General features: G+C 69.6%; 57 protein-coding genes and 2 pseudogenes (1 of these 59 cut by a window edge). 13 read left to right on the plus strand and 46 right to left on the minus strand.

Going from position 1 to position 56632, the window contains the following annotated elements:
• Positions 1 to 124: 124 nt before the first annotated feature.
• The 3 genes from ACFVH2_RS20780 to thyX all read right to left on the minus strand — a co-directional run bounded on the left by ACFVH2_RS20780 (position 125) and on the right by thyX (position 3827).
• Positions 125 to 2005 (minus strand): ribonuclease J, encoded by a 1881-nt coding sequence (locus ACFVH2_RS20780; protein WP_378426803.1) that lies wholly within the window; start codon positions 2003 to 2005, stop codon positions 125 to 127.
• A gap of 95 nt (positions 2006 to 2100) precedes the next feature.
• The gene (gene dapA, locus ACFVH2_RS20785) at positions 2101 to 3006 is read right to left on the minus strand and encodes a 4-hydroxy-tetrahydrodipicolinate synthase (RefSeq protein ID WP_378426793.1); all 906 of its coding nucleotides are present in this window, start codon (positions 3004 to 3006) and stop codon (positions 2101 to 2103) included.
• Positions 3007 to 3074: 68 nt separating this feature from the next.
• Positions 3075 to 3827: an FAD-dependent thymidylate synthase gene (gene thyX / locus ACFVH2_RS20790; protein WP_378426791.1), complete on the minus strand. Its 753-nt coding sequence runs from the start codon at positions 3825 to 3827 to the stop codon at positions 3075 to 3077.
• 190 nt (positions 3828 to 4017) lie between these two features.
• Here thyX and ACFVH2_RS20795 point away from each other — a divergent pair, with 190 nt between their 5' ends.
• The 4 genes from ACFVH2_RS20795 (at position 4018) to ACFVH2_RS20810 (ending at position 7252) form a co-directional block, all read left to right on the plus strand.
• Positions 4018 to 4827: a tyrosine-protein phosphatase gene (locus ACFVH2_RS20795; protein ID WP_378426789.1), complete on the plus strand. Its 810-nt coding sequence runs from the start codon at positions 4018 to 4020 to the stop codon at positions 4825 to 4827.
• Between the two features lie 70 nt (positions 4828 to 4897).
• The gene (locus ACFVH2_RS20800; protein ID WP_378426787.1) at positions 4898 to 5386 is read left to right on the plus strand and encodes a toxin-antitoxin system HicB family antitoxin; all 489 of its coding nucleotides are present in this window, start codon (positions 4898 to 4900) and stop codon (positions 5384 to 5386) included.
• Positions 5387 to 5510: 124 nt separating this feature from the next.
• The gene (locus tag ACFVH2_RS20805; protein WP_378426786.1) at positions 5511 to 5948 is read left to right on the plus strand and encodes an SRPBCC family protein; all 438 of its coding nucleotides are present in this window, start codon (positions 5511 to 5513) and stop codon (positions 5946 to 5948) included.
• An 11-nt stretch (positions 5949 to 5959) separates the two neighbouring features.
• Positions 5960 to 7252, plus strand: coding sequence for a hypothetical protein (locus tag ACFVH2_RS20810; protein ID WP_378426784.1), 1293 nt, complete (start codon positions 5960 to 5962; stop codon positions 7250 to 7252).
• A gap of 13 nt (positions 7253 to 7265) precedes the next feature.
• Here ACFVH2_RS20810 and ACFVH2_RS20815 read toward each other — a convergent pair whose 3' ends face one another.
• The 11 genes and pseudogenes from ACFVH2_RS20815 to ACFVH2_RS20865 form a co-directional block, all read right to left on the minus strand.
• On the minus strand, positions 7266 to 8477 hold the full coding sequence (locus tag ACFVH2_RS20815; RefSeq protein WP_378426782.1) for a winged helix-turn-helix domain-containing protein: 1212 nt from the start codon (positions 8475 to 8477) through the stop codon (positions 7266 to 7268).
• 133 nt (positions 8478 to 8610) lie between these two features.
• Positions 8611 to 9081, minus strand: a complete 471-nt coding sequence (locus ACFVH2_RS20820; protein ID WP_378426780.1) for a flavodoxin family protein — start codon at positions 9079 to 9081, stop codon at positions 8611 to 8613.
• A 114-nt stretch (positions 9082 to 9195) separates the two neighbouring features.
• The gene (locus ACFVH2_RS20825; protein WP_378426778.1) at positions 9196 to 10743 is read right to left on the minus strand and encodes a DUF222 domain-containing protein; all 1548 of its coding nucleotides are present in this window, start codon (positions 10741 to 10743) and stop codon (positions 9196 to 9198) included.
• A 71-nt stretch (positions 10744 to 10814) separates the two neighbouring features.
• Positions 10815 to 11288 (minus strand): hypothetical protein, encoded by a 474-nt coding sequence (locus tag ACFVH2_RS20830; protein ID WP_378426776.1) that lies wholly within the window; start codon positions 11286 to 11288, stop codon positions 10815 to 10817.
• Positions 11285 to 12028, minus strand: a complete 744-nt coding sequence (gene dapB, locus ACFVH2_RS20835) for a 4-hydroxy-tetrahydrodipicolinate reductase (RefSeq protein WP_378426801.1) — start codon at positions 12026 to 12028, stop codon at positions 11285 to 11287. The genes ACFVH2_RS20830 and dapB overlap by 4 nt, the downstream gene beginning before the upstream one ends.
• 287 nt (positions 12029 to 12315) lie before the next feature.
• Positions 12316 to 13424 (minus strand): annotated as a pseudogene (locus tag ACFVH2_RS20840) (alcohol dehydrogenase catalytic domain-containing protein).
• A gap of 3 nt (positions 13425 to 13427) precedes the next feature.
• On the minus strand, positions 13428 to 13796 hold the full coding sequence (locus ACFVH2_RS20845) for a VanZ family protein (protein ID WP_378426774.1): 369 nt from the start codon (positions 13794 to 13796) through the stop codon (positions 13428 to 13430).
• 3 nt (positions 13797 to 13799) lie between these two features.
• Positions 13800 to 15143, minus strand: a complete 1344-nt coding sequence (locus tag ACFVH2_RS20850; RefSeq protein ID WP_378426772.1) for a M16 family metallopeptidase — start codon at positions 15141 to 15143, stop codon at positions 13800 to 13802.
• Positions 15144 to 15282: 139 nt separating this feature from the next.
• Positions 15283 to 17556, minus strand: coding sequence for a polyribonucleotide nucleotidyltransferase (locus ACFVH2_RS20855; RefSeq protein WP_378426771.1), 2274 nt, complete (start codon positions 17554 to 17556; stop codon positions 15283 to 15285).
• Between the two features lie 329 nt (positions 17557 to 17885).
• Positions 17886 to 18155 carry a 30S ribosomal protein S15 gene (gene rpsO, locus ACFVH2_RS20860; protein ID WP_378426769.1) on the minus strand — a complete coding sequence of 90 codons (270 nt, stop codon included), beginning with the start codon at positions 18153 to 18155 and terminating at the stop codon, positions 17886 to 17888.
• 118 nt (positions 18156 to 18273) lie between these two features.
• Positions 18274 to 19254: a bifunctional riboflavin kinase/FAD synthetase gene (locus ACFVH2_RS20865; RefSeq protein WP_378426768.1), complete on the minus strand. Its 981-nt coding sequence runs from the start codon at positions 19252 to 19254 to the stop codon at positions 18274 to 18276.
• A gap of 99 nt (positions 19255 to 19353) precedes the next feature.
• Between ACFVH2_RS20865 and ACFVH2_RS20870 the strand changes: the two genes are divergently transcribed.
• Both ACFVH2_RS20870 and ACFVH2_RS20875 read left to right on the plus strand, forming a co-directional pair.
• On the plus strand, positions 19354 to 20070 hold the full coding sequence (locus ACFVH2_RS20870) for a metal-dependent transcriptional regulator (protein WP_378426766.1): 717 nt from the start codon (positions 19354 to 19356) through the stop codon (positions 20068 to 20070).
• Complete coding sequence (locus ACFVH2_RS20875; protein WP_378426764.1) at positions 20067 to 20408, plus strand: hypothetical protein; 342 nt, start codon at positions 20067 to 20069, stop codon at positions 20406 to 20408. The genes ACFVH2_RS20870 and ACFVH2_RS20875 overlap by 4 nt, the downstream gene beginning before the upstream one ends.
• Positions 20409 to 20543: 135 nt before the next feature.
• On the opposite strand, the gene truB is transcribed toward ACFVH2_RS20875, so the two are convergent.
• The 11 genes from truB to rimP all read right to left on the minus strand — a co-directional run bounded on the left by truB (position 20544) and on the right by rimP (position 31469).
• On the minus strand, positions 20544 to 21464 hold the full coding sequence (gene truB / locus ACFVH2_RS20880) for a tRNA pseudouridine(55) synthase TruB (protein WP_378426762.1): 921 nt from the start codon (positions 21462 to 21464) through the stop codon (positions 20544 to 20546).
• 11 nt (positions 21465 to 21475) lie between these two features.
• Complete coding sequence (npt, locus tag ACFVH2_RS20885) at positions 21476 to 22141, minus strand: 4'-phosphopantetheinyl transferase Npt (RefSeq protein ID WP_378426760.1); 666 nt, start codon at positions 22139 to 22141, stop codon at positions 21476 to 21478.
• The gene (locus ACFVH2_RS20890) at positions 22138 to 23064 is read right to left on the minus strand and encodes a metallophosphoesterase family protein (RefSeq protein ID WP_378426758.1); all 927 of its coding nucleotides are present in this window, start codon (positions 23062 to 23064) and stop codon (positions 22138 to 22140) included. The genes npt and ACFVH2_RS20890 overlap by 4 nt, the downstream gene beginning before the upstream one ends.
• A gap of 37 nt (positions 23065 to 23101) precedes the next feature.
• A complete protein-coding gene (locus ACFVH2_RS20895; RefSeq protein WP_378426757.1) occupies positions 23102 to 24439 on the minus strand; it encodes an MATE family efflux transporter in 1338 nt (445 codons plus the stop codon).
• A 9-nt stretch (positions 24440 to 24448) separates the two neighbouring features.
• The gene (locus ACFVH2_RS20900; protein WP_378426755.1) at positions 24449 to 25447 is read right to left on the minus strand and encodes a bifunctional oligoribonuclease/PAP phosphatase NrnA; all 999 of its coding nucleotides are present in this window, start codon (positions 25445 to 25447) and stop codon (positions 24449 to 24451) included.
• 7 nt (positions 25448 to 25454) lie between these two features.
• Positions 25455 to 25937 (minus strand): 30S ribosome-binding factor RbfA, encoded by a 483-nt coding sequence (rbfA, locus tag ACFVH2_RS20905; RefSeq protein WP_378426753.1) that lies wholly within the window; start codon positions 25935 to 25937, stop codon positions 25455 to 25457.
• 108 nt (positions 25938 to 26045) lie between these two features.
• On the minus strand, positions 26046 to 26336 hold the full coding sequence (locus ACFVH2_RS20910) for a DUF503 domain-containing protein (protein ID WP_378426799.1): 291 nt from the start codon (positions 26334 to 26336) through the stop codon (positions 26046 to 26048).
• A gap of 79 nt (positions 26337 to 26415) precedes the next feature.
• Positions 26416 to 29265 (minus strand): translation initiation factor IF-2, encoded by a 2850-nt coding sequence (gene infB / locus ACFVH2_RS20915; RefSeq protein ID WP_378426751.1) that lies wholly within the window; start codon positions 29263 to 29265, stop codon positions 26416 to 26418.
• Between the two features lie 140 nt (positions 29266 to 29405).
• On the minus strand, positions 29406 to 29759 hold the full coding sequence (locus ACFVH2_RS20920) for a YlxR family protein (RefSeq protein WP_378426749.1): 354 nt from the start codon (positions 29757 to 29759) through the stop codon (positions 29406 to 29408).
• Between the two features lie 44 nt (positions 29760 to 29803).
• Complete coding sequence (gene nusA, locus ACFVH2_RS20925) at positions 29804 to 30835, minus strand: transcription termination factor NusA (RefSeq protein WP_378426747.1); 1032 nt, start codon at positions 30833 to 30835, stop codon at positions 29804 to 29806.
• A gap of 4 nt (positions 30836 to 30839) precedes the next feature.
• The gene (gene rimP, locus ACFVH2_RS20930) at positions 30840 to 31469 is read right to left on the minus strand and encodes a ribosome maturation factor RimP (RefSeq protein ID WP_378426745.1); all 630 of its coding nucleotides are present in this window, start codon (positions 31467 to 31469) and stop codon (positions 30840 to 30842) included.
• Positions 31470 to 31593: 124 nt separating this feature from the next.
• Here rimP and ACFVH2_RS20935 point away from each other — a divergent pair, with 124 nt between their 5' ends.
• Both ACFVH2_RS20935 and ACFVH2_RS20940 read left to right on the plus strand, forming a co-directional pair.
• Positions 31594 to 32109: a hypothetical protein gene (locus ACFVH2_RS20935; RefSeq protein WP_378426744.1), complete on the plus strand. Its 516-nt coding sequence runs from the start codon at positions 31594 to 31596 to the stop codon at positions 32107 to 32109.
• Complete coding sequence (locus ACFVH2_RS20940; protein WP_378426742.1) at positions 32106 to 32570, plus strand: ferritin-like domain-containing protein; 465 nt, start codon at positions 32106 to 32108, stop codon at positions 32568 to 32570. The genes ACFVH2_RS20935 and ACFVH2_RS20940 overlap by 4 nt, the downstream gene beginning before the upstream one ends.
• A 12-nt stretch (positions 32571 to 32582) precedes the next feature.
• On the opposite strand, the gene ACFVH2_RS20945 is transcribed toward ACFVH2_RS20940, so the two are convergent.
• Complete coding sequence (locus tag ACFVH2_RS20945) at positions 32583 to 33782, minus strand: RtcB family protein (protein WP_378426740.1); 1200 nt, start codon at positions 33780 to 33782, stop codon at positions 32583 to 32585.
• 173 nt (positions 33783 to 33955) lie between these two features.
• Positions 33956 to 35380 (minus strand): DHA2 family efflux MFS transporter permease subunit, encoded by a 1425-nt coding sequence (locus ACFVH2_RS20950; RefSeq protein WP_378426738.1) that lies wholly within the window; start codon positions 35378 to 35380, stop codon positions 33956 to 33958.
• 116 nt (positions 35381 to 35496) lie between these two features.
• On the opposite strand from ACFVH2_RS20950, the gene ACFVH2_RS20955 reads away from it, so the two are divergent.
• The 4 genes and pseudogenes from ACFVH2_RS20955 to ACFVH2_RS20970 all read left to right on the plus strand — a co-directional run bounded on the left by ACFVH2_RS20955 (position 35497) and on the right by ACFVH2_RS20970 (position 37814).
• Entirely contained in the window at positions 35497 to 36120 is a 624-nt protein-coding gene (locus ACFVH2_RS20955) for a TetR/AcrR family transcriptional regulator (protein WP_378426736.1), read from the plus strand.
• A gap of 99 nt (positions 36121 to 36219) precedes the next feature.
• Complete coding sequence (locus ACFVH2_RS20960; protein ID WP_378426798.1) at positions 36220 to 36735, plus strand: nuclear transport factor 2 family protein; 516 nt, start codon at positions 36220 to 36222, stop codon at positions 36733 to 36735.
• Positions 36736 to 36760: 25 nt separating this feature from the next.
• Positions 36761 to 37135, plus strand: a pseudogene (locus ACFVH2_RS20965) (SDR family oxidoreductase); the annotation flags it as partial.
• Between the two features lie 115 nt (positions 37136 to 37250).
• The gene (locus tag ACFVH2_RS20970; RefSeq protein WP_378426797.1) at positions 37251 to 37814 is read left to right on the plus strand and encodes an FHA domain-containing protein; all 564 of its coding nucleotides are present in this window, start codon (positions 37251 to 37253) and stop codon (positions 37812 to 37814) included.
• A gap of 10 nt (positions 37815 to 37824) precedes the next feature.
• On the opposite strand, the gene ACFVH2_RS20975 is transcribed toward ACFVH2_RS20970, so the two are convergent.
• From ACFVH2_RS20975 to ACFVH2_RS20985, 3 genes are all read right to left on the minus strand, one after another.
• A complete protein-coding gene (locus ACFVH2_RS20975) occupies positions 37825 to 38781 on the minus strand; it encodes an alpha/beta fold hydrolase (protein ID WP_378426735.1) in 957 nt (318 codons plus the stop codon).
• Between the two features lie 61 nt (positions 38782 to 38842).
• The gene (locus tag ACFVH2_RS20980) at positions 38843 to 39163 is read right to left on the minus strand and encodes a hypothetical protein (RefSeq protein ID WP_378426734.1); all 321 of its coding nucleotides are present in this window, start codon (positions 39161 to 39163) and stop codon (positions 38843 to 38845) included.
• Between the two features lie 85 nt (positions 39164 to 39248).
• Positions 39249 to 39683 carry a hypothetical protein gene (locus ACFVH2_RS20985; protein WP_378426733.1) on the minus strand — a complete coding sequence of 145 codons (435 nt, stop codon included), beginning with the start codon at positions 39681 to 39683 and terminating at the stop codon, positions 39249 to 39251.
• A 355-nt stretch (positions 39684 to 40038) separates the two neighbouring features.
• Here ACFVH2_RS20985 and ACFVH2_RS20990 point away from each other — a divergent pair, with 355 nt between their 5' ends.
• The gene (locus tag ACFVH2_RS20990) at positions 40039 to 41568 is read left to right on the plus strand and encodes a phospholipase C (protein WP_378426732.1); all 1530 of its coding nucleotides are present in this window, start codon (positions 40039 to 40041) and stop codon (positions 41566 to 41568) included.
• A gap of 66 nt (positions 41569 to 41634) precedes the next feature.
• On the opposite strand, the gene ACFVH2_RS20995 is transcribed toward ACFVH2_RS20990, so the two are convergent.
• The 16 genes from ACFVH2_RS20995 to ACFVH2_RS21070 form a co-directional block, all read right to left on the minus strand.
• Positions 41635 to 42069, minus strand: a complete 435-nt coding sequence (locus ACFVH2_RS20995) for a hypothetical protein (protein WP_378426730.1) — start codon at positions 42067 to 42069, stop codon at positions 41635 to 41637.
• Positions 42070 to 42192: 123 nt separating this feature from the next.
• Entirely contained in the window at positions 42193 to 42675 is a 483-nt protein-coding gene (locus tag ACFVH2_RS21000) for a hypothetical protein (RefSeq protein WP_378426728.1), read from the minus strand.
• On the minus strand, positions 42672 to 43235 hold the full coding sequence (locus ACFVH2_RS21005; protein WP_378426727.1) for a hypothetical protein: 564 nt from the start codon (positions 43233 to 43235) through the stop codon (positions 42672 to 42674). The genes ACFVH2_RS21000 and ACFVH2_RS21005 overlap by 4 nt, the downstream gene beginning before the upstream one ends.
• Positions 43202 to 44521, minus strand: coding sequence for an MCE family protein (locus tag ACFVH2_RS21010; RefSeq protein ID WP_378426725.1), 1320 nt, complete (start codon positions 44519 to 44521; stop codon positions 43202 to 43204). Before ACFVH2_RS21010 ends, ACFVH2_RS21005 begins: the two co-directional genes overlap by 34 nt.
• A complete protein-coding gene (locus ACFVH2_RS21015; RefSeq protein ID WP_378426723.1) occupies positions 44518 to 45672 on the minus strand; it encodes an MCE family protein in 1155 nt (384 codons plus the stop codon). The genes ACFVH2_RS21010 and ACFVH2_RS21015 overlap by 4 nt, the downstream gene beginning before the upstream one ends.
• Entirely contained in the window at positions 45669 to 46925 is a 1257-nt protein-coding gene (locus ACFVH2_RS21020; RefSeq protein WP_378426721.1) for an MCE family protein, read from the minus strand. The genes ACFVH2_RS21015 and ACFVH2_RS21020 overlap by 4 nt, the downstream gene beginning before the upstream one ends.
• Positions 46925 to 47947 carry an MCE family protein gene (locus tag ACFVH2_RS21025; RefSeq protein WP_378426720.1) on the minus strand — a complete coding sequence of 341 codons (1023 nt, stop codon included), beginning with the start codon at positions 47945 to 47947 and terminating at the stop codon, positions 46925 to 46927. The genes ACFVH2_RS21020 and ACFVH2_RS21025 overlap by 1 nt, the downstream gene beginning before the upstream one ends.
• Positions 47944 to 48960: an MCE family protein gene (locus tag ACFVH2_RS21030; RefSeq protein WP_378426718.1), complete on the minus strand. Its 1017-nt coding sequence runs from the start codon at positions 48958 to 48960 to the stop codon at positions 47944 to 47946. The genes ACFVH2_RS21025 and ACFVH2_RS21030 overlap by 4 nt, the downstream gene beginning before the upstream one ends.
• Entirely contained in the window at positions 48957 to 50126 is a 1170-nt protein-coding gene (locus ACFVH2_RS21035; RefSeq protein ID WP_378426717.1) for an MCE family protein, read from the minus strand. Before ACFVH2_RS21035 ends, ACFVH2_RS21030 begins: the two co-directional genes overlap by 4 nt.
• A 10-nt stretch (positions 50127 to 50136) precedes the next feature.
• The gene (locus ACFVH2_RS21040) at positions 50137 to 50988 is read right to left on the minus strand and encodes an MlaE family ABC transporter permease (RefSeq protein ID WP_378426716.1); all 852 of its coding nucleotides are present in this window, start codon (positions 50986 to 50988) and stop codon (positions 50137 to 50139) included.
• A 4-nt stretch (positions 50989 to 50992) separates the two neighbouring features.
• Complete coding sequence (locus ACFVH2_RS21045; protein WP_142101381.1) at positions 50993 to 51733, minus strand: ABC transporter permease; 741 nt, start codon at positions 51731 to 51733, stop codon at positions 50993 to 50995.
• Positions 51734 to 51795: 62 nt separating this feature from the next.
• Positions 51796 to 53076: a cytochrome P450 gene (locus tag ACFVH2_RS21050; RefSeq protein WP_378426714.1), complete on the minus strand. Its 1281-nt coding sequence runs from the start codon at positions 53074 to 53076 to the stop codon at positions 51796 to 51798.
• 22 nt (positions 53077 to 53098) lie between these two features.
• The gene (locus ACFVH2_RS21055) at positions 53099 to 54736 is read right to left on the minus strand and encodes an acyl-CoA synthetase (protein WP_378426713.1); all 1638 of its coding nucleotides are present in this window, start codon (positions 54734 to 54736) and stop codon (positions 53099 to 53101) included.
• Positions 54737 to 54760: 24 nt separating this feature from the next.
• Positions 54761 to 56023 (minus strand): hypothetical protein, encoded by a 1263-nt coding sequence (locus tag ACFVH2_RS21060; protein WP_378426711.1) that lies wholly within the window; start codon positions 56021 to 56023, stop codon positions 54761 to 54763.
• Positions 56017 to 56568 (minus strand): nuclear transport factor 2 family protein, encoded by a 552-nt coding sequence (locus ACFVH2_RS21065; protein WP_378426709.1) that lies wholly within the window; start codon positions 56566 to 56568, stop codon positions 56017 to 56019. The genes ACFVH2_RS21060 and ACFVH2_RS21065 overlap by 7 nt, the downstream gene beginning before the upstream one ends.
• Before the next feature lie 41 nt (positions 56569 to 56609).
• Positions 56610 to 56632: the end of a ferredoxin gene (locus ACFVH2_RS21070; RefSeq protein ID WP_378426707.1), read on the minus strand. The gene runs 172 nt beyond the window's last position; 23 of the gene's 195 nt are visible here — the last part of the coding sequence; its start codon lies off the right edge, out of view; the stop codon is at positions 56610 to 56612.

Consider the following 56632-nt stretch of genomic DNA (forward strand, 5'->3'; position numbering starts at 1 on the left):
CCCCGGCGGGTTAATTGGGCCGGCCTTTAAACACCTGTGTTCACTGGTTGCCCAAACAGGGGGTGGGGGGTTCTTTGCACCTACTGTGCACTCCGCGCCCGACCCGGCTCGGCTTCGGTCGAGGTCAGACCCCGATGACGGTCGGCACGATCATCGGCCGGCGACGGTACTTGTCCGCGACCCACCGACCCACGACGCGGCGCACGGCCTGCGCGATCCGGTGCGTGTCCGTGATGCCCTCCGTCGCGAGCCTGCCGAGTTCCGCCTCGACGAGCACCGCGGCCTCCTTGAGCGCCGCGGGGTCGTCGGAGAATCCCCGCCCGTGCACCTCCGGTGTGCTCACCGCCTTGCCGGTGTGCTGGTCGACCGCGAGCGAAATCGAGATGAACCCGCCCTCCCCGAGGACCAGACGGTCCGAGAGGGTGGAGTCGCCGACGTCGCCGACGGAGTTGCCGTCCACGTAGACCATTCCGACCGGGACGCGTCCCACGATCTCCGCGAGGCCGTCGACCATGTCCACGACGACGCCGTCCTCGGCCAGCACCACCCGGTCCTCGGGAACGCCGGTCGCCTTGGCCAGCGCCGCGTTGGCGCGCAGGTGCCGCCACTCGCCGTGCACTGGCATCGCGTTGGTGGGCCGGACCGCGTTGTACAGGTACAGCAGTTCGCCGGCGGACGCGTGCCCCGAGACGTGCACCTTGGCGCTCTGCTGGGTCACGACCGTCGCGCCGCGCTTGGCGAGGCCGTTGACCACCGCGAACACCGAATTCTCGTTGCCCGGGATCAGCGAGGACGCCAGCACCACGAGGTCGTTGGCGCGGATGTTGATCTGACGGTGCTCGCCGCGGGCCATCCGCGACAGTGCCGACAGCGGCTCGCCCTGCGACCCGGTCGAGATCAGCACGAGCCGGTCGTCGGGCAGGTTCGCCGCGGTGTCGATGTCGACGATGACGCCGTCCGGGACGGTCAGGTAGCCGAGGTCCTGGGCGATCTGCATGTTCCGGACCATCGACCGTCCGACGAAGGCGATCCGCCGGTTGTAGCGCACCGCGACGTCCACGACCTGCTGGATGCGGTGCACGTGGCTGGCGAACGACGCGACGATCACGCGCTGCTTCGCCTTGCCGATGACGCCGTCGAGCACCCCGCCGATCTCGCGCTCGGGGGTGACGAACCCCGGAACCTCGGCGTTGGTGGAGTCCACCAGGAACAGGTCGACGCCCTCGTCGCCGAGCCGGGAGAACCCGGCCAGGTCGGTGAGCCGGCCGTCGAGCGGAAGCTGGTCGAGCTTGATGTCACCGGTGTGCAGCGCGATGCCCGCGGAGGTGCGGATCGCGACCGCGATCGCGTCCGGGATGGAGTGGTTGACGGCGAAGTACTCGCACTCGAACGGACCGTGCGTGGTGCGCTGGCCCTCGACGACCTCGACCAGCTTCGGCCGCTGCCGGTGCTCACGGCACTTGGCGGCGACCAGGGCGAGGGTGAACTTCGAGCCGATCACCGGCAGGTCGGGACGCAGGCGCAGCAGGAACGGCACCGCGCCGATGTGGTCCTCGTGACCGTGTGTGAGGACGACGGCCTCGACGTCGGCCATCCGGTCCTCGATGTGCGCGAAGTCCGGGAGGATCAGGTCGACGCCCGGCTGCTGGTCCTCGGGGAACAGCACCCCGCAGTCGACGATGAGCAGCTTGCCCTTGTGCTCGAAGACCGTCATGTTGCGGCCGATCTCGCCGATGCCGCCGAGCGCGACGACCCGGAGGCCGTTGTGCGGCGCCTTCGGCGGCAGCCCGAGACGCTCGGTCGGGTCGACCCCGACGCGGCCGTCGGGTCGGCCGGCGCCGCCCTTCTGCCGCTGCGGGCGACCGCTGCCGGCGCGCTGCGACCGGCCCGCGTCCGACTTCGCGGCCTCCGACTTGCGGCGACGCGGCGCGGACTCGGCCTGCGCGGCGGCCTTGGACTTGCCCTGCTTCGCGGGGGCGGCGGACTCCTGCTGGACCGGGGCCACCGGCTCCGGCGCCTGGACCTCGGCGACCGGCTCCGGCGTCGGCGCGGTCGGCGGGCCGGACGGGCGCCGGGCTGAGCGGCGACGCGGCGGGGGGGTCACGAGAGGACCCCGGCTGCGCGCAGGTCGGCCGCGAGGACCTCGACCTGCTCCGCGGTGGGGGCGACCTGCGGTAGTCGTGGGTCGCCGACGTCGAGGCCCTGCAGTCGCAGGCCAGCCTTCGACGCGGAGACGCCGCCGAGCCGGACGACCGACCGGATCAGCGGGAGCAGGCTCGCGTTGACCTCGCGGGCCCGCAGGACGTCGCCTGCCTGGTACGCGGTGAGCAGCTCACGCAGCCGTCCGGGTGCGAGATGTCCGATGACACTGACGAACCCGACCGCACCGATCGACAGCCAGGGCAGGTTGAGCGGGTCGTCGCCAGAGTAGAACTCGAGGTCGGTGTTCGCGATCAGTTCGGCGCCGGCGTTGAGGTCGCCCTTGGCGTCCTTGACCGCCGTGATCCGCGGGTGCTCTGCCAACCGGTAGATGGTCTCGGTCTCGATCGGCACCACCGAGCGCGGCGGGATGTCGTAGAGCATCACGGGCAGGTCGGTCGCGTCGGCGACGGCGGTGAAGTGCGCGAGCAGGCCCGACTGCGGGGGCTTCGAGTAGTACGGGGTGACCACGAGCAGGCCGTGCGCGCCCGCCCGGGCGGCGTCACGCGCGAGTTCGACGCTGTGTGCGGTGTCGTTGCTGCCGGCGCCGGCGATGATCTTGGCGCGGTCGCCGACCGCGTCGATGACCGCACGCATCAGGTCGAGCTTCTCGTCCTCGGTGGTGGTCGGCGACTCGCCGGTGGTGCCGGCGAGCACGAGACCGTCGCAGCCGCCGTCGACGAGGTGGGTCGCCAGCTTCACGCCCGCGTCCACGTCCAGCTTGCCGTCCACTGTGAACGGGGTCACCATCGCGGTCAGGATGGTGCCGAACGTACGCCCGACTGGGGCCGATTCACCGTTGGTCATGGTCGTCAAGGTTACCCGGTACAGGGGCGAAGACTGCACACCGCGGGGACGCGTCCGGGGCCGACCGATCAGCCCCCGAGGTCGAACTCGCTGAAGGCCACCTCGGTACCGTCCGACAGCGCGGCAATCTCGAAGTCGCCGAACACGTTTGGCGCGGCCGCGGCGAGTTGCCGCAGGCACTCCACCGCGACCTGCCTGATCTCCACGTCGGCGTGCTCGGTGGCGCGCATGGCGACGAAATGTCGCCAGGCCCGGTAGTTGCCGGTGACCACGAGCCGAGTCTCGGTGGCGTTGGGCAGCACGGAGCGCGCGGCCTGGCGCGCCTGGCGTCCGCGCAGGGATCCGTTGGGCACGTGCGCCAGCTTGTCGTCGAGGGCATCGAGCAGCTCGACGTACGCGGCGCGACTGGCGTCGGTCGCGGCGGCGAACAGCTCCTCGAGTTCCGGGTCACCCGCGATGGCGGGCGGCACCACGACCCTGGCGTCACGCTCGGACACCGACCGCTGCGAGAGCTGCGAATACGACAGGTGGCGGTGCCGGATCAGCTCGTGCGTGCACGAGCGGGAGATCCCGGTGATGTAGAAGCTCACGCTGCCGTGCTCGAGCACCGACAGGTGCCCGACCTCGAGCAGGTGCCGCAGATAGCCGGCGTTGGTCGCCGTCCGCGGGTTCGGCTTGGACCAGCTCTGGTAGCAGGCGCGGCCGGCGAACTCGACGAGCGCCTCGCCGCCGCCGGCGTCGGTTTCCCAGGGGACGTCGTCGGGCGGGACGAAGTCCGTCTTCGCAATGAGCTGCACCTTCAGGGACACCGCTTGCCGCACCGCACACCCTTCCTCGGTCCCGGCCCACCGGGCACCACCGACCCGCACCCTAGTCCCCGTCACCTCCGGCAGGGCGGGCGAGTCTGCTCAATCTCGCCCCGATGTTTCCCTGGACGGTGTATCAACTCGGTATACATAGCGTCAGTCGCACACCGCGGCCGACACCTCCGATCCCGAGATGGAGCGTCCTGTGGTCCACACCTCTACCCGCGTCCGCGTGATCCGCGCGGCCGCCGCCCTCACCGCCGGTGCCGCACTGTTCGTCGGCGGACCAGTCGGTGCCGCACTGGCCGCGCCACCCGCCGTCACCTCGGCGGACATCGACCACTCGCTGCACCTCGAGGGCGCCCCGAACGCCCGCGACGTGGGCGGTTACACCACTGCCGACGGCAAGACCGTCAAGACCGGCATGGTGTTCCGCACGGACGCGCTGAGCAAGCTGACCCCCGCGGACCTCACCAAGCTGGAGGGCTGGAACGTCAAGGTTGTCGACGACCTGCGCACGGTCTACGAGCGGATGCTCCAGCCCGACAAGGTGCCCGCCGGCGCGAAGTCGAACTGGTACGACGTGCTCGGCAAGGCACCGATCAACACGCTGACCGACCTCCAGTTGGCGTACGTCGCGTTCATCGAGGCCCCCGGCGCCAACGAGGCGTTCGCCTCCGTGCTGCGCGACATCCGCGACACCGACGGCGCCGTGCTGTACCACTGCAGCGCCGGCAAGGACCGGACCGGCTGGACCACCGCGGTGCTGCTGACGATCCTCGGCGTGGACCGGGCCACCGTGAACGCGGACTACATGCTGACGAACCAGTACGCCACCGACAGCGGATCGAGCAGCAGCTCCAGCCTGACCGGTGGCGGCGTGAAGCAGGAATGGCTCGACAGCGCCTTCGCGACCGCCGACAAGGACTACGGCAGCTTCGACAACTACGTGCACCAGGGTCTCGGCCTGACCGACAACGACATCGCGGCACTGAAGGTCAAGCTGCTCGCCTGACGTCGCCCGTCGTCAGTGTGACGTCAGAATGGCGGTTGACTGACGCCATACCTGACGTCACACTGACGGCATGGACCTATCCGACTACACCCAGACCCTGCGCCAGGACCTGACCACCGCCGCCGCCCTCGGCGACGAGAACACCCGCCGGATCGCCGAGGCCCTGGCCGGCGCCGCCGAGAACTCGGCCCGGCTCATGTTGCTGTCCGCGCTGTCCGACCTCGCCACCGAGATCTCCGACGTACTGGGCGACCGCACCGTGCACGTTCGCCTCGACGGGACACAGCTCGCCGTCGAGGTCGGTCGGGTCGCGGACGCCACCGAACCGTCCGACACCCCGACGGACGCCCCGCCGGAGGAATCCACCTCCGAACCCGGATCGGCCTTCGACGACGTCACGGGCGAGATCTCGCGGGTCACCCTGCGTCTGGTCGAGCAGATCAAGGCCCGCGCCGAGGAGTCGGCCGCACAGAACGGTGTGTCGCTGAACTCCTGGATCGGCCAGGCCGTCCAGGGAGCACTGCGGGACCAGGCCCGCCACGGCCGGTACGGCCTCTGACATCTGCGACGGATCCGGTGCCGGCACACGTCGTGCCGGTCGAACCCGCGCTCGAGGTGATCTAATGACGCGCACGTTCTGTTCGTCATCACGCTGATCTGCAATCACTCGAGGGGTGGACCCGATGGCCGTGTCTGGCACCAAGGAATTCGACATCAAGGCCGCACCGGCCGACGTCATGGCCGCGATCGTCGCGGTGGACCGGCTGGGTGAATGGTCCTCCGCGCACAAGAAGGTGGCGATCGAGAGCACCCATCCGGACGGACGCCCCAACCGCGTACGCATGACCGTGTCGGTCATCGGCATCACCGACGAGCAGGTCGTCGACTACACCTGGGAGGGCGACGAGAAGGTGACCTGGACCCTCGTCGAGAGCAGCCAGCAGAAGCAGCAGGACGGCAGCTACGTGCTCACGGCCAACGCCGACGGCAGCACCCACATCGTGTTCGACCTCATCGTCGACCCGAAGATCCCCGTCCCCGGCTTCCTGGTCAAGAAGGCGCAGAAGACGGCGCTCGAGACCGCCTCGAAGGGCCTGACGAAGTTCGTCGAGAGCCCGTAACTCCCGCGACGATGACGCGACGGCGGCGCACCGCTCCCGAGGCGAGCCCGGGCTCCCGGGCCCGCTGGACCTGGCGGGACTCCGCCGTCGTCGTGTCGGTGGTCGTGGCCGGCGTACTGGTCGCGTGGGCGCTGCCGCACCAATCCCCCAGCACCACAACGAGTTCGGCACTCTCGGACTACTACGTCGGTGAGCCCGCGCAGTACCCGGTCGAGATCCCCGGCTGCGACGTAGTGCTGCCGCCAACCCGGACCGTCGAGTTCGGCTGGGCGGGGTATGGCCCCCGGTACGGCTATGACAATCCGAAGTACTCCTGGTTCTCCGCCCCCAAGGCAACGGCCATGTCCGACGCCGCCCGCGCCGCACTGCCCGCCGGTGCCGAGCTCGCGTACGCCTCCCCCGCCCGAACACTGCTGTTCGACCCGATATACGACATTCCCGAGGACCAACTCCCAGAGGGAGTCGACCAGGAGGATGTCGGCGGCGACACCACCGCAAGCGCCGCCCTCTCCGTGGACGGGATCCCCGGCCAACTCAGCGTCACCGTCGGCCGTTGGGAGGTTCCGGTTCCGGCCTGCGTCGCCGGCATGCTGGACCGTCGCACGACCGCACCCGACGGCACCGTCGTCGACACCGTCGACACCTGGTACGAGTTCGGCGGCGTCCGCACCCTGGAGCGCACGGCGACGGCGTACGCCCCGGACGGCAGCCGGATCGTGGCCCGCGCGACCGACGGCGACTTCGCTGGTCACAGCGGCCGGGTGCCGTTGACCCTCGGCCAGCTCTCCACGATCGCCCTCGCATCCGGACTGCGGACCACCGCACCCGTCCCGCCGGGCACACCCTCCCCACGCCCGGGCTGCGGTGAGGGCATCGAACCGCTCGGCGGTCCCCTCGACCGAGCGACAGTCGCGCGCCTGAACCTCGCACTGGAGGACGCCTGGCGGACGTTCGTCCCCGCCGACGTCGCGCTGGACCGCCCGATCGGCTCGCTCGAACTCGCCGAGCCCTCCAACGGGGCCGCCTGCGAGGTCCTCGGCGTCACCGGGTCGGGAGGAGCAGGCGAGCTGAGCATCACGATCGACACCGACACGCCCGCGCCGGAGGAGTTCTCGCCGCCCCGGCCCGACGTGACGGCCACAACCGCGCCGGACAGCTCCCGGGTGCTGCGACACTCCCCTACCGCGGTGACGGTCGCGCGACCGTCGGGCACCACCGTGCGAATCCATGTGTCCGGCAACGGGACCGCACTCGCGCTCGACCAGTTGCAGGACATCGCGACCGCCCCCGGCCTGGACCTCTAGTGCGTCGTCCCGGTCACAAGCATTCCGCGAGTTGGGCTGCGAGGTCACCGCGGTCGCCGACGATGACATCCGCGAGGCCGAGCCAGTCCGCCATCTCGCGCAGGGCAGCCGCGAGCGCGGTCGCGACGGACCCCGGCACATGGCCAGGTTCGACGAATGCCGCGGCCACCCGCAGCCCGTCCGCCGCGCGATCGGCCTTGAGGTCGACCCGCGCGACGAGCCGGCCGTCGAGCAGGAACGGGAAGACGTAGTAGCCGTGTACCCGTTTGTGCTGCGGGGTGTAGATCTCGAGCCGGTAGTGGAAGTCGAAGATGCGCTGTGCCCGCGGCCGGAAGAACACCACCGGGTCGAACGGGCAGAGCAGCACGGAACCGCCGATCGAGCGCGGCACCCGCGCGCCGGCGAACAGGTAGGCGGGTGCGTCCCATCCCCGGACGGCGACGGGAATCAGGGCACCGTCCTCGACGAGGTCGGCGATCGCCGGCCGCGCCTGCGCGGCGGCCAGCCGATAGTAGTCCCGTAGGTCGGTCTCGGTCCCCACCCCGAGTGCTCGGGCGGAACGGCGGACGAGTTCGCGCACCGCATCGACCTCCTCGACGTGGGTCGCGACGACGGACGACGGCAGCACCCGCTCGGAGAGGTCGTAGTGCCGGACGAAGCCGACCCGCTTGTCGACCGACAGCGCGCCGGCCGAGAACAGTTGCTCGCACACCACCTTGGTGTCGCTGCGGCCCCACCAGGGTCCACCCCGCTCGCGCACCTCGATCTCGAGGTGACGTTCGACCTCTCCCGCGGAGGCCGCACCGACCTCGGTGATGACGTCGAGCACGTCGCGGCCGAGGCTGGGATTACGTTCGAGCACGTGCTGCGCGCCGGTCCACCTGCCGCCCTCGAACCGTCGCATCCGCCACCGCAGCAGCGGCCAGTCCTCGACCGGAACGAGGGCGGCCTCGTGGGCCCAGTACTCCACCAACGCACGGGGTTTCGCCGCGGTATGCCGCCACGAGGCGGAATCGAGCAGGGCGCGGTCGTATCCGCCGATACGACTGAACACCGGCATGTAGTGCGCGCGAACGGCGACCGAGACGGAGTCGATCTGGAGCAGTCCGGTTCGCCGCACGGTGGAGAGCAGGTGTCGACGCGTGGGCGCCACCGGGCGCCGATCGGCGAATCCCTGGGCGCCGAGCGCGATCCGCCGGGCGGTGTCGGCACTCAACTCCTGCATGTGCTCACCATGCCACCGGGGTACGACAGCACCGATGTCACCGCGATACGCGGGACCCCTGACCCCTTGGGCCGAGGGTCCCGGTGCGACTCGGGAGAAGCCGAACAGACTTTCCCTGACCGTGGAATGGTCGTCAGCCCTGGGCCAGCGTCACGGCGACCGTCGCACCCAACTCGTAGCACCGGTCGCGCGCGGCCGCGTCCACCCGGGCGGTGACCTCGACCGCCGCCGCGACCTTGGTCAGCGCCAAGCCCGTGACGATCTTCTGCACCGCCGTCACCGCCCCGGCGGTGTCGTTGTTGCCGTGCACCCACAGCCCGTACGGCCGGCCCGCGACCGCGTCCAGGCACGGGTAGTACACCGTGTCGAAGAAATGCTTGAGCGCTCCCGACATGTAACCGAAGTTGGCACTGGTGCCGAAGACGTACCCGTCCGCGGCCAACACGTCGGGGACCGTCGCGCCGAGGGCCGGCACCGATCGCACGACGACCCCCTCGATCTCGGGGTCGTTCGCGCCGGCGAGCACCGCCTCGAGCAGTTCGCGGGTCGCGGGCGAGGGCGTGTGGTGCACCACCAGCAGTACCGGCGCTCGATCGGCAGTCACAGCAGCAGACTACGGCAGGCACGCGCGGACACGTCCCGACTCCCGCGCCTCGCGTCATGGACTCGGGGTGAATGTGGTGCGGGCCAAGCGGTGTCGCCGCCGAGGGCACCAGAGTCACGGGACCTCGCCACCGTCGGCCGTGCCCGCCCCGGAAGCCTTGTCACCGTGCGCGGTGCCGGAGTGTCCGTTCCGTCGTGCCCGGTGTTGCCGCAGTTCTGTCTCTCGGCGTGCCCGGGCGCGTTGGAGCGCCTGGGCGAGGAGTTCGTCGAGGTGGTGGCGGTGGTTGATTCGGGGTTGTCGTTCGGGTTCGATGTGGGCGGGTGGGGTCCATTCGGTGCGGCCGGGGTGCTCGGATTCCGGTGGTGCGGTGCGGGTCTTCCAGCCTCCGGGTCCGTCGTGGACGAGGGCGTGGCACCCGTCGCAGGCGAGGTCGAGGTCGGTGATGTCGGTGCGACCGCCCTTGGTCCACTCGGTGAGGTGATGGACGGCGGTCATGGTGGCGGGGGCGTCGCATCCGGGTCGGGTGCAGCCCCGCGAGGCCGCGATCAGGGCCAACTGTTGGTCCGCGCTGGCGAGGCGTTTGGTCCGGCCCAGATGCAGCGGTCGGCCGTGGTGGTCGAAGAGCACGAGGACGGGGTGTGCGCCCTCGAACATCGCGAGGGCGTCGCGGATCGGGACGATGCCCCCAGACGCGGTGGTCGCGACGCCGGTCTCGGATTCGAGTTGGTCGAGCCCGAAGGTGACGATCGCGGTGACGGGCAGCCCGCGGTGGCTCCCGAGGACGCCGGATCCGAGTAGGTGCCGCAGGCCGGTCTTCAGGGCGTCGTGGTTGCGTTGTCCCGCGGTGCGGGTGTCGCGGGCCGCGGCCTTCGCCAGCTGATCGCGATCGAGGCTCGGTGATTCGGCGTCGCCGCTCGGCGAGCCGGGGTCGTCGGGATTGTTCATCCCGGGCCGGGCGAGTTTCGCCAACAGTGGTTCGAGCAGGGCCCGGGTCTCGGGGTCGATCAGACCCGAGACGGGTGTCATGAGATCCGCGTCCTGCCTGCCCATCCGGAAGCAGCGTTGCCGGGCGCGGTCCCGGTCGTCGGTGAGGTTGCCGTCGGGGTTGAGGTAGCCGAGCAGTTGTTGGCCGGCGTCGGCGACCGCCCTCGGCGTCGAGTGACGGGCCAACTCCGCCAATATCTGTTCGGCGACGTCTGCTTCGGCGGGGTCGACGCCGTGGGGGATCTTGCGGAGGACGCCCCGGATCTCGTGAACGTGATCGCCGCCGATGGTCCCGTCGCATTGCGCGGCGGCGGTCGCCGGCAGGTCCGGGGGTAGTTCGTCGCCGCCGGCGTTGTGCCAGGTGCCGGCCATTTTCACCGCCGCGACCCTGCGCGTCGCGTCCCCGACCGAGAGGCGCAGAGTGGCGATGAGGAAGTTCGTGATCGACGAGCAGTCGTGCTTGTCGGGAAGGGAACGCTCGACCGCCTCGACGATCAGTCGGTGTCCGACCGCCGACGCCTTCCGCAGCGACATTTCCAGGCGTTGCAGCGACCGGACGATCTCGGTGTCCGACAGCCCGGACAACCCGTCGTCGAGCAGCCCGTCGACGGCATCGTCCAGGTCGGTCAGGTGATCTGCCACCTGACCGACCCCTCGAACCCCGCCTGTCGAATGCATGTTCGAACTCTAGCGCGGGGCACCGACAAGTCGCGATGCGTTGATCTACCCCGACGACCGGGACGACTTCCCTACCTACCCTGCGCCCGCTCGGCCGCCTCGAGCGCCACCGCTCGACGCATGGTCTCGCGTGCCCGGCCACGATCACCCGCGTAGTCGTACGCCCGCGCCAACCGGTACGAGTTGCGCCAGTTGTCCGGATCGGCCTCCCACTCGGACTTGACCTGAGCGAACAGCACGTCGGCGGCGTCGCGGTCGATCCGGCCGGACGGACGCCGGGGCAGCTCCGACACGTCGAGCTCGAGCCCCTCCTCGCGAATCCGCGCGGCGAGATGCTGGTGCTGGAACCCGGCCCGCACGGTGGCGAAGACGATCCAGATGCCGATGATCGGCAGGATGAGCACGCCGATACCGAGCCCGATCGGCGCCAGTCCCCCGCTCTGGATCAGCTCGATGCCACGCTGGCCGAGGAGCACGAAATAGAAGGCGAGCGCGAGGACGATCGCCGCGATCGTGACGACGACCTTTGTCGTTCCGTTCTTCACAGGTCCAGCAGGGGGTCGATACCGACGGTCAGACCCGGCCGTCCGCCGATCTCACGGACACTGAGCAGCACACCGGGAACGAAGGAGTTCCGGTCGATGGAGTCGTGCCGGATGGTCAGAGTCTCGCCCTGAGTTCCGAGCAGGATCTCCTGGTGCGCGACGAGCCCCGCGAGCCGCACCGAGTGCACGCGGACACCGTCGACGTCCGCTCCGCGGGCGCCGTCGAGCTCGGTGGTCGTCGCGTCGGGGCTCGGTCCGCGGCCGGCCTTCGCCCGCGCCGCCGCGATCAGGGCCGCGGTCCGGTAGGCGGTGCCGGACGGGGCGTCGAGCTTGTTCGGGTGATGCAACTCGATGACCTCGACGGAGTCGAAGAAACGGGCGGCCTGCTCGGCGAACCGCATCGACAGCACCGCGCCGATCGCGAAGTTCGGTGCGATCAGTACGCCGACCTCGGGCCGCTCGGTGAGCCACCGCTGCACCTGCGCGAGCCGGTCCTCGTCGAAGCCGGTGGTGCCGACGACAGCGTGGATACCGTTCGCGACCAGGAACTCGAGGTTGCCCATCACGACGTCGGGATTGGTGAAGTCGACGACCACCTGCGTGCGGGTGTCGACGAACTTCTCGATCGGGTCGCCCTGGTCGACCGTCGCGACGAGCTCGAGATCCGGCGCGGCCTCGACCGCCTCGCAGATCGTGCGGCCCACTTTGCCGTTGGCACCCAGGACTCCGACCCGAATCACCGTCACTTGACCTTCACTCCGTCCGATCGTGTTGTACGTCGCGGCAAGCCTACGCAACCGGCTTGCGGCCGCGACGAGCGGTGATCGACCCGACCACCTCGAGCCGACCTGGTCACCGCGCCTCGACCGGCGGACAATGGAGCTGCAAATCGAGCGAGGAAGTGGTCGGCGATGCCGAACGACATGATGATGGCCTGGATGCAACAGTTCATGATGTGGATGCATCAGATGGGGTTCCAGATGCCGATGATGCCCCACCAGGGCATGTGAGCCCCGACGCGGAACTCTCAGTCGAAGACGACGACCTGACGGATGGCGTGCCCGTCGGCCAGCTCGTCCATGCCGCGATTGATCTCGTCGAGGGTGATCCGCGAGGAGATCAGCTTCTCCACCGGTAGTCGCCCCTCGCGCCACATCTGTGCGTAGACCGGGACGTCGCGGGACGGCACCGCCGATCCCAGGTAGCTGCCGACGATCGTGCGGGCCTCGGCCACCAGGGCGAGCGGCGAGATCGACGACCTGGCCTCCGGGTTCGGCAGGCCGACGGTCACCGTGGTGCCGCCCGGCGCGGTCGCCGCAACCGCGGTCTCGAACGCCCGGGCATTACCTGCCGCCTCGATCACGACATCCGCCCGCACACCCCGCGCAGTCACGTCCGCCGGCGTCATCACCGCGGTGGCCCCGAGTTCGGTTGCCGTGGCCAGCTTCTCGGGCACCGAGTCCACTGCGATCACGTCCCCGTGCCCGAGGGACACCGCGGCGAGCAGCGCGGCCATGCCCACTCCCCCGAGCCCGACCACCATGACGGAGTCGCCCGACACGGGATGCGCCGCGTTGAGCACCGCACCGCCGCCCGTCAGCACCGCGCAGCCGAGCACGGCCGCGATCTCCGGCGGAATGTCGTCACCGACCGTCACCACCGACCGACGATCCACCACGGCATGCGTGGCGAAGCCGGACACGCCGAGGTGGTGGTGCACGGGGTGACCGTCGCGGGTCAGCCGCCGGCCACCGCCGAGCAGCACGCCCTCGTTGTTGGCGGCGCTGCCCGCGCTGCACGGCATCCGGGGCCGTCGGCGGCGCACCCGGCGCACTCGCCGCAGCGCGGCAGGAACGTCATCACCACGCGGTCCCCGACCGCGACGTCCGCGACCCCCGCACCGAGCGCCTCGACGCGACCGGCGGCCTCGTGCCCGAGCAGCATCGGGACCGGCCGCACCCGATTGCCGTCCACCACCGACAGGTCCGAGTGGCACAGCCCGGCGGCCTCGATCCGGACCAGCAGTTCACCCGGTCCGGGCGGGTCCAGTTCGAGATCGCAGACGCTGATCGGCCGAGAATCCGCGAAGGGCCGCGGGCGACCGATCTCCTCGAGTACCGCACCGCGTATCCGCATCCGCTACCTCCCGACGTCCCGGTCGCCGCGACCTCGGCGCCGAAGACCACCCTGCCACGCGGCGAACGCCACCAACCCGACCACCACGCCCGCGACGTCCGCCGCCCAGTCCCAGACCGAGCCGCTGCGTTGGATCGGCAGCACCGCCTGCAGGACCTCCGACAGGCCCGCGTACGCCACCGCCACCGCCGCGGCCGTCCGCGGCGCAACCCTCGCGTACCGCGCGCTGAACGCCAGGGCGGCGAACATCAGCGGGTGGGTGACCTTGTCACTGTTCGGCGGACCGCCGGGGACCGCGGACCCGGGCGAGAACAGCAGCACCAGCGTCACCGCGAAGACCACGCCCAGCGGCAACCAGCGCAGCCGCGGCACCGCTCAGACGATCCCGCGCACGACCGCGGGCAGGTCCCGCTTGCGCTTGTACGGTCCGACGACCGACGCCGCGAACGGCCGGGTCAGCAGCATCGCCGCGACCTCCCGCACCTCGGCATTGGTCACCGCGTCGATCCGCTTCAGCGTCTCGGTGATGCTCCGGTGACTGCCGTAGTTCAGTTCGGCGCGGCCGATGCGGTGCATCCGCGAACCGGAATCCTCCAGTCCCAGCACCATTCCGCCGCGGATCGAGCCCTTCGCCCGGGCACACTCCGCGTCGGTGATGCCGTTGGACGCCACCTGGGCGAGCACCTCGCGGATCAGGGTCGTCACCTCGGCGAGATTGTCCGGCTGGCAGCCCGCGTACACCGAGAACGCACCGGTGTCGGCGAACGTGTCGATGCTCGAGTACACCGAGTACGCGAGACCCCGCGACTCCCGAATCTCTTGGAACAGGCGGGAACTCAGCCCGCCGCCGACGGCGGTGTTGAGCACCGACAGCGCCCACCGGTGCCCTTCGTGGCGCCCGAGCGCGCGCACACCGAGCGACAGGTGCGCCTGTTCACCGTCGTGTTCGATCAGGCTGAGCGAAGGCGCGGCGCGCAGGCGCAGGCGGCCCTCGCGGCGCGGGGCAGGCTGGGCGCCGTCGTGCACGTGCCCGGCGAAACTGCGCCGCACCATCTCGACTGTCTGCGCGTGGTCGACGTTGCCGGCGACCGCGACCACCATCCGCTGCGGGGTGTAGCGACGGACGTGGAACGAGTGCAGTTGGGACCGGGTCATCGACTCGATGGACTCGGTGCTGCCGATCACCGGCCTACCCACCGGATGATCGCCGAACAGCGCGGTCAGGAAGTCGTCGCCGAGCAGGTCCTCGGGGTCGTCGTCGCGCATCGAGATCTCCTCGAGCACGACCTGCCGCTCGACGTCCACGTCCGCGGAGCGGCAGCGTCCGCGCAGCACCACGTCGCTGACCAGGTCGATCGCGAGCGCGAGGTCCTCGTCCAGGACGTGGGCGTAGAAGCAGGTGTGCTCGCGCGAGGTGAAGGCATTGAGTTCGCCGCCGATCCCGTCGACCACCTGGGCGATCTCGAGCGCGCTGCGGGTCGGCGTCGACTTGAACAGCAGGTGCTCGAGGAAGTGCGCGGCCCCGGCCACCGACGGCTGCTCGTCACGGGACCCGACGCCCACCCAGATGCCCACCGACGCGGAGCGCACGCCGGGCATGTGTTCGGTGACCACCCGCAGGCCGCCGGGAAGCACCGTGCGCTGTACGCCCGATGCCGGGGTTCGGGTCTTGGTCTTGCGGGGGAGGGTGCTCGTGCGACTGCGATCGTTCGTTGCCATTAGAAGTCCACACAGTACACACCGAGCCGGACACGGATTCCGGCAGCGGCCGCTACGGCCCCTCGGAGCGACGAAAGCCCGCTGCCCCCGACCGGGGACGGTCGGGGGCAGCGGGGTCACTCGAGGCGATCGGAGCCGATCAGGACTCCGAGTCGGCGCCCTTCTCGGTCGGCGCGTCGGAGGCCGCGGCCTCGTCCTCGACCGGGATCAGCGAGATCTTGCCGCGGTTGTCGATGTCCGCGATCTCGACCCGGATCTTGGAGCCGACGTTGACGACGTCCTCGACCTTGTTGATCCGCTTGCCGTTGCCCAGCTTGCTGATGTGCACCAGTCCGTCGCGGCCCGGGAGCAGCGAGACGAACGCGCCGAAGGCGGTGGTCTTGACGACCGTGCCGAGGAAGCGCTCGCCCACCTTGGGCAGCTGCGGGTTGGCGATGGCGTTGATCATGTCGATCGCGGCCTGCGCAGACGGTCCATCGGTGGCGCCGACGAACACGGTGCCGTCGTCCTCGATGGAGATGTTCGCACCGGTCTGCTCGGTGATGGAGTTGATCATCTTGCCCTTGGGGCCGATGACCTCACCGATCTTGTCGACGGGCACCTTGATGGCCGTGACGCGCGGGGCGTACGGGCTCATCTCGTCCGGGGTGTCGATGGCCTCGGCCATGACCTCGAGGATCGTGGTGCGGGCGTCGTGCGCCTGCGACAGCGCGCCGGCCAGCACCTGGGAGGGGATGCCGTCGAGCTTGGTGTCCAGCTGCAGGGCGGTGACGAAGTCCTTGGTGCCGGCGACCTTGAAGTCCATGTCACCGAAGGCATCCTCGGCGCCGAGGATGTCGGTCAGCGCGACGTACCGGGTCTCGCCGTCGACCTCGTCGGAGACCAGGCCCATGGCGATGCCGGCGACCGGAGCCTTGAGCGGCACACCGGCGTTGAGCAGCGACAGGGTCGAGGCGCAGACCGAACCCATCGATGTGGAACCGTTGGAGCCCAACGCTTCCGAGACCTGCCGGATGGCGTAGGGGAACTCGTCCTGGCTCGGCAGCACCGGCATCAGGGCGCGCTCGGCGAGCGCGCCATGGCCGATCTCGCGCCGCTTCGGCGATCCGACGCGGCCGGTCTCACCGGTCGAGTACGGCGGGAAGTTGTAGTGGTGCATGTAGCGCTTGCTGGTCTCGGGGCCCAGCGAGTCGATCTGCTGCGCCATCTTGACCATGTCGAGGGTGGTGACGCCCATGATCTGGGTCTCGCCACGCTCGAACAGCGCGGAGCCGTGTGCCCGCGGGATCACGGCGACCTCGGCGGAGAGCGACCGGATGTCGGTGATGCCGCGACCGTCGATCCGGAAGTGGTCCTTGAGGATCCGCTGGCGAACGAGCCTCTTGGTCAGCGAGCGGAACGCCGCGCCGATCTCCTTCTCGCGACCCTCGAAGTTCGGGGCGACCTGCTCGAGCACCTCGACCTTGACCTCGTCGGTCTTGTCGTCGCGCTCCTGCTTGCCCGCGATGGTCAGCGCGGCACCGAGCTTGTCGGTGGCGGCGGCCGCGACGGCGGCGTAGACGTCGTCCTGGTACGCCGGGAACACCGGGTAGTCGCCGGTCGGCTTGGCGGCCTTCTCGGCGAGCGCCTGCTGCGCCTCGCAGAGCCGGGCGATGAACGGCTTGGCGGCCTCGAGGCCCTGCGCGACGATGGCCTCGGTCGGCGCCTGCGCGCCGCCCTCGATCTTCTCGATGACGTTGTCGGTGGCCTCGGCCTCGACCATCATGATCGCGACGTCGGCACTGTCCCCGGACCCGGAGACGATGCGACCGGCGACGACCATGTCGAAGACGGCGTTCTCGAGCTGCTCGACGGTCGGGAAGGCGACCCACTGGCCGGCCTTGTTCTCGTCCGAGGTGATCAGCGCGACGCGCACGCCACCGACCGGGCCGGAGAACGGCAGGCCGGCGATCTGGGTGGACGCGGACGCGGCGTTGATCGCGACGACGTCGTACAGGTCCTTCGGGTCCAGGCTCAGGACCGTGACGACGACCTGGATCTCGTTGCGCAGACCGTCGACGAAGGACGGGCGCAGCGGCCGGTCGATCAGGCGGCAGGTCAGGATCGCGTCGGTGGAGGGACGGCCCTCACGACGGAAGAACGAGCCGGGGATGCGGCCCGCGGCGTACATGCGCTCCTCGACGTCCACCGTGAGGGGGAAGAAGTCGAAGTGCTCCTTGGGGTGCTTGCTGGCCGTGGTGGCCGACAGCAGCATGGTCTCGTCGTCCAGGTAGGCGACGACGGCGCCGGCGGCCTGCTGGGCGAGGCGGCCGGTCTCGAAACGGATGGTGCGGGTGCCGTAGCTCCCGTTGTCGATCACGGCGGTGGATTCGAACACGCCCTCGTCGACCTCTACTGCGGAATTCACTGTCATCTCTTCTCTTCTCTTCCCTCTCGTCTTTGCCGTTTCCGCGTGGCCGTCGCATCCCTCCTGGATGCTGCGGCGTACCTCTGCGCGGAGGCGGCCATCGATCGAAGCCCTTCGGGGATCGTCACGTCACGTCACGACCCCGCCGAGAGGCCACTACCGAGGACCGACGCCACGGCGGTACGTACGGCTGGATCTCGTAGATCCGGGTACTGCTGGTCCTGCACTAGCTGGTCACACAAAATCCTGGTGGTACAAACACCGGTAGCCAACGAGGCTCAGTCTATGCATTCGCCTCGCTGGCTACCGGGATGTTCACGGTGCGCGTCGGATACTTATCGACGCAGACCCAGACGCTCGATCAGCGAGCGGTAACGCGCGATGTCCACCTTCTGGACGTACTTGAGCAGACGACGACGGCGTCCGACCAGCAGCAGCAGGCCGCGGCGGGAGTGGTGATCGTGCTTGTGCATCTTCAGGTGCTCGGTGAGGTCGACGATGCGCTTGGTGAGCATCGCCACCTGCGCCTCCGGCGAACCGGTGTCGGTCTCGTGCAAGCCGTACTCCGAGAGGACGGCCTTCTTCTCTTCGGTGGTCAACGCCACTGTGAATCTCCTGATCACTGACGTCCGCGCACTGTGTACAGCAAGTGTGGCCACCGCGGACCGCAGCACACACCGAGGGGCAATCCTACCAGGACGAACGTGGTGCTCCGCGCCGCCGTCAGCCGCGGTGGTGCAGGTCCGCCCTCGTCAGGAGCTCCCGGGCCGTCTCCGCGTCGCGTCCCATCTGCTCGATGAGCGCGTCGACCGAGTCGAACTTCTCCATGCCGCGGAGGCGATCCACGAAGTCGACGGCCACGTGCTGGCCGTACAGGTCGGCCTCGCCGTCGAGCACGAAGGCCTCCACGGTGCGGGTGCGACCGGAGAAGGTCGGGTTCGTGCCGATCGACACGGCCGCCAGGTGGCGCTCCCCCGGCGCGACGGTCCCGATCACCGGTCCCGGCCCGAGCACCGTGAACCACGCCGCGTACACCCCGTCCGCGGGGATCGCCGAGTGCATCGGCGGCGCGATGTTGGCGGTCGGGAAGCCGAGTTCACGTCCGCGGCCGTCGCCGTGCACCACGACGCCCTCGACGCGGTGCGGCCGTCCCAGCGCCTCCGCGGCGGCGGCCACGTCACCGGCGTCCACACAGGAGCGGATGTAGGTGGAGGAGAAGGTGACCGCGTGTTCGGCGAGCAGGCTGACCCCGTCGACGGCGAACCCGAAGCGACCACCGATCTGGCGCAGCATGTCGACCGTGCCCGCCGCCTTCTTGCCGAAGGTGAAGTTCTCCCCGACGACGACCTCGGCCACGTGCAGCCGCTCCACGAGGATCTCGTGGGCGTAACGCTCCGGGGTGAGCTTCATGAACTCGGTCGTGAACGGCATCACGCAGAAGACGTCGATGCCCAGTTCCTCGGCCAGCTCCGCCCGCCGCGCCAGCGTCGTCAGTTGCGCCGGGTGACTGCCCGGCCGCACGACCTCCATCGGATGCGGATCGAAAGTCATGAGCACACTGGGGATTCCGCGCTCGCTGGCCGCTTTCACCGCACGGCTGATCAGTTGCGCGTGACCTCGATGCACGCCGTCGAAAACGCCGATCGTGAGTACACAACGCCCCCAATCGGCAGGCACATCGTCGAGACCTCGCCACCTCTGCACGCATCGCAGCCTACGGCCCTGCGTGAGACGCGTCATCTTCGGATTCGGTACTCGGGTGTCGTGGCGGCGCGCCGGGCGGTCATTGCCTAAGCTCGACCCGTGGGCGAACGCAAGACTGGACCAGCAACGACGACCGCGAAGGCCGCCGGCGCGGGGACTCTCACCACCGTCGCGCAGGACTACCTCAAGGTGATCTGGACCGCGGGCGAGTGGTCCGGCGAACAGGTGTCGACGAAGATGCTCGCCGAGCGGATCGGGGTGTCGGCGTCGACCGTGTCCGAGGCGATCCGCAAGCTCGCCGACCAGGGCCTGGTGGACCACGCTCGGTACGGCTCGATCTCGCTGACCGACCGCGGTCGCGCGGCCGCGGTCGCCATGGTGCGCCGGCACCGGCTGATCGAGACCTACCTGGTCAACGAGCTCGGGTACGGCTGGGACGAGGTGCACGACGAGGCCGAGGTGCTCGAGCACGCCGTCTCCGATCTGATGATCGCGCGGATCGACGCCAAACTCGGTCACCCCGAGCGCGATCCGCACGGCGACCCGATTCCGGCACCGGACGGCTCGATCCCCTCGCCCGCCGCCCGTCAGCTCAGCGACTTCACCGACGGCCAGTACGGCCGGATCGCGCGGATCTCCGACTCCGACCCGGCGATGCTGCGGTACTTCGACTCGGTCGGCATCGCCCTGGACCTGACCGTGACCGTGCTCGAGCGTCGCGACTTCGCGGGCACCGTCTCGGTGCGGCTCGGCGACGGCGACACGGTGGAGCTCGGCAATCCGGCCGCAGACGCGATCTGGCTCGTCGAGCCGTGAGCGCACGCCCCACCCTCGGGTCGTCGATCTTTCGCGGCGTGTTCCTGGCCGCGCTGGTGTTCCTTCTGGTGTCCGGCATCGCAGAGGGCAGTTGGTGGACGGTCTTCTACGCAGTCGTTCTCGTCTGGTTCCTGCTCGACTGGCGGTCCAACCGGCGGGGCCGATCATTGTCTGCCCCCACACCTGTCGATCCGGCCGCAGTGCCTGCCGTCGACATCCACGCGGCGATCGCGTCGACCGACGGCCGCGTGGCGGCGGTGAAGGCTCTGCGCGAACGCCATCCAGGCCTCGGCCTTGGCGCGGCGGCCGCGCTGATCGACGCCGCAAACGACCGCTAGCGCGGGCAGCTACCCCGACCGGTTCCGCTGCCCCGCACACCCCTGACGCACACCTTCTGCCGAGGTCACACACGGCTTCCACTCACAACGCCTGTGCGATCCGGTGAAAAGGTGTGTGACCGCCCGCGGACGCCGTCAGAGACCGCGCAACGTCGCGGGCCGAACCACCATCACCGAACTGGCGCGCCGCCCACGCTCCTGCAGCAGGGCGATCGTGTGCCCGTTCGGGGCGATCGCGGCGTAGGTGCCCGGGATCCCCACCGGTTCGAGCCAGCGGCCCTGGCTGATGGACTCCGCCTCCTCGGCCGTGATCTGCCGGTGCGCGAACGCGGTCTGCGCGGCATGGTCGATGTCCAGGCTCACCGCCGGGTCCTCGGCCAACTGTTCGAGGGTGCGCGCGTGCTCGAGCGTGAACGGGCCGACGCGGGTACGCCGCAGCGCGGTCAGGTGTCCGCCGACACCGAGCGCCGCGCCGAGGTCGCGGGCCAGCGCGCGAACATAGGTGCCGGACGAGCACTCGACCTCGACGTCGAGATCGACGAAGGCGCCGTCACGGCGGGCTGCGGTCACCTCGAACCGGTCCACCGTCACCGGACGGGCCTCCAGCTCGAACTCCTCGCCCTGCCGGATCAGCTTGTGCGCCCGCTGTCCGTCGACCTTGATCGCACTGACCGACGACGGGACCTGCGAGATGTCGCCGGTCAGGGTGCTCGTCACGGCCGCGATCTCCGCATCGGTGACCGCGGAGGCGTCGGCCGCCGTGAGCACCTCGCCCTCCGCGTCGTCCGTGGTCGTGGCCTGCCCGAGCCGGATCGTCGCCGAGTACGCCTTCGTCGTCAGGGCCAGCAACCCGAGCAGCTTGGTGGCCCGCTCGATGCCGAGGACGAGAACGCCGGTCGCCATCGGGTCCAGCGTGCCCGCGTGCCCGACCTTGCGGGTGTGCAGGATCTTGCGACAGCGCGCGACGACGTCGTGGCTGGTCATGCCCGCGTCCTTGTCGATGATCAACAGCCCGGCGCCGTCGAGGCCGGAGGACGGTTTGCGGTGAGAAGGCACGGGATTCGAGACTACTGGACGGTGATTGCGGCGATGACGAGCCCGTCGGCGACCAGCCAGCGTCCGTCGAAGGAGCTCAGCGGCGGGCCGTCGGTGGTCTGTCCGGGCACCAGCAACTCCGAGTGGAAGGTGCCGGTCGAGCCGCCCGAGCCCGACTCGGTCAGCGCGAACGTGATGTGCGCGTCCTCGAACCCGAGCCACCGATGGGTGAGCGGGAACCACGCCTTGTAGGTGGCCTCCTTGGCGCAGAACAGCAGTCGATCCCAGTGGATCTCGTTGCCTACCCCCGCCAGCCAGTCCCGTTCGGCGGGCAGGCTCACCGCGTCGAGTACGCCGTCCGGCAGCGGACCGTGCGGTTCGGCGTCGATGCCCACCGACCGGACGGCCAGCGAGTGTCCGAGCACGGCGCCGCGGTAGCCGTCGCAGTGCGTCAGGCTGCCGACGACACCGCGCGGGAACAGCGGAACGCCCCTCTCCCCCTTGAGGATCGGCGCCGGCTCGACACCGAGCTTGCCCATGGCCTGTCGGGCGCAGTGCCGCACGCTGACGAACTCGCGGCGGCGCTTGTCCACCGCCCGCGCGATCAGCGCGGCCTCGCTCGGGTGCGGCGTCAGCTCCGGCGGATCGGAGAACAGCTCGGCGTACTCGACCCCGCTCGGCAGAATCCTCTCGATCATGCGCGGGCCGCCCTCATCGCGTCGAACTCGGCCTCCTGCTCGGGGGTGACCTTGAAGTGCCCGCCCCACTTGTTGAGTGTGCCCGGCGGGTACTCCGGCACCGGCAGGATCTGCCGCAGCAGCTGCTCCGGCAGCCCGCGACGCTGCCACTCACGCGGATAGCCGAGCGAGACCTCCTCGAAGCGGACGCCGTCGTAGTAGGTGGTCCGCGGAATGTGCAGGTGCCCGTAGACACTGCAGATCGCGTTGTAGCGGGTGTGCCAGTCGGCGGTCAGTTCGGTGCCGCACCACAGCGAGAACTCGGGGTAGAACAGCACCCGCGTGGGCTCGCGGACCAACGGGAAGTGGTTGATCAGCACGGTGGGGATCGACAGGTCGAGTGCGTCGAGCCGAGCGCGCGTCGACTCCACCCGGGCGTGACACCACGCGTCGCGGGTCGCGAAAGGCTCACTCGAGAGCAGGAACTCGTCGGTGGCGACCACGTTCTTGTCGCGGGCGACCTCGAGTGCCCGCTCCTTCGTGGTGGTGCCCTCGGGCCGGAAGCTGTAGTCGTAGAGCAGGAACATCGGCACCAGCGTCGCCGGACCGCCCTCGCCCTCCCATACCGGATACGGATCCTCGGGAGTGATCACGTCGAGTTCGCGACACATGTCGACGAGATAGTCGTACCGGGCGACGCCGTGGATCTGCACCGGGTCCTTGGCGGTGGTCCAGAGCTCGTGGTTGCCGGGCACCCAGATGACCTTCTCGAACCTGCTGCGTGCCAGCTTCAGCGCCCACGCGATGTCGTCGGTCTTCTCCGAGACGTCGCCGGCGAGAATCAGCCAGTCCTGCGGCGATTCCGGGTACAGCTCCTCGGTGATGGGCCGGTTCCCGCGGTGCCCGACATGGGTGTCGCTCACCGCCCACAACTTTCGCGTCACGCTCACTACCTTCCCGCCTGAATGTCGGCGCCGACCACTACGCAGTGCCTGTCACAACCCAGCGCCCCGAACTCACCCGCCACACGACGGCAAGCATCCGCAGCACCATGAACACCGTAAGCCCCGACCAGATTCCCGCCAGACCCCAGTCGAACTCGAGCGACAGCCAGATCAGCGGCAGGAACCCGACCACCGCGCAGCCGAGGGTCGCGTTGCGCAGGAAGGCCGCATCCCCGGCGCCGAGCAGGACGCCGTCCAGCGCGAACACCACCCCGGCCACCGGGATGATCGCGACGAAGAACCACCAGATGATCGTGATCTGGTCCAGGACTGCGGGATCGTCGGGGGTGAACAGCGGCGGGATCAGCGCGTGGCCGACCGCGAACACGGCGGCCAGCACGGCCGCGAAGATCGTCGACCACCCGGTCAACCGGCGCGCGAGCCCCCGGGCCTGCGCCGCGTGGCCGGCGCCGAGCGCTGCTCCGACCAGCGTCTGCGCCGCGATCGCCAGCGAGTCCAGGGTGAGCGCGACCAGGTTCCACAACTGCAGCACCACCTGGTGGGCGGCAACGGCAGCGGCACCGAATCGCGCGGCCACCGCGGCCGCCGACAGGAAGCAGGCCTGGAAGGCGAGGCTGCGCAGGATCAGGTCACGACCGAGGACCACCTGCGCCCGCATCACGTCCGGTCGCGGACGCAGCGACACCCCGGACCGCAACAGCGCCGCAACGAAGAATGCCGCCGTCACGAACTGCCCGGCCACGTTCGCGACCGCCGACCCGGCGAGTTCCCATCGGGGCGCACCGAGCAGGCCGTGTACGAGGATCGGGCACAACACCGCCGACACGGCCAGGCCGGCGAGTACGAAACGCAAGGGCCGCAACGTGTTCTGCACCCCGCGCAGCCACCCGTTACCGGCCATCGCAATCAGGATCAGGGGCGCGCCGAACACGGCGATCCGCAGCCACTGCAGGGCCTCCGCGGCGATGTCGCCGCCGCCGGAGATCACGTCCGTCACCGGTCGAGCCAGCAATTGGACCGCAATCACGATCGTGATACCGATGGCGACCGCCAGATAGGTGGCCTGCACGCCCTCGCGGACCGCGCCGCGCTCGTCCCCGGAACCGTGCCTGCGCGCCGCCCGCGCGGTGGTCCCGTACGAGAGGAAGGTCAGCTGCGTGCTGACCTGCGCGAGAATGAGGCCGCCGACGGCGAGCCCGGCGAGTGCGAGCGCGCCGAGCCGCCCGACCACCGCGATGTCGAAGAGCAGGTAGAGCGGTTCCGCGGCCAGCACGCCGAGCGCCGGCAGCGCGAGGCCCAGGATCCGCCGGGCGGTGGGGTCGGACCGGTCTCGCCGGGTCGAGGGTTCAGCCAAGCCGGCGACTCACCCGAGCACGCCGAGAAGTTCGGCAACCACACTCTCGTCGTCGCCCTCGTGGGTGTACCCGGAGGCGAACCGGTGACCGCCGCCGCCGACCCGGGCCGCAATCTCGGAGACGTCCACCGTGGACTTCGACCGGAGCGAGATCGACCATCGACCGGGCTCGTTCTCCTTCAGCACCGCGGCGACCTCCGCCTGCGCGGTGGTGCGGACAATGTCGATGACGCTCTCGATCTCCTCCGCGCCCATCCCCGCGGTGTCCGCGTAGCGGATCAGCGCGTAGACCAGGCCGCGACCGGCGGCCGCGTCCGGCGCCAGGCACGCGGTGCCGAGCACCGCCGAGAGCATCGGCAGCCACCCGAACGGGTGCGTGTCGAGCAGCCGCCGGGTGATCTCCGCGGAGTCGATGCCGGTGTCGATCAGCCGCTCCGCAAGCGAGTGCGTGCCGGGCTGGACCCAGCGGAACGAGCCCGTGTCGGTGACCAGGCCGGCGTAGAGGCAGTGTGCGAGGTCACGGTCGATCTCCACGCCCCAGGTGTCGAACAGCCGGGCCAGCACCGCTGTGGTGGCCTCGGCACTGTCGTCGATCAGGTTGTACCGGCCGAACCGGGTGTTGGACCGGTGATGGTCGATCACCAGGGTGCGGCGTGCGCCGTCGAGCCGATCGGCCAGGTCACCGAGCCTGCCGCGGCTGCCGCAGTCCACGGTCACCAACAGATCCACCTCGGCGGGCACCTGGTCGGGCGCCACCAGCAGGTTCACCCCGGGCAGTGTGCGCATGGACTCCGGGAGCACCTCGGGTCGCGCGAACGACACCTGCACCGGCGTCCCCATCCGGTCGAGTACCTGCGCGAGCGCCAGTCCGCTGCCGATGGTGTCCGCGTCCGGTTGGACGTGGCAGAGCACCGTCACCGAGGTCGCCTCGGAGAGGAGGGCCACCGCGGCCGCGAGGTCGATCTCGCCGGGGGCCGCGGCGGCGGGGGTCTGCGCTGTCACGGTCATCGCCGGCCTAGTCGGCTTCGCCGGAGCCGACCGGTTCGTCCTCGTCGTCCTCGGCGGACCGCGGCTCCTTGTACGGGTCGACGTCGCCGGCGTGGGTGGCGTTCTCCCTGGCCTTGGCCACCTCGTCGTCGGCGGCACGCGCCCTGGCGAGCAGCTCCTCCATGTGCCGCGCCGCATCGGGGACGGTGTCCGCGACGAACGTCAGCGTCGGGGTGAACCGCACCCCGGTGCCCGCCCCGACCTTGGAGCGCAGCGCTCCGGTCGCCTTGGCCAGGCCGGCCGCGGCGCCATCCATGTCCGGCTCGGTCTCCAGGTCCACGCCACGCACCGTGTAGTACACGGTCGCGTCGTGCAGATCGGCGGTCACCTTCGCGTCGGTGATCGTGATGTAGTCCAGCCGGGGATCCTTGATCTCCTTGTCGGCGATCGCCGTTGCGACGATCGTCGAGATGCGCTTGGCCAGCTTTCGCGCCCTCGCCGGATCTGCCATGACCGAAGTCCCTTCCTAACGACGGCGGTGCCGTCAATCCCACTCCGACGGCGGTGCCGTCAGTACGTTCCATATCTTTCGCCGCGGCGCGGTGGCGCGAGAACCGGGTCAGTCCTCCGGACCGAAGATCCGGCGTCGCACGGCGAGCAGTTGCAACTCGGGGCGCGCAGCCACCTGCCGCTCACAGGTGTCGAGTACCTCGTTGAGATGGTCGACGTCCGAGGTGGCCACCGCGACACCGATGAGCGAACGCCGGTAGCGGTCGTGCTCACCGGTCTCCGCGACCGACACCCCGAACTTGGCGAGCGCGGCTATCACCGGCTTGACCACTGAACGCTTCTCCTTGAGCGACCGAACGTCGCCGAGCAGGATGTCCAGTTCGAGCGCACCGAGATACAACAAGCCTCCCGTGGTAGTCGCGGTGTGGGTCCCGCGGGCCTTGCTCGGCCCGCGGGACCCACACCGGTTCTCGCGATTGCTAGTCGCGCGGCTTCTCGCGCAGCTCGTACGCCTCGATCACGTCACCGACCTTGATGTCGTTGTAGGTGACCGTCAGACCGCACTCGTAGCCCTCGCGGACCTCGGTGACGTCGTCCTTCTCCCGCTTGAGCGAGGAGATGGTGATCGTCTCCGCCACCACGACGCTGTCGCGGATGAGGCGTGCCTTGGCGTTGCGCTTGATCGACCCGGCGGTGACGAGGCAGCCGGCGATGTTGCCGACCTTCGAGGACCGGAACATGGCGCGGATCTCGGCCTTGCCCAGCTCGACCTCTTCGTAGATCGGCTTGAGCAGGCCCTTGAGCGCCTTCTCGATCTCGTCGATGGCCTGGTAGATCACCGAGTAGTACCGGATGTCGACGCCCTCGCGGTTCGCCAGCTCCGTTGCCTTGCCCTCGGCCCGGACGTTGAATCCGATGATGATCGCGTTCGAGGCCGAGGCCAGGTTCACGTTCGTCTCGGTCACGCCACCGACACCGCGGTCGATGACGCGCAACTGCACCTCGTCGTCGATCTGGATGCCGAGCAGGGCCTCCTCGAGCGCCTCCACGGTGCCCGAGTTGTCGCCCTTGAGGATCAGGTTGAGCTGACTCGTCTCCTTGAGCGCTGCGTCGAGATCGTCGAGGCTGATCCGCTTGCGGCTGCGGGCGGCCATCGCGTTGCGCTTGCGCGCATTGCGACGGTCCGCGATCTGCCGGGCGATCCGGTCCTCGTCGACCACGAGCAGGTTGTCGCCTGCACCGGGGACCGACGTGAAGCCGACGACCTGGACCGGCCGCGAGGGCAGCGCCTCGAGGACGTCCTCGCCGTGCTCGTCGACCATGCGACGAACGCGTCCGTACGCGTCGCCCGCCACGATCGAGTCGCCGACCCGCAGCGTGCCGCGCTGGATGAGCACGGTCGCGACCGGACCACGGCCGCGGTCGAGGTGCGCCTCGATGGCGACACCCTGTGCGTCCATGTCCGGGTTGGCCCGCAGGTCCAGGGAGGCATCCGCGGTCAGCAACACCGCTTCCAGGAGGGCATCGATGTTGGTGCCCTGCTTGGCCGAGATGTTGACGAACATGGTGTCGCCGCCGTACTCCTCGGTGACGAGGCCGTACTCGGTGAGCTGCTGGCGGATCTTGTCGGGGTTCGCCCCCTCCTTGTCGATCTTGTTCACCGCGACCACGATCGGCACGTCGGCCGCCTGGGCGTGGTTGATCGCCTCCACCGTCTGCGGCATGACACCGTCGTCGGCCGCGACCACGAGGATCGCGATGTCGGTGGCCTTGGCACCACGGGCACGCATGGCCGTGAAGGCCTCGTGACCGGGGGTGTCGATGAAGGTCACCAGACGCTCGTTGCCGTCCAGCTCGGTCAGCACCTGGTAGGCACCGATGTGCTGGGTGATGCCGCCGGCCTCGCCCTCGCGGACGTTGGCCTTGCGGATGGTGTCGAGCAGTCGGGTCTTGCCGTGGTCGACGTGACCCATGACGGTGACCACCGGCGGACGCTGTTCGAGGTCTTCCTCGCCGCCCTCGTCCTCGCCGTAGGTGAGGTCGAACGACTCGAGCAGCTCGCGGTCCTCGTCCTCCGGGCTGACGACCTGGACGACGTAGTTCATCTCGCCGCCGAGCAGCTCGAGGGTCTCGTCGTTCACCGACTGCGTGGCCGTGACCATCTCGCCGAGGTTGAACAGCGCCTGGACCAGTGCCGACGGGTTCGCGTCGATCTTCTCCGCGAAGTCGGACAGGGATGCACCGCGGGCGAGACGGATGGTCTCACCGTTGCCGCGGGGCAACCGCACGCCGCCGACGGCGGGCGCCTGCATGGAGTCGTATTCCTGCCGCTTCTGCCGCTTCGACTTGCGGCCGCGACGCGGGGCACCGCCCGGACGACCGAACGCGCCTGCTGCGGCACCACGCTGACCGGGACGGCCACCGCCGCCACCGGGACGACCGCGGAATCCGCCTGCGGGTGCTCCACCGGGAGCGCCTGCTCCGGCACCGGCACCGGGGGCGCCGCCACCGCGGTATCCGCCGCCACCGCCACCCGGACGACCGCCCGGACCGCCGGGACGACCGCCGCCGGGACGACCTGCACCGGGGGCCGGACGTGCCGACCGTGCGGGCATGGCACCCGGGTTCGGGCGCGGAGGCATCGAGCCGGGGCTCGGACGCGGACCACCCTGGCCGGGGGCCGGACGCGGACCACCGGGGCCTGCCGCGGGACGCGGAGCGCCGGGAGCCGGACGGGGACCGCCCTGGCCGGGGGCCGGACGCGGAGCACCCGGACGGGGTGCACCCGGGGCCGGACGCGGCGCGGGACGCTCGGCCGGGGCCGAGGAGTACGGGTTGTTACCGACACGCGGCGCCTTCGGGCCGGGCTTGGGGCCCGGTGCCGCCGGCGTGGGGGCCGGTGCGGCGCTGGCGGCGGGAACTGCCGGTGCCGCGGGCACGGGCGCTGCCGGACGGGGTCCGGGCTGCGCTGCCGCGGGGGTGACCTTCGGCGCTGCCGGGGTGGGGGCCGCCGGAGCCGGCGCGACCGGGGCCGCTGCCGCGGGGGCGGCCGGAGCCGGCGCGGGTGCTGCCGGAGCGGGAGCCGCCGGCTTGGGTCCGGGACGCGGGCCGCCGGGCTTGGGCGCCGGGGCGGTCGAAGTCGCCTCGGCTGCGGGTGCCGACGACTTGGCGGACGGGAACGACTCCCGCAACCGCCGCGCGACCGGCGCCTCCACGGTGGAGGACGCCGACTTCACGAACTCGCCCTGCTCCTTGAGCCTTGCGAGTAGTTCCTTGCTGGTGACACCGAGTTCCTTGGCCAACTCGTGCACGCGGGCCTTGCCTGCCACTGCTCTCCTCACTGAGAGGTCGAGCGCGGCTTGGTGCCCGCACGACCTCGGGTTAACTCCGATGGACGATCATCGCTGGTGCTTCACGGTGTGCTCATGAGTGTGTTTGCCTGACTCTTCTCGAGCGGTACTGCGCTCTTCTACGTACCGCTCTGTTGTGGGTGCGACTCGACGGCGGGATCGGTGATCTCGGGACCATCGATCTCGGCGTGGAGAGCCGCCGTGTCCAGGCTTCCGGACACTCGCAGCGCTCTGCCGAATGCTCGGCGCTTCTCCGCCTGGATCAGGCAATTCCGGTCGGGATGCAACCACGCACCTCTACCGGGAAGCCTGCGCCCGGGATCGGGCACCAGTACCCAGCCCTCCGACTGGACCTGACGCGCCACGATCCTCAGCAGATCGGCGGCCAGCACTTGCTTCCGGCAACCGATGCAGGTGCGCACCGGAAAACCGGTTTGCACACGCGACTGCGCCGAAAACTCATGCTGAGCCATTGACCACTCTACCGCTGTTGCCGACCGAACCGTGCATGCCGCCCCTAGACACGCGTCGGCGCAGGTCCGGACGGCGCGTCGGAGGCGGGCGCGGCATCGCTTCGGATGTCGATCCGCCACCCGGTCAGGCGCGCGGCCAGCCGGGCGTTTTGCCCCTCCTTGCCGATCGCCAGCGACAGCTGGAAGTCGGGCACGACCACCCGGGCGGCACGTGCGTCGGCGTCGACGACCGTGACCGAAACCACCTTCGACGGCGACAACGCGTTGCCGACGAACCGGGCCGGGTTCTCGTCGTAGTCGATGATGTCGATCTTCTCGCCGGCCAGTTCGCTCATCACGTTGCGCACGCGCTGTCCCATCGGGCCGATGCACGCACCCTTCGCGTTGAGACCCTGCACCCGCGACGCGACCGCGATCTTGGTCCGGTGGCCGGCCTCGCGTGCGACGGCGACGATCTCCACGGATCCGTCGGCGATCTCCGGCACCTCGAGCGCGAACAACTTGCGCACCAGGTTCGGATGGGTGCGCGAGAGGGTGATCTGCGGGCCGCGCTGGCCGCGGGTCACGCCCACGACGTAGCACTTGATGCGCTCACCGTGCTCGTAGGTCTCGCCGGGAACCTGCTCGGCCGCGGGCAGCATTCCCTCCGCGCCGGTCGCCTCACTGCCGATGTGCACGACGACCATGCCGCGGGCGTTGGCGCGCGTGTCGCGCTGGATGACGCCGCCGACGATCTCGCCCTCGTGGGTCGAGAACTCGCCGAAGCTCTTCTCGTGCTCGGCGTCGCGCAGGCGCTGCAGGATGACCTGACGGGCGGTGGTCGCCGCGATCCGGCCGAAGCCCTCGGGGGTGTCGTCCCACTCCTCCCCGACCCGGTTGCCGTCCGCATCGACCTCCCGCGCCATCACGCGGACCAGACCGGTCCGGGTGTCGACGTCGATCCGCGCGTGCGGCTGGTGACCCTCGGTGTGCCGGTAGGCGGTGAGCAGGGCGCTCTGAATGGTCTCGATGATCGTGTCGACCGGGATGCCCTTGTCGTCCTCGATCGCCCGCAGCGCCGACATTTCGATATGCACTTGTCTACCCCTCTACCTGAAATTCTTCGTCTGTCTCGTTCGCGCCCGATTCGTCCGTGCCGTCGTCCTCGTCGTGATCGGCGTCGTCGATCTCGGTGTCGTCGTCGATCTCGGTAGGCACCACGCGCCCGTCCGCCACGCCACCCGCCAGCTCGAGCTCCCTGGCGTTCGGCGGCGAAAACTCCACCTGCACCACCGCTTTGACGACATCGCCGAGGGCGATCTCGCGGACCGTCGGACCACCCCTGCCGGGTACCACCAACTCGACGACGCCGTCGCCGAGTACCCCGACGCGCCCGGGCACCTTCTCGTCGGCGAGCTCGACGAGCACCTTGCGGCCGCGTGCCCGCCGCCAGTGCCGCGGCTCGGTGAGCGGCCGGTCGATGCCGGGAGAGGTGACCTCGAGGGTGTACGGCGTCTCACCGAATTCGGGCGCGGCGTCGAAGACCTCGGAGATCACGCGACTCAACTCGGCGACCGCGTCCAGCTCGAGACCGGCATCACTGTCCACGACGACCCGAACCACACTGTGCTTGCCGGCCTGCGTGACCGACACGCCCTCCAGGTCGTATCCCTGGCGGTGCACCAGATCGGAGAGAAGCTCGAACACCCTCTCCTTCGACGGAACCGGCATCAGTAGAGCTCCTCGTTCAGTTGTGGTCGGATCACAAACCTGTAGCGCGAACCCTAAGGATATCGCGCATTCGGCGACTCGGTGACCAGCCTGGGTCCACCCGCGCGATCCGGCACCTGACAAGATGGGGCCCGTGCCAGCAGCCGTCGTCTCGTCACTCCTGTCCCGGCGCGCCGCAATTCGGGTCGGCGCTGCGGTCCTCGGGCTCGCCGTCGCCGGCGCCTCCGCCGGCTGCGCCGCAGGCAACGACGACGAACCCCCCGAACCCGATCCCCTGCTCGTCGCGGTGGCCGCCGCCCGGCGCGACGCCGAGACCGCAACCGCCGCCGCCGCACTGGCGCCGGAGCGGGCCGGCGCGCTGGCCGTGATCGCCAACGAGCGCATCGCCCATGCCGACGCACTGACGACGGAGATCACCCGGGCGTCCGGCGCGAGCACCCCCTCGGCCACGGCGTCCGCGGCGCCGACGTCCACCGGGCCCTCCACGCCCCCGCCGACCGTCGACCAACTGCGCACCCAGCTCGCCGAATCGCAGCGCGGTGCAGCAGATCTCGCCCGCCGACTGGACGGCTACCGCGCCGGACTGCTCGGCTCGATCAGCGCGGCCGTCGCCGCGCAGCAGGCGGTGTTGCTGCCATGACCTCCCCCACCTCGTCCTCCACCGCCACGGTCGGTCCGGAGCAGCAGGGCCTCGTCGATGCACTGAGGGCCGAGCACGCCGCCGTGTACGCCTACGGCATCGTGGCCGCCTTCTCGAATCCCACACGCGCCGGACAGGTTTCGGCCGACGCGGCCGCACACCGGGCCCGGCGCGACGCCACCGCCGACGCGCTTGCCGCGGCGAGTGTCACCGCCCCCGGCGCCGAGACCGGATACACCCTCCCCTTCCCGGTCACCGATCCGACCACCGCCATCCAGCTGGCCGCACAGGTGGAGGCGGACACCGCGGTCGCGTGGCGGTCGGTGATCGAGCGCGCCCAGTCGGAGCCGACGCGGGCGATGGGCGTGGACGCACTGACCGAGGCGGCGCTGCGGGGTGCGCGGTGGCGCGCGGTGCTGGGGGTCACGCCCCCGACGGTGGCGTTCCCCGGCCAGCCCTGACCCGCAGCGACGTCAGGTGCCCTTGACGTTGAGGAGCTGGCGTAGTTCGTGCCGGATCTCGACCAGGTCACGGGCGTCCGCCATCACGACGCCGATGTCCTTGTAGGCATCCGGGATCTCGTCGACGAACTCCGCACTGTCGCGGTACTCGATGCCCGTCATCCGGGCCCGCAGGTCACCCTGGGTGAACCGCTTGCGCGCGGCGGTCCGTGAGAACCGACGGCCGGCACCGTGCGGGGCCGAACACAGCCCGGCCGCGCTGCCGAGGCCCGTGACGACGTAGGAGTGGGTACCCATGGACCCGGGGATGATCGCCTGCGCGCCCTCGTGCGCGTCGACCGCGCCCTTGCGGGTGAGCCACACGTCCCGACCCGCGTGCCGCTCCTTCCGGGTGTAGTTGTGGTGGCAGTTGATTCGTTCCGTCTCGCGGTGGTCGTCGGTGCCCATCCACCGCGCGAAGACCGCGCCGAAGCGGTCCATCATCTCGGCCCGGTTCAGGAAAGCGAAGCGCTGCGCCCAACCCAGTTCGGCGAGGTAGCGGTCGAACTCGGCGGTCCCCTCCGCCAGGTACGCCAGGTCCCTGTTCGGCAGGACGACGTGCCACCGTGCGCACATCCGCTGCGCCACCGCGATGTGGTGCTGCGCGATCTTGTTGCCGACGCCGCGGCTGCCACTGTGCAGGAACAGCCACACACGGTCGGCCTCGTCGAGGCACAGCTCGATGAAATGGTTTCCGCCGCCAAGGGATCCGAGCTGCACGCGCCACTTCGGGGAGTGCGCCAGGTCGACGCCGTCCTCGTCCGCCCGACGTTCCAGTTCCGCGATCCTCGCCGCCGTGAATTCCCACCGGTCGAGCCCGGCGTTGTAGTGGCCGGGCGAGAGCGGGATGGCGCGCTCGACCGCGGCGCGCAGCGCGCCGAGACCCACTCGGGTCCGGGCGATCCGGTCGTCGACGTCGTCCTTCGTGAACGCGGTGCGGACGCCGATCATGCCGCAGCCGATGTCGACCCCGACCGCGGCCGGGATCACCGCACCGACGGTCGGGATGACGGTCCCGACGGCACTGCCCTTGCCGAGGTGGGCGTCCGGCATCAGCGCGACGTGTGGGTGGATGAACGGCATCGCGGCGGTCTGCCTGGCCTGTTCGAGGGTGCCCTCCTCGATCTGGGACGCCCAGTTGAGCAGCTTGTGGCCCGCCTCGCGGGGTGGCATCGGAACTCCTGTTCGATATCCGGCCGGACGGATTCCGGCGCGAGTCAGGTTGCGACCATGCCACAGCGGCAAGCCCGGCTCATCCCAATTTTCCCACCGGACTGCGCGCACACCCCGCGGCCCGAACGGCGGATGTCGCGCATTCGAGCCACGGGGTGTGCGGGAGGTCCGGATCAGTCGCGGGCCTTCCCGGGCATCGCCACGGCCGCGACCAACGCGACGGCGACCGAGGCCGCGCCCACCAGCAACGCCGGCTGCAGCCCGTCGGCGTAACCGGCCGGGGTGAGACTGCCGCCGTTGGCCAGGAACACCGCCGTCAGCGTCGCGACGCCGAGCGCCACCCCGATCTCCCGGATCGTGGAGTTCACGGAACTCGCTGTGGCGTGGTCGATCTCGGCCATGTCCGCGAGCACCGCGGTGGCGCTGGGCGCGAACGTCAGCCCCATCCCGACCCCGGCCATCACCAACGCCGGAATCATCGCGCCGTAGGTGGCGCCGGGCTCGAGCACCGCCGACATCCACACCAGCGAGCCGGCCTGCAGTGCGAGACCGACGACCAGGAGCGCCCGCAGCCCCACCCGCGGAGCCAGGATGCCGGCGATCGGCGCAACGACCATCGGAGCGGCGGTCCACGGCAGGGTGCGCAGTCCGGCCTGGAACGGCGTGTACCCCATCACGATCTGCAGGTACTGAGCCAGCAGGAACACCGCACCGAACATGCCGAGGGTGAATGCCAGGCCGATGACGTTCGCGATCGAGAAGCTGCGCGAGCGGAACAGTCGCATCGGCATCACCGGGTCGTCGGTTCGCAGCTCGCGGACGACGAACGCGACGAGCGCGAGCACGGCGGCACCGAGCACGCCCAACGTCGACGCCGAGGTCCAGCCGTCGTCGTTGCCGTGCACGATCCCCCAGACCCCGAGGAAGACACCGACTCCCGCGAGCAGCACGCCGAGCAGGTCGAGCCGCTGACGCCGGCCGCGGGACTCGCCGAGCGCGTACAGCGCCAGCGGGACCGCCACCAGCGCGACCGGCACGTTGAGCCAGAAGATCGCCTGCCAGGACACGCCGTCGACCACCGCGCCGCCGACTACGGGACCGAGCGCGACTCCGAGCCCGGACACCCCGCCCCAGACGCCGATGGCGAGCGCCCGCTTCGACGCCGGGACCGCGCCGGCCAGGAGTGTCAGCGAGAGCGGCATGATCGCGGCCGCGCCCGCGCCCTGGACCGCACGGGCGGCAATCAGCATGGCCGGCGTGGTGGAGAGTGCGGACGCAATCGACGCTGCGGTGAACACGGCGATGCCGTAGAGGAACAGCCGCCGCCTGCCCCACCGGTCACCGAGGGTGGCGGCGGAGAGCATGAGGGTGGCGAACGCGAGCGTGTAGGCATTGAGGAACCACTGCAACTGCCCGACCGTGGCGTTCAGGTCGGCCCGGATGACGGGTAGCGCGCTGGTCATCACCAGGTTGTCGAGGGTGGCCATGAACATCGGCAGGGAGGCCGCGAGCATCGCCAGCCAGATAGGCACGACACGACGTCGGCGGCCCTGCTCGGGCGGCGCCAGAACATCGAGCTGATCGGTAATTGTGGTCATCACTTCTCCTGGACCGGAGCACGTAGTGGACGTCTGAGTTGCCGGGACCGGCTTGTAAGCATCAAATGATTACTTAACTTCCTCGACGCTAAGGCATCGAGTGATAACCTGTCAACATGTCTGCGACAAGCGGTTCTCAGCCAGCCACCCGGATGAACGCGGCGGACCGACGTGAACTCGTCCTCGCCGCGGCATCCCGGGCATTTGCCCGTGGCGGATACGCCGGGACCAGCACCGATGCCGTGGCCAGGGAGGCAGGCGTCTCCCAGCCGTACGTGGTGCGGATGTTCGGCACCAAGGCGGAACTGTTCCGCGAGGTCTTCGCGCGGGCGCTCGCCCGCATCGTCGAGACCTTCGACTCCGAACTCGACAAGATGGTCATCGACCCGGACAGCGACGAGTTCTGGGCGCAACTCGGGGCGGCATACGGCGGACTCATCTCCGACCAGGACCTACTGCTGGTGATGATGCACGGCTTCAGCGCGGGCGGCACCCCGGAGATCGGCGCCCAGGCACGGTCCACGATGTCGCAGATCTACACCCAGATCCGCGACCGGACAGGTTGCACGCCGGAGAAGGCGCGCCAGTTCATCGCGCAGGGCATGCTCATCAACATCATGCTCGCGATGCGCGCCGACGAACACCTCGACGAGGACCCGGCGCTCGGCGAACTGACGGCGTGCGTGTTCGGCGGCACCCTGGATCCAGACCTGGCCGATTCGGCCGCGGACCAGAAGTAGGAGCGCCGCGCCGGGCGAGAACTCGCTGCGACTGTGACCGCGGACACCCTAGGCTCGACCCGAGCACGGATCATCGGCACCGACGACGGGACGACCCCTTTGCGACAGACCAACGAGCACCTCGCCCGACGAATCGGCGACCTCGAGCAGATCGAGGCGATCAAGACGCTCAAGTACCGGTACTGGCGGGCCTGCGACGGCAAGGATCCCGCGACGTTCCGTGCGTGCTTCATCGCGTCGGGCGCGAAGATCGACTACGGCGCGCTGGGCGCCTTCGACGACGCCGACCCGATGGCCGAGATCTTCGCCAGGGTCGCACTGCACACCGTCGACGGCAAACACGTCATCTTCGACATGCATCACGGCATGCATCCCGAGATCACCCTGACCGGCGAGGGCACCGCGGCCGGCCGGTGGACGCTGAGATTCCGGCAACTGAACCTGCTCGACCGCACGGAGAGACTGTGCACGGGCGAGTACGACGACGAGTACCGCCTCGAGGACGGCGACTGGAAGATGTCCCAGTGCCGCTTCACCGAGACGTGGTCGATCGTGCGCCCGCTGCCCGACGACGCCGTGATCACCGAGGGCACCTTCGCGGAGGCGGCGCGATGAGCGCCGGCGACGGCCGCGTCGCCCTGGTCACCGGTGCCAGTGCGACCACGGCGACGACGGTCAGATAGAGAAGTTGTTCGCACGCATCGACGAAGAGCAGGGCGGCCGCCTCGACCTACTGATCAACAACGTCTGGACCGGCCCGTCCGACGGGTACGCGGGATTCTCGCAGCCGTTCTGGGAACGGCCGGTCAGCGACTGGGACGCACTGATCGGGCTGGGACTGCGGGCGCACTACGTCGCCGCCACCCTGGCCGCGAGGCTGATGGTGCCGCGCGGCACCGGCCTGATCGGCACCCTGATCACCGCGGCGACGGCGCTTGACTACGGCGTCTCCGACGTGGACGGGCGTCAGCCGGTGTCGCACCGCGCCGCATTCGGCGGGGGCGCGCTCTTCTGATCCCGCGACGTCCGGACTGGCGCCTCCCCGTAGCCGGGAGCACGATGGACTCGTGACCATAGAACGCGTCGCCGAGTGCCGACTCGTCTATTCGGACGGTCAGGGTCGGCAGCAGATGCTGACCCTGACCCCCGAGCAACCACGGGTGACGGTGGGACGATCGCCCGCCTCGGGTCTGCCGCTGACCACCGACGAGGAGGTCTCGCGGCTGCACGCGGTGCTCGAGTGCGTCGACACCCACTGGACGATCGTCGACGACGGACTGTCCAGGAACGGGACGTTCGTCAACGGGGACCGGATCTCCGGCAGGCGCAGGCTTCGGCACGGTGACAGCATCCGGATCGGCGCGACGATGCTGACCTACGACGAGTTCGGAGCCGCGACCGACGAGGCGACGATGGTCGCCGCGAGCACCCCCAACGTTCGCTCGCTCACCGAGACTCAGCGGTCGGTGCTGCTGGCACTGTGCCGGCCCTACAAGCACGGTGCCGCGTTCGCCAATCCTGCGTCGAATCAGCAGATCGCGGCGGAACTGTTCCTCAGCGTGGACACCGTCAAGACCCACCTGCGCGCGCTGTTCACCAAGTTCGGCGTCGAGGACCTGCCGCAGAACCAGAAGCGGGTGCGCTTGGCCGAGCGGGCCATGCACAGTGGGGTCGTCAACGCCCGCGACCTGTAGTCCGGCCGGCTCAGCCCGCGGCCACCATCCGCGGCTCCGGGACAGCGACGGCGCCGTCGCGGGCGGCCCTGACGAGCAGACCGCCGATCGCGGCGGCAACCTCCGCTGCCCGCTCGAGGATCACCGAATGGCCGGCGCCCTCGATGCGGACCAGTTCGGATCCCGGCAGCCTTGCCGCGAGCGCCTCGGAGTGCTCGAAAGGTGTCATCAGGTCCGCGGAACCGCACACGACGACGGCCGGGATGCCTGCGAGCGACGGCACCGAGCCGGATTCGTCGAACTCGGCGAACGACTTGAGGAAGCTGGACATCGTCACCACGGAGGTGTCGTTGACCATCGCGGCCGCCAGCGCCACCACCCGGGGGTCGACGTAACGGTTCCCCGTGCCCGCGACGCGAACCACTCCCGTGCACAGTCGGCAGCTCACACGCTTCGAGCCAGCAGTGACACGCGGGGCCCACCGCACCGCGGCGTGGAACAGCGACACCGCGGGACTGCGCAACAGTCGCCCCAGCCCGACGTCGGCGAGTCCGTTCGCGGCGGTCGAGATCAGGGCGATCCCGGCCAGCCTCGACCCGACCGCAGTCGGGTTCTGCCGCGCGTAGGCGAGCGCGGTCATCCCGCCCATCGAGTGCCCGACCAGCACCACCGGCCCGCTCGGGACGACCGCTGCGAGTACCGCATCCAGATCTCGACCGAGCTGGTCGATGGTGTAGGTGGAGGGTGCGGCGTGCCCCGAATCGCCGTGGCCGCGATGGTCGTAGAACACCATCCGCACATCGGATCCGCAGGCGCGCTCGAGGAACGCCCGGAGCAGGTACCAGGATTCCGATCGCAGGCAGTGGCCGTGCACGAACACCGCGGTGACCGGGGCGGCGGGGCTGCCGAACTCGCGGACGGCCAGCGGAACTCCGTCGTCGGCAAGGACGGTGACGCGACGCCCGCCGGTGGTGACTGTCTTCGACATGGTGCCCTCCTCACGTACTTGCTGTATCGGCGCGAAGCCGCAGTTCCTTACACCCGTGTCCCTACTTCACGGGAGGCAGTCCTGGGAGGTTCGGTCCGCTGCCGAGGTCGACCCCGCCGGGACCCGCCCCGATGCCGCCGACGCCGAGTGGGCCGACGTTGACCCCGCCGATCGCGACGTTGCCGTTCGAGCCGGAGGCGCCTGTCGGGGCCTGGCCGTTCGCGGGCGCACTGTTCGTGGGTGCGCCGAACCCGAAGGCCGGGGGCGGCGTCTGCGCGGCGGCGATTCCCGCGCCGGCGGAGAGCATGAGCAAGGCTGCGGCGGTTGCCATGAGTCCGCGCCGCGCGGTGCGGCCGTCGAGCACTGTTCTCGCGTCAAACATTTTCTGTCCCTTCGTGGTACGGAGGGGCCGGCGCCCGTCGTGTGACGTGACGCCGGCCCGTCTGTCGGTGTGGTCGGTCCCGGCGTCAGCAGAACGGCCAGACGAACGAGCAGTCCTGCGTGGTCGTGGTCGTGGTGGTGGTGCTGTTGGTGGTCGGGTTGTTGGTGCCACCCGCACCGCCCGCCCCACCGGCACCGCCACCACCGCCGTTCGCCGCACCACTGGTCGCGTTGCCACTGTTTCCACCGACCGCTCCCCCGCCGTTACCGGAGGACACACCGCCCTGCGTGCCGTTGCCGATGTTCACGCCGCCGATGGCCACGTTGCCGGAACCACCCGCACCACCGGTGGCATTGCCACCGTTACCGGACTGGGCGTTACCCGACTGAGCACTACCGCCCGCGCCACCGGGTGCACCCGCACCGCCGTTCGCGTCAGCGGAGGCGATGCCCGCTCCCGCGGCCAGGGCAAAGGCGGCGATGGCTGCGGTAGCGAAGGCGCGCTTGATGGTGTTCGACATTGTCTGTCTCCTCGTTCGGGGGGTTGGTCTTGCTCGGTCACACCAGCTTGCAACCCCGCGACCAGCACCGATAGGCACCCAAGGTGGCAACAACCCCACCCCTCGCGGTGGCGATACACCACTCTCGGGGTACTCGATTCGGGCTTCCGCCACGGCCGCTCGCCGCGACCGAGAGGTGATGGAGGCTGTCGTTTCGACACGCGAAATCGGGCGCAACAGACATGTAGGACAACGGATTTCGCGGCTAGCGGTCAATCATGTACCAATCGCCCGACAACAGGACAGGGCCACCGATTACCACTACAGTTGCGCCGGCCGACCAATCATCGATCGAACGAGAGGGGTCACCGGGACTATGGGTGCGTTCGAGGGAATCAACCGCCGCGAGTTCCTTGCCAAGGCATTGGCCGCTGGAGGCATTGCGGCGCTGGGCTCTTGGGCCGGTCCGATCATCGAGCGAGCGCACGCCGCGGACCCCGCGGGAATGGGCGGACTCGGCGACATCGAGCACTTCGTTCTCCTGATGCAGGAGAACCGTTCCTTCGATCACTACTTCGGCACGATGTCGGGAGTGCGTGGATTCGGGGACGCGTCACCCACGTGGCGGCAGTTCGGTTACGCCCCCGGCCTCGGGCCGAGTGCGGACGGTTACATCGTGCCGTTCCGGCTCGACACGACCACGGGCGCAACGCTCGACGGTGAGTGCATCAACGACCCCGATCACAGCTGGGCGGGCATGCACGAGGCCTGGAACAAGGGCATGAACGACCGCTGGATGCCGATGTCGATCGCGAGCGTCGGCGCCGCCAACGGGCCCGCCGCGATGGGCTACTACACCCGCGACGACATCCCCGTCCATCACGACCTGGCGGATGCATTCACCATCTGCGACAACTACCACTGCTCGGTGCTCGGCCCGACCGACCCCAACCGGCTGTACTGGATCTCCGCGACGATCGACCCGGACGGGCGGGCCGGGGGCCCGCTCGTGGAGACGCCGACCCTGATCCCACAGAACGCCTACAGCTGGCGCACCTACCCGGAGAACCTGTCCGAGGCCGGGGTGAGCTGGAAGATCTACAACAACCGCGACGTCGGCCCGATCTCGTCGGTGATTCTCGACGGGATGATGGGCTGCTTCAAGCAGGCCGCGGATCCGAACTCCGAACTGGCACGCCGCGGCAAGGCGCCGGTGTATCCCAGCGATTTCGCGGCCGACGTGGCCGCCGACCGCTTGCCTTCGGTGTCGTGGGTGATCCCGCCGCTGTTCAACTGCGAGCACCCGGCCCTGCCGCCCGCCCTCGGCGCCGTGGGAATCATGCAGGTCCTCGACATTCTCACCTCGAATCCGAAGGTGTGGGAGAAGACCGCACTGATCGTCAGCTACGACGAGAACGGCGGGTTCTTCGACCACGTCACGCCGCCCACCGCTCCGGAGGGGACGCCGGGCGAGTTCCTCACGGTCGACCTGGCGAAGGTGCCCGCCGCCAAGGGCGTGGCGGGACCCATCGGCCTCGGCTATCGGGTGCCGTCCCTGGTCATCTCGCCGTACTCCCGCGGCGGACTCGTCGCCTCCGAGACCTTCGACCACACCTCCCAACTGCGCCTGCTGGAGAGCCGGTACGGTGTCGAGGTACCGAATCTGACCAAGTGGCGGCGCAGCGTCACAGGCGATATGACCTCGGCATTCAATTTTGCCGCCGCCCCGGACAGGGTGCCCCCACGGATCACCGATCCGAAACCCAGGACTGCCGACGCGCTCGCCCAGTGCGGCCCCAACATCGCGCTGGGAACTGCCGGTCAAGGGATCCCGTATCCCGTGCCTCCCAACAACATGCCCACCCAGCAACCCGGCTCACGCCGCAGCCCCAGCGGGATCGTGTAGTCCGTTGCACAATCCGAGAGGGCCGTCGCTCCTCGGAGTGACGGCCCTCTCGGATTGGTCCCGGTGTCAGCAGAAGGGCCAGTAGAACGGGCAGTCCTGCGTGGTCGTGGTCGTGGTGGTGGTGTTGGTGGTGGTCGGGTTGTTGGTGCCACCCGCACCGCCCGCCCCACCGGCACCGCCACCACCGCCGTTCGCCGCACCACTGGTCGCGTTGCCACTGTTGCCACCGACCGCTCCCCCGCCGTTACCGGAGGACACACCGCCCTGCGTGCCGTTGCCGATGTTCACGCCGCCGATGCCGACGTTGCCGGAACCACCCGCACCACCGGTGGCATTGCCACCGTTACCGGACTGGGCGTTACCCGACTGAGCACTACCGCCCGCGCCACCGGGTGCACCCGCACCGCCGTTCGCGTCAGCGGAGGCGATGCCCGCTCCCGCGGCCAGGGCAAAGGCGGCGATGGCTGCAGTAGCGAAGGCGCGCTTGATGGTGTTCGACATTGTCTGTCTCCTCGTTCGGGGGGTTGGTCTTGCTCGGTCACACCAGCTTGCAACCCCGCGACCAGCACCGATAGGCACCCAAGGTGGCAACAACCCCACCCCTCGCGGTGAGGATGCACCCCCCTAGATCGGCGTCAGCTCGCTGACAACCCACCGTCCGTCCACCAGATCCACCCCGACCCGCACCCGACTCGAGGTGCTCGCCGGAGCGGGTTGCGACACGCTGGTCGTGATCTGGTCGACGAACAACAACAGCTGCGCGTGATCTGTTGTCCCGCCGAGGAATCCGACGTCGACGACGCGCGCCCTGGTGCTGAGCCCCTGCTCCTTCGACTGGGGCGCAACCGTTTTCGTACCGAACTCCACGAAGTTCTCCCTGAACGACCCGGTCGTCCCCTCGGCCGCGGCGGCGAGGTCCTCGTCCACGGTCTGCGCGTTGTAGCTCAGCAGCGCCTCGACGCGTCCCGGCGCCGCCGCGGTCGCCTCGCCGCGGGCCGCCTCGACGGACGCCGCGTGCCGATGTGCGAACACCAGTGCACCACCGGCCGCCACCAACGCGAACACCACCAGCGCGACTACTGCTCGATGCAGGGCGGGCCGGCTCACGGCACGAACTCCACGCTCGACATCAGCATCCGCCCGCCCACCTCGTCCACCGCGACCCGGAGGCGGTAGGTCCTGTTCGAGGCCGGACCCGCGGCGTTCGCGACACGTGCCGAGGCCGCCACGACCACCACACCCGAACTGCCCGACTCGCTCGCGAGCGCGGCCTCGTCCACCCGACCGTCCGAGTTCACCGCGGAGTCCCGCACAGACCCGACGAAACCCGTGCCCCCCTCCTTCATCTCGTCGGCGAAGACTCCGGTGCTCAGCGACATCAGCCTGGCCAGGTCCGCGTCCGCCGTCGCGGCGTGGACGTCGATCAGGGCGAGCACCCCGTCGCGGGCCGCGTCCACCAGCGATTGCCGGTGCGCCTCCCGCGCGCGGTCCGAACGCAGCGCGGCGACGCCGAGGACGACCGTCGCAACGAGTCCCGCGGTCGCGGCAGCGACGAGGACCCGCAGGGTGTTTCGTCGCGCACGACCCGCCCGGCGGGCGTCGGCCGGTGCGGCGTCCGGTGTCGGGTCGTCCGTCACGGATTCGGGGGTGTCAGCAAGTGTTGCCACGACTGGTCCTTCCCGGTCTGACCGGCCGCGGGCGCGAGATCGGTGTGCTGGTAGGCCTGGCCGTCCGGGCCCGGGTACAGCTCGTCCGGCGCGTTGGTTCCGGACGGCACGTACGGCGCCGCGCTGCGGCAGATGTCGGGACTCGGCGCCCGCTTGCCCGGCACCTCCGTGCACGGGATGTTCCTGGACCCGCGCACCGCGAACGTCGAGTCCTGCGGCACCTTGCAGTACAGGTCCGGCGGGGTGTCCGGCACGCTCGTCTGCGTCGGGTCGCGGCGCTGGTCGGCAGGCAGGTAGCCCGCCGAACACGCCGCCGGATCCTGCGCCTGGAGATGAAAGTTGACGTTCGCCGCCCCGTCCTCCTGCCCGCGCTGCACCACGGTCTCCTGGGCGGCCACCAGTGGCGGCACGATCACCAGGACCTGTTCGAGGGCGGCGTTGTAGGTGACAGCCACCTGGGCGGTACTGGTCAGGTTGGCCAACAGCACCGGCAGGGTCGGGCGCAGCTCCTGGAACAACGAATCGGCCTCGGCCGCGAAGCCCGGACCCCTGTCGAGGATGCCCCGCACCGACCCGTCGGCACCGGCCAGTTGCCCGCTCACCTGTGCCACACTCGCGGTCCACCGCCGAATCTGGTCGCCGGTGACCACCTGGGTGTCGAGCAGCGGGGCCAACTCCTGCACCAGGGTGGTCGCGGGCGTGGTCGACCCGGACAACTGGTCGACGAACGAGGTCGTCGAGTCGAGCAGCCGCGCCAGATCCGGCCCCCGGCCGCCGAAGGCCGCGGCCGATTCGTCGATCACCGAACGCAGCTTGTCCTGCGGGACCGACGCCAGCATCGCCTTCGCCTGGTCGAGGACCGGGCCGATCTCCCGCGGGACCGTGACCTGTTCCCCGCCGATCACGTCTCCGTCACTCAGAAACGGCCCGTCACCGGTGCTCGGTTGCAGGTCGACGTACTGTTCGCCGATCGCCGACACGCTGCGCACCGCGGCGGTCAGTCCGGTGCTCGGCACCGGAACCGAACTCTGCAGCGACAGTTCGACCCGCACCGCGTCCGGATCCAGCCGAACCGAGCGCACCTGACCGATGGTGTCGCCGCGGTAGGTGACATTCGCGTTCCGGTAGAGGCCGCCCGCGTCGCGCAGTTCCACCGTCACCGCGTAGCGGCCGATGCCGAGCATCGTCGGGACCCGCAGGTACGAGATGGCGGCGGCGGTCATTCCGATCACCGCGAGCACGGCGAAGATCGTCAACTGCCTGCGCACGAGTGGTGTGAGGATCATCGTCCGGTGCCCTCCTTCGCTGGCGGCGTGGGCTTCTCGGGCTTCGCCTCGGGCACGACCACACTCCTCGCCGCCTGCAGCGGCGCGGTCAGCGGGTTGACCGGTTGACTGCCCGCAGGCGGGGTCTGCGGCGCCCCGAGTGGGGTTCCGAATCCGAGCCCGGACCGCAGTCGCGGCGTGGTCAGGTCGATCAGCGCCCACAGGTTCGTGTAGTCACCGCGCATGCCCTGGTCGATTGTGGTCTGCGGGAACGGGAACGTGCTGAGGTTGCCCAGATTGTCGATCAGGTCCGGCCCCGTCTCGACGACCCTCTGCAGTGTCGGTTCCAGCGCGGCCAGGTTCGCCGACAGGTCGTCCCTGGTCCGGTTCACCAGCTCGGTTCCGACGTTCCCGAGCTTGCCGACCGAGTCCAGCGCCGTGGTCAACGCGGCGCGCTGACCGTCGAGTTCGGCCATCGCCGGGTCCAGGGTGTCGAGGGCCCTGCCCAGCACGTCCCGCTGCGCGTTGATCTCGCCGGCGAACCCGTCGAGGTTCGCCATGGTGGTCACCATCGCCCCGCGCTGCCGGTCCAGGGTCGCGGACAGCGAATCCATCTGCGACAGCAGATCCCGCGCGAAGCCGGTCCGGCCGGTCATCGCCTTGTTCAGTTCGGTGGTGATGCTGTGCACCTGTGCCAGCCCGCCGCCGTTGAGGACCACCGACAGCGCGGTCAGCGCCTCCTCGGTCGTCGGATAGACGCCCGCCGAGTCGAGCGGGATCACCGAACCGTCGGTGAGCCTGCCCTCGGGCGGCGCCCCGGTCGGCGGCGACAGGGCGACGTGCTTGGAGCCGAGCAGACTGGTCTGCCCGATCCGGGCCGTCGCGTTCGCCGGAAGTTGCACCGACTGGTCCAGCGACACCGTCACTTTCGCGTGCCAGTTGTCCGTCTCGATTCGGCGGATGCTGCCGACGGCGACGTCGCCCACGAGCACCGGCGAGTTCGGACTGATCGAGGTGACATCGGGCATCTCGATCACCACCGAGAAGCTGCCCGGCCCGCGCCCGGCCGCACCCGGCAGCGGCATCGAGTTCAATCCGCTCCACTGACAGCCCGACACGAGCACCGCCGCCACCAGGCCGGCGCCACCGATTCCCCACGCGCGCTTCGTCATCGAGTCGCCTTCCCGGGCGTCATCAGCTGGGCCAGGTTCGGCGGCACCGCGACCGCCGGCATGGTCAGCGTGGGTGTCGAGACGGCTGCGGCCGGTTTCAGCTGCGGCTCGCTGTACACCAGCTGGTCCGGCGTGGCGCCGAGTGCGCGCGTCGGATTGATGCTGAGGTCGGGGTAGTTGGCCTTGACCGTGTTCAGCAGCGGACCCAGGTACTGCGCGCACAGTTCCGCACCCTTGGCCGAGGTCTCGTTCGCGAGGCCGGCGATGCCGCCGCAGATCAGGTCGATCGGGTTGCCCATGTTCTGGAAGGCCGGGACACCGACCATCGCGCCCTGCGCGGGCCGGTAGACGTTGTAGTAGTTCGACAGTGCGGTCGGTGCCAGGTGCAGCACCGTCTCCAGACCGTCCCGCTTGGTCACCAGCACCTGCGAGACGTCCGCCAGCTTGCGCACCTGCTCGGTCAGGCCCGCACGGTTCTGCGCGACGAACCGCTGGACGTCGGCGATCGCGGTGTCCAGATCGGCGAGGGCGGGCGCCAGCTGGGTTCGGCTGTCGGCCAGTACGCCCGTCACGGTGGCGAGGCGGCCCTGGAACTGGACGATCTGTTCGTTGCTTGCGGCCAGCGCCGTGGTGAAGGCCTGCAGACCGCGGATCGTGCCGAACAGGTCGCCGCCGCTGTCGGAGAGGGTACTCATCGCGCGCGAGAGCTCCGTCACGCTGTTGCCGAGGGCGGTCCCGTTGCCCTGCAACGCGGTACCCGCAGCGTCGAGCAGGTTCGCGGCGGCGCCGCGATCGTTCCCCGTGGGCCCCAACGCGTCCGCGGCGCGACCGAGCTGCTCCTTGACCTGGTCCCACTCGACGGGCACCGCGGTGCGGTCGAGGCCGATCTCGGCGCCGTCGCCGAGGGCGGGGGCGGCGTCGTCGGTGACGGCGGGAGTCAGCTGCACGAACCGCGCCGAGACCAGCGACTGCGCGACAATCACCGCCTTCGCATCCGCGGCGACCGGCACCGAGCGGGCCAGCTTCAACTGCACCCGCATCCGGGTTCCCTCCGGGCTGATGGCGGTGACCCGACCGACGTCGACCCCGACCACCCGCACGTCGTCGCCGACGTACAGTCCCGTCGTGGACGTGAAGTAGGCCGTCACCTGGTAGTACCGGAAATGTTGCACGGCAGCGTATCCGGCCACCACCATCGCGGCCAGCACGGCGAGACCGATCCCGCCGACCACCGTCGCGCGCCTGGTGAACATCAGCGGACCTCCGGAATCGGCAGCGGCGCGGGCGGTAACCCGAACATCGCGTTGATCAGTGGCTGAGTGAACTGCGCGGGCATCAGGTTCTGCACGTACGCGTAGTAGAAGGGCCCGCTGGCCACCGTGTCGCCGAGTGTCCCGACGTAGGTGCCGAGCCCGTCGATGCCCTGCGCCAGGTTGTCCCGGTTCTTCTGCAGAATCCCGACCACGGTGTCGAGTTTGTCGAGCGCCGGGGTCAACTGTGCCTCGTTGTCGTGCACCAGTCCGCTCAGCTGGGTGGACACCGCCGAGACGTTGGCGATCACCTCCGACAGCGCGCTCTGCCTGCGAGCGAGTTCACCGAGCAGCGCATTGCCGTCCACGAGCAGCGAATTGACCTGCGGTCCGCGCTCGGCGAGCACGCCCGCCACCTTGTTCGCATCGGCGAGCAGGGCCCGCAGTGTGTCGTCCCGTCGCGTGAGACTGTCGGAGATCCGGGCCACGCCGTCGAGCGCGGGACGCAGGCTCGGCGCGCTGTCGGCCATCACCTTGCCGACCTCGTCGAGCGACGCCGACAGCTGGTCGAGATGAATGTCCTGCACGGTGTTGGTCAGGTCGCCGAGCACCGCCGGCAGCGAGTACGCAGACCTGGTGCGCTCGAGCGGGATCCGGCCGCCGACCGGGATCCGGCCGTCCCCCGCGAAGTCGAGGGTGACGGCGCGCTTGCCGAGCAGCGACATGGTGGTGATCGCCGCCGCGGTGCTCTCCCCCATCCCCACCGCACCGTCGAGGGTGAAGTCCACCCGGGCGCGACCTCGCTCGACGCCGATCCTCTCGACCGTGCCGATCTTCACCCCCGCCGAGTTGACCTCGTCACCGGGGGCAAGACCGCTCGCGTCCTCGAACACCGCGATGTAGCTCGCCCCGGACTTCACGAATTGCAGGTTCTGGTACTGCAGCGCCGTGAGCACCACGGCAGCCGTGACGGCGAGGCCGACGACACCCACCCGAACCGCCTGACTCTCCACCATGCTTCTCATCGCGGCGCACACCTCCCGGTCTTCTGATCGGCCAGATCGACCGTCATCGGCTTGCCGTCCGCACCGTCGACCTTCAACGCGATGCCACAGAGGTAGAAGTTGAAGAACGACCCGTACGCACCGACCCGGATCAGCTGCCGGTAGTTCGACGGCATCGACGCGAAGATCCGATCGAGTTCGCCCTGCTGCGCGATCAGCGGGTCCATGCTGGCGTCGACCCTGGTCACCGTGCCGGCCAGGCTCGGCCGGAGATCGGTCAGCAGGTCCGCGAACGTGCCGGCCGCGGTGTTCACACTCGTCACCGCGTTGCCGATCAGTTCCCGATCCCCCGCGAGCCCACTGACCAGTTCCTGCAGATGATCGAGGGTGCCGCTGAATTGGCCGCCACGACCACGCAATTCACCGAGCACCCCGTCGAGGTTGGCGATCACCCGGCCGATGAGTTCGTCACGGTCGGCCAACGTGTTCGTGACGGACCCGGTGTGTGCGAGCACCGACGCGACGGTCCCGGACTGCCCCTGGAACACCTCGAACAGCGACATCGACAGCGCGTTGACCTGCTCAGGGTCCAGCGCCTGGAACAGCGGTCGGAACCCGCCGAGCAGGGCGTCGAGGTCGAGTGCGGGGGCCGTGCGTTCGACGGGGATCGTCTCGCGCTGGGCGAGCGGTTGGGCGTCGCGGGGCCCGTCGAGCAGCTCGAGATATCTGTTGCCCACCAGGTCCTGGTAGCGGACCGCGGCCCGGGTCGCGACCGTCAGGGTGTCCCCGGAGTCGACGGTGAACTCCACCTGCGCCCGGTGGTTGTCGCCGAACGCGACGGAGCCGACCGCCCCGACCGGGACCCCGGCGACGCGCACCTTGTCCCCCGATTTCAGACCGGACACGTTGACGAACTCGGCCGAGTACGTGTTCGCGTCGCCACCGCGGATCTGCCCGAACACGAGAATCAGACCCGCATTGACCAGCAGCATGACCAGGACGAAGATCCCGAACTTGACGGTGTGACCCTTCACCGGACCGCCGTCCCGAACAGGTAGCTCATCAGGTTCGGCGCGCTCTCGATCGGCCGGCCGCCGTTCGGCTGCCGTTCCGGGGCAAAGGGATTGACGCCGATGTCGGTCACCAGGAAGGGCGCGTTGACGTTCGGGTCGCGCAACGGCAGCCCCATGCACTGCGGTCCGCCGGTCGCGGCCACCTTGGGTAGGTCGTCCGGGTAGCGGTACGGCTCGGTGCCGGCGATCAGTCCGATCGACATCTTGATGCCGGGCTGCCCGTTGTACGCACCGTCGCCGATCTTCTTGCTCTCCTGCAGTCCGTGGAACATGCACGGGATCGCGGGCGAGTACTCCTCGAGCAGCGCGGTCGTCGGCTTCAGCAGGGAGAGGACGTCAGCGAGGCCGTCGGAGTTGGCGCCGAGGACCTCCCGGCCCGTGTTCGCGAGGCCGGTCACGTTGAGCAGCAGCAGGTCCATGTTCGTCCGTTGATCGAGGACGGTGTTGCCCGTCGTGGTGAGCGCACCGAGTGATGCCATCAGGTTCGGGGCCGCGGCGGAGTACGTGTCGGTCACCGGCGGCAGCGCGGTCAGCACACGGTCGAGGGCGCCGTGCGCGGCGGCGAACTCGGCGAGGGAGTGGTCCGCCTTGCCCAGTGCGTCACCGAGGCGGTCACCACGACCCTGCAGCGCGGTCGAGATCGCACCGAGGGTCGAGTCGAGCTTTCCGGGGTCGACCGTGCGGAGCACCGCTGTGAGCTTCTCGAACACCGTGTTCAGCTCGACCGTCACGTGCGAGGCGTCGATCGTCGCGCCCGGTGCCAGCCGGTCGGTCGTCGGGTCGGTGGGGGCCGACATGCTGACGAACTTGGCACCGAAGGCGGTGTTCGAGGTCACCTGCACGTCGACGTTGGCCGGAATCGACTCCAGCGCATCCGGATCGACGAGCAGGGACAGTCGTGCGGTGGCGTCGTCGGTCATGTCGACGGACTCGACGGTGCCCACCGTCACCCCGGCCATCTTGACCCGCGCGCCGGGATCCATCACCAGCCCCGCGCGCTGCGCCACCACCGTGACCGGAACGCGGTCGGTGAACGACTGGTCGAACAGCGCCACCGAGAGCCCCACGAGACCGGCCACCGCGACCACCAGCGCCAGCGCGGCGAGCTTGTATCCGTACTTGTGCACGTGCCCCCCCCTAGCCGGACAGGTTGAAGTTGCCGGAGCCGCCGTAGATCGCCAGCGAGACGAGCAGGGTCACCGCGACCACACAGATCAACGACAGCCGCACCCCGCGACCGACCGCGGTGCCCACCCCGGACGGTCCGCCCGCCGCGGTGTAGCCGTAGTAGGTGTGGATGAGCATCACGAGCATCGCCATCACCAGCACCTGCACGAACGACCACGCGACGTCGATCGGATCGAGGAAGGTCGTGAAGTAGTGGTCGTACAGGCCCGACGACTGCCCGAAGATCACCACGGTGGTGAACCGGCCCGCCAGGAACGATGCGACGAGGGCGAGCGAGTACAACGGCAGGATCGAGAGCATGCCCGCCACCACGCGGGTGCTCACCACGTACGGCACCGAACTGATCGCCATCGACTCGAGCGCGTCGATCTCCTCGCTGATCCGCATCGCCCCGATCTGCGCGGTGGAACCAGCGCCGATCGTCGCCGAGAGCCCGATGCCCGCGATGACCGGCGCCGCGATGCGCACGTTGATGAACGCGGAGAAGAACCCGGTCAGTGCCTCGACACCGATGTTGCCGAGCGAGCTGAAGCCCTGGATCGCGATGGTGCCGCCGGAGGCGAGGGTCAGGAACCCGACGACCGCCACGGTGCCACCGATCAGGGCGAGCGCGCCCGTGCCCATGCTGATCTCGGCGATCAGGCGCAGCACCTCCTTCGGGTGCTTGCGCACCGCCCACGGGACGTACGCGATCGCGCGGGTGAAGAACACGGCCTGGCGACCGATGTCGTCGACCGACCGCGACACCCGTGCGACGCGTGCGCGGGTCGGGCCGAACTTGCCGGTGACTGCCAACGCCACGACGTCACCCCGCCGTCAGTCGGATGCCCACCGCGGTGACGATGGTGTTGACCACGAACAGCGCCATGAACGCGTACACCACCGTCTCGTTGACGGCCTCCCCGACGCCCTTCGGCCCGCCCCGGACCGACAGGCCGCGGTAGCAGGCGACCAAGCCGGCGAGCAGCCCGAACAGCGCGGCCTTGACCATCGAGAGCGCGACCTCGGGGAGCCCGGTGAGCAGCGTGATCCCGTCCGCGAAGGCGCCTGGATTGACGCCCTGCAGGAAGACCGAGAAGACGAAACCTCCTGCGATGCCGATCACGCAGACCAGACCGTTGAGCAGCAGTGCCACCACCGTCGAGGCGACCACCCGCGGAATCACCAGTCGGTTGACCGGATCGATGCCGAGCACCTCCATAGCGTCGATCTCCTCGCGGATCGTGCGCGAGCCGAGGTCCGCCGCGATCGCGGTGGCGCCGGCCCCGGCGACGATGAGCACCGTCACCACCGGACCGACCTGGGTGACGGCGCCCAGGGCAGCTCCTGCACCGCTGAGATCGGCCGCCCCGATCTCGCGCAGCAGGATGTTGAGGGTGAAGCTCACCAGTACGGTGAACGGCACCGCCACGAGCACCGTCGGGACTATCGACACGCGCGCGATCATCCAGCTCTGTTCGAGGAACTCCTGCAGCTGAAAACGCGTGCGCACCAGGCCGACCGCGACATCGGCGCCCATCCGGTAGAACTGGCCGAGCTCGCGCATCGGCCCGGTCGACTTCGTGTTCACCACGAGCCCTCCCCTCTCCGTGAACCTCGGACGCCGCGTCAGTGTGCTACCGGACAGTGGCCGCCAGCGGACCCGCCAGTGCCGTAGTCGACCTCGAAACTCTTGATCCCGTTGATCCAGCCGGACTGCAGGCGGCTCGGATCGCCGAGCTTGGTGATGTCGGGCATGTGGTCGGCGATCTTGTCGAAGATCAGGTCGATCTCCATGCGCGCCAGATTCGCACCGATGCAGTAGTGCGGTCCGGTACCGCCGAACGCGAGGTGCGGATTCGGATCCCGGGTGATGTCGAAGACGTTCGGGCTCTCGAACACCTCCTCGTCGAAGTTCGCCGATCCGTACAGCAGCACGACTCGCTCACCTGCCTTGATCGGAGTGCCCCCGATCTCGGTGTCCACCAGCGCCGTTCGCTGCATCGACGTCAACGGCGACGCCCAGCGGATGATCTCGTCGGCCGCCGTCTTCGGGCGGTCCCGCTTGTAGAGCTCCCACTGGTCCGGGTTCTCCATGAAGGCGATCATCCCGAGTGTCGTTGCGTTGCGAGTGGTTTCGTTGCCCGCCACCGCGAGCATGATGACGAAGAAGCCGAACTGTTCCGGGGTGAGCGCCTCCCCGTCCACGTCGGCGTGCACGAGCTGCGAGATGATGTCCTCGGTCGGTTCCGCACGCCTGGCCTCGGCCAGCTGGTACGCGTAGCCGAGGATCTGCGCCGACGCCATCCGGGACGCGCCCTCGAGCGACTCGTCGTCGTAGCCGGTCATCTGGTTCGACCAGTCGAACAGCTGCCTGCGTGCGTCCTGCGGAACACCGAGCAACTCCGAGATCGCCTGCATCGGAAGCTCACTTGCCACCTCGGTGACGAAGTCGCCACTGCGATTCGTCACCGCCGCGCACGCGATCCGCTCCGCCCGCTCCTCGAGTGCCGAGCGCATCGCCTCCACCGCACGCGGAGTGAACAGTCGCGACACCAGCTTGCGGAGCTGAGTGTGCTCCGGCGCGTCCTTGTTGATGAGGACGTGCTTGGTCACCTCGAGTTCTTCGGCGGAGATGTCGTCCTGGTGCCGGGGTATCGATCCGTTGACGTTGTTGGAGAAGTCTTCCGGACGCCGCGACACGTCGCGCACGTCCGCGTGCCGGGACACCACCCACGCACCACCGTCGTGGAAGCCGCCGGTTCCCGGCTCCTGGGCGTTCCACCACACCGGGGCACATCGCCGCAACTGCGCGAACTCGGCGAGCGGAACCCGCTCGCCGTACAGCTTCGGATCGGTGACGTCGAAGCCGCTCGGCAGGTCGAGCGTCGGAATGTTCGACTCGGTCATCGCTGGGCCTTTCGTACGGAAGTCAGTCGATTCGGTGATCGGGCTGGTGCGCGGCCGCGTGAGCCTTGGCCCACCGGTACTCCGGTTTGCCGCTCGGGGTCCGTTCGACCTCCGGCACGATCCAGAAGGACCGCGGAATCTTGTAGCCGGCCAGTTGGTCGCGGGCATGCTTCTCGATGCTCTCGAAGTCGGGCAGACCGTCGCGGGCTCGCATCACGACGGCGACCCGGTTGCCCCAGCGCGCGTCGGGCACGCCGACGACGATGGCGTCGTAGACGTCGGGGTGGGCCTTGACCACCGCCTCGACCTCCTCGGCGAACACCTTCTCGCCGCCGGTGTTGATCACCATGTTGCCCCGACCGAGCAGCGTGACCGAGCCGTCGTCCTCGATCCGGGCGCGGTCGCCGGTGACCACCGCACGCTGCGCGCGGCCGTCGGCCAGACCGTGCACCTCGCGGAAGATCTCGGCGGACCTGACCGGGTCGTTGTAGTACCCCAGGGGCACCGGACCGATCTTCGCCAGCCAGCCCTCCGCCCCGGATCCCGGTGCCTGCACTCGGTTCTCGTCGTCCACCACCACGGTGTGCCGGTGCGAGCCCACCATCGGGCCACCGTGCTGGTCGAGCCCCCTGGTCGCGAACCCGATGCCACCGAAACCGGTCTCGGAGGATCCCACCGAATCGGAGATCATCAGGTTCGGGAGAGCGTCGAAGAAGGCGTCCTTGACCGAACCGGAGAACAGCGCGGCCCCCGATGCCACCACGGCCAAACTCGAGGTGTCCGCGCTGGTGCTGCGGAACGCCTCCACCAATGGCCTGCCCATCGCGTCGCCGGTGATGACCATCGCCGTCGGCCGATGCCGGCCCACCAGCTCCCAGGTGCGGACGGCGTCGAACTTCGGGTCGTAGATCACGGCATTGCCCGCCAGAAGGGCGGTGAACGACGGCATCAGGGCCGAGGTGTGGATCAGCGGCGGCAGGACGAGCATCCGCATCGGCTCACCGGCCGCACCCGTGCGGGATTGCTGGTACTCGTCGGCGATCGGCTCACCGGTGAAGAAGTCGAGACCGCCCGCGAGTACCCGCCACATGTCCTCCTGACGCCACACCACTCCCTTGGGCCTGCCGGTGGTGCCACCGGTGTAGAGGATGTAGACGTCATCGCCGCTGCGCTCGCCGAAACCGCGCTCCGGAGAAGCCGACGCGAGCGCGTCCTGGTAGCGGACCGCGCCGGGCAGGAGCGGCCGCGTCCCGGTGTCGAACACGTCGGGGACCTCGACCAGGTGGCGGATTCGGGAGACCTCGCGGCGCGCCTCGGCGACCCGGTCGGCGAATCCGCGATGGAAGACGAGCGCGTCCAGATCGGCATTGTCGTAGAGGTACACCAATTCGTCGGTGGTGTACCGGTAGTTCACCGTGAGCGGCACTGCCCGGATCTTGAAGGCCGCCAGCACGGCGACCATCGTCTCGATCGAGTTGTGCATGTGGATTCCGATGTGGCTGCCCGCGCCGAAGCCGGCCGCCTCGAGGTGGTGCGCCAACCGGTTGGCCCGCTCGTCGAGCTCACGGAAGGTGACCTCCTCCCCCGAGGCGATCAGGGCCAGACGGTCGGGCATCGCGTCGACCGCGTGCTCGAACAGGTCTGCGAACGTGTAGGCCATGCGAGGTCCTCGAGGGTCGGCCGCTCACACTACGTAGAGCGGCAACGGAATTCCACGGTCTTCGAACTCGAACCCTGCGCCGGTGCTGACCTTGGTGATCGCCACCTCCACGCATTCGGGGGCGGGTTCGGCTGCGGTGTCGACCGCGACCAGCAGTCCGGCCGGGTCCTCGCTCACCACCCGCACCGTGAAGTGCGGGTTCACGCCGCGCACCAGCGCCTGCAGCGGCGCGAGGTGCTCACCGTCGACGAGGGTCGGCCACCCGCCGTCGGCGTCGACGAGTCCGTTCCGGCCGATCCACAGTTCGAGCCGCTCGCCGTCGAACCGGATCTCACTGTCCACGTACTGCTTCGGGTTGAGCAGCGGATGCAGCGACAGCACGCTCGCCAGTCCCTCGAGGTCGCCGGGTAGGCCGAGCGCGTCGCGGATGCGCTGCGCACTCACCCCCGCGATTCCGGTCAGCTGCTTGCGGGTGATCTCCACTGCCGCGTCCTCGTCGAGGCGTTTGCGCACCGCGACGAGGAACCCGAGCGCGAGCAGGTGATGTTGCAGGCACACCTCCTCCGCGATCCGGACCAGCGCCGACTGGGAGAAGTCCGCGAACCTGACGTCGGCGAGCAGCGGCCCCGAGTAGTCGTGCGCGCCGTCGCCGTCGACGTCGATCGGGCTCAGCTCGACCGCGTTGGCCGCGGTGCGCCCGATCTGCTCGGTGTGCGGCTCCATCACCGGCGGCACGTGCGACGGGTCGATGGTCACCGTCCACGCGCAGTGCGGGTGCCGGTCCGCCGGACGCCGGGGCGGGCGGTGGATCGGCCGCACCTGGGCGTGCGGATTGGTGGCCAGTGCGGTGGCGTCGAAGGTCGGGTCCTCGATGTCGTGACACATCGACGTGACGTACTCGTCCCCGAGCGGTTCGACGTCCATCAGCGCGCCGCAGTGGTCGAGCCAGAACTCGCCGTGCATGGGGTCGTCGACGCGGTAGCGGAAGTCCATGAACTGGGGCGGTGCCCCGATGTCGAGCTGCAGACCCTTGAAGATGGTCACCACGGTGTCGCCCTCGTAGCGCAGCGCCTTCTGCATTCGGCGGGTGTACCAGGGGCTCGATGCCTGCCATTCCTCGATCGCGACCTGCGCCATGCCCGCACGGCCGAACTCCACGATCAGGTGCGCCATGCCGGAGCGGTCGATGAGCTGACCGCACAGCAGCAGTTCGGGTACCAGTGTCGCCAGGTCGCGCCGTGACAGGGCCGCGAACGAGGGCTGTGGCCAGGTCACCGGGCTCACCACAGCGGCACCGGAGCCTGGCCTGCCGGGTACCAGCCGGGCAGACGCTCGCCGGAGAGGGACCGCTGGATCCGCGACTGCATGCCCGTCGACAACGCGTTGTTCTGGATCATCTCCATGAACAGCGCGGAGACGTTGCCGAAGTCGAAGAAGTCCCGCTGCCAGGACCACTGGAAGTTGCCGCCGTACCGGAACCAGCTACCGCCGATTCCGTACACCGAGTAGTTGGTGCCGTCGGCGCGGGCGGCATCCGACACCTGCTTCCACAGTCCGATCACGGTGCCGCTGCGTTCGTCTACGACGAATTCCTGGTACGGGTACTGCCAGCCCTCGAGCCCCTGCATCTCCAGGCCGAGCGCGACCTCGCGAATCTCCTCGCGTCCCACGGCCATGAAGTCCTGCTTCGGTCCGTAGTTCCAGCCGTAGGTCGCGTCCTCGGTGTACATGTCCGCCAACGGCTTCCAGTCACCGGCCGCCTCGGCCCGCTTGTTCTCGTCAATCCAGCGCTGAACCATCTCGTCGAGCTCCGCGCGGTCGAATCCGGTCATCTCGATCGTCTCTTTCTCGATGGGTGAAATCTCCGGTGAGGTCAGTCCTCGACGATCCGCAGGG

The organism is Rhodococcus sp. NPDC127527 (assembly GCF_042672245.1).
In the GTDB taxonomy this organism is placed as follows: Bacteria; Actinomycetota; Actinomycetes; order Mycobacteriales; family Mycobacteriaceae; genus Rhodococcus_G.

What these genes read in the sequence shown, in the direction of transcription:
- dapA (WP_378426793.1), bottom strand. Translation starts at nt 3,006, where the DNA reads ATGACCAACGGTGAATCGGCCCCAGTCGGGCGTACGTTCGGCACCATC.
- ACFVH2_RS20800 (WP_378426787.1), top strand. Translation starts at nt 4,898, where the DNA reads ATGGACCTATCCGACTACACCCAGACCCTGCGCCAGGACCTGACCACC.
- ACFVH2_RS20805 (WP_378426786.1), top strand. Translation starts at nt 5,511, where the DNA reads ATGGCCGTGTCTGGCACCAAGGAATTCGACATCAAGGCCGCACCGGCC.
- ACFVH2_RS20810 (WP_378426784.1), top strand. Translation starts at nt 5,960, where the DNA reads ATGACGCGACGGCGGCGCACCGCTCCCGAGGCGAGCCCGGGCTCCCGG.
- ACFVH2_RS20815 (WP_378426782.1), bottom strand. Translation starts at nt 8,477, where the DNA reads ATGCAGGAGTTGAGTGCCGACACCGCCCGGCGGATCGCGCTCGGCGCC.
- ACFVH2_RS20825 (WP_378426778.1), bottom strand. Translation starts at nt 10,743, where the DNA reads ATGCATTCGACAGGCGGGGTTCGAGGGGTCGGTCAGGTGGCAGATCAC.
- ACFVH2_RS20850 (WP_378426772.1), bottom strand. Translation starts at nt 15,143, where the DNA reads ATGGCAACGAACGATCGCAGTCGCACGAGCACCCTCCCCCGCAAGACC.
- ACFVH2_RS20855 (WP_378426771.1), bottom strand. Translation starts at nt 17,556, where the DNA reads ATGACAGTGAATTCCGCAGTAGAGGTCGACGAGGGCGTGTTCGAATCC.
- npt (WP_378426760.1), bottom strand. Translation starts at nt 22,141, where the DNA reads ATGATCGAGAGGATTCTGCCGAGCGGGGTCGAGTACGCCGAGCTGTTC.
- ACFVH2_RS20900 (WP_378426755.1), bottom strand. Translation starts at nt 25,447, where the DNA reads ATGACCGTGACAGCGCAGACCCCCGCCGCCGCGGCCCCCGGCGAGATC.
- rbfA (WP_378426753.1), bottom strand. Translation starts at nt 25,937, where the DNA reads ATGGCAGATCCGGCGAGGGCGCGAAAGCTGGCCAAGCGCATCTCGACG.
- ACFVH2_RS20920 (WP_378426749.1), bottom strand. Translation starts at nt 29,759, where the DNA reads ATGGCTCAGCATGAGTTTTCGGCGCAGTCGCGTGTGCAAACCGGTTTT.
- rimP (WP_378426745.1), bottom strand. Translation starts at nt 31,469, where the DNA reads ATGCCGGTTCCGTCGAAGGAGAGGGTGTTCGAGCTTCTCTCCGATCTG.
- ACFVH2_RS20935 (WP_378426744.1), top strand. Translation starts at nt 31,594, where the DNA reads ATGGGGCCCGTGCCAGCAGCCGTCGTCTCGTCACTCCTGTCCCGGCGC.
- ACFVH2_RS20940 (WP_378426742.1), top strand. Translation starts at nt 32,106, where the DNA reads ATGACCTCCCCCACCTCGTCCTCCACCGCCACGGTCGGTCCGGAGCAG.
- ACFVH2_RS20945 (WP_378426740.1), bottom strand. Translation starts at nt 33,782, where the DNA reads ATGCCACCCCGCGAGGCGGGCCACAAGCTGCTCAACTGGGCGTCCCAG.
- ACFVH2_RS20950 (WP_378426738.1), bottom strand. Translation starts at nt 35,380, where the DNA reads ATGACCACAATTACCGATCAGCTCGATGTTCTGGCGCCGCCCGAGCAG.
- ACFVH2_RS20955 (WP_378426736.1), top strand. Translation starts at nt 35,497, where the DNA reads ATGTCTGCGACAAGCGGTTCTCAGCCAGCCACCCGGATGAACGCGGCG.
- ACFVH2_RS20970 (WP_378426797.1), top strand. Translation starts at nt 37,251, where the DNA reads ATGCTGACCCTGACCCCCGAGCAACCACGGGTGACGGTGGGACGATCG.
- ACFVH2_RS20975 (WP_378426735.1), bottom strand. Translation starts at nt 38,781, where the DNA reads ATGTCGAAGACAGTCACCACCGGCGGGCGTCGCGTCACCGTCCTTGCC.
- ACFVH2_RS20980 (WP_378426734.1), bottom strand. Translation starts at nt 39,163, where the DNA reads ATGTTTGACGCGAGAACAGTGCTCGACGGCCGCACCGCGCGGCGCGGA.
- ACFVH2_RS20985 (WP_378426733.1), bottom strand. Translation starts at nt 39,683, where the DNA reads ATGTCGAACACCATCAAGCGCGCCTTCGCTACCGCAGCCATCGCCGCC.
- ACFVH2_RS20990 (WP_378426732.1), top strand. Translation starts at nt 40,039, where the DNA reads ATGGGTGCGTTCGAGGGAATCAACCGCCGCGAGTTCCTTGCCAAGGCA.
- ACFVH2_RS20995 (WP_378426730.1), bottom strand. Translation starts at nt 42,069, where the DNA reads ATGTCGAACACCATCAAGCGCGCCTTCGCTACTGCAGCCATCGCCGCC.
- ACFVH2_RS21010 (WP_378426725.1), bottom strand. Translation starts at nt 44,521, where the DNA reads ATGATCCTCACACCACTCGTGCGCAGGCAGTTGACGATCTTCGCCGTG.
- ACFVH2_RS21015 (WP_378426723.1), bottom strand. Translation starts at nt 45,672, where the DNA reads ATGACGAAGCGCGCGTGGGGAATCGGTGGCGCCGGCCTGGTGGCGGCG.
- ACFVH2_RS21020 (WP_378426721.1), bottom strand. Translation starts at nt 46,925, where the DNA reads ATGTTCACCAGGCGCGCGACGGTGGTCGGCGGGATCGGTCTCGCCGTG.
- ACFVH2_RS21025 (WP_378426720.1), bottom strand. Translation starts at nt 47,947, where the DNA reads ATGAGAAGCATGGTGGAGAGTCAGGCGGTTCGGGTGGGTGTCGTCGGC.
- ACFVH2_RS21045 (WP_142101381.1), bottom strand. Translation starts at nt 51,733, where the DNA reads ATGCGCGAGCTCGGCCAGTTCTACCGGATGGGCGCCGATGTCGCGGTC.
- ACFVH2_RS21050 (WP_378426714.1), bottom strand. Translation starts at nt 53,076, where the DNA reads ATGACCGAGTCGAACATTCCGACGCTCGACCTGCCGAGCGGCTTCGAC.
- ACFVH2_RS21055 (WP_378426713.1), bottom strand. Translation starts at nt 54,736, where the DNA reads ATGGCCTACACGTTCGCAGACCTGTTCGAGCACGCGGTCGACGCGATG.
- ACFVH2_RS21065 (WP_378426709.1), bottom strand. Translation starts at nt 56,568, where the DNA reads ATGACCGGATTCGACCGCGCGGAGCTCGACGAGATGGTTCAGCGCTGG.